The sequence below is a fragment of the Bacillus sp. AR8-1 genome (assembly GCF_008042345.1).
Lineage (GTDB): Bacteria > Bacillota > Bacilli > Bacillales > Bacillaceae_G > Bacillus_A > Bacillus_A cereus.
Genome location: NZ_QNUB01000041.1, coordinates 148515 through 205952 on the forward strand (window position 1 = coordinate 148515; position 57438 = coordinate 205952).

The window sequence follows — 57438 nt, forward strand, 5'->3', positions numbered from 1 at the left end:
CAACCATATCAACAAAATCCATATGCAGAGCCACAAAACCAAGAACAACCATATCAACAAAATCCATATGCAGCACCACAAAACCAAGAACAACCATATCAACAAAATCCATATGCAGCACCACAAAACCCATACACAACTCAACCACAACAACCGCAATACCAACAACAAATGTATCAACCAAACTACGACGCACGTGTCTCACCACCTAAACCACCAACAATAGATCCAACGCAGCCACAAATTTTACCGCCAGGACCAACATTAGACATTACACAACCACAAATCTTACCACCTGGACCAATTACTGAACCAACACAACAACAAATTCAACAAGTTGTCGGTACACAGTTTTTACCTTTCAAGAAACCCGTACTAGATTTCGTAAAACCATGGGTAGATTACGGTTTAAATGAAGCAAAACATACATCACACGAACACGCATTAACAGAAGTTGCTGCGATTATGTTTTTAGTTGGTAAAGGCTTCAATCCGACGATTGCTCATTATATCGTAGAATCTTGGGAGAAGAATGAACAGTTTTAGGGTTGTTTATTTTATGTTCAGAAAAACTATAAAAGCGTCGCAAATGCCTGTTATACAAGCATTTGCGACGCTTTTTATTTGTTATATTATATTCTACTTCAAAAGGGTATTTCATATTTTTTCACATGTTTTTATATTATTTGTGAGCAAAATGTGAGCAAATAATAACCTTTTAATTAAACTGTATTAGATCCCCTTGATAAATAAACATTCCCCTTCCATTTGTTGAACTTGTGTTCTAAATATATCCTCTTAATTCATCAAGTTTTAAAGTGCGCTAAAAACGTTGATTTATCAAACTTTTATAAAAATGATATTTCATAGTGATTCATCACTTTTTTTATTTTGTGGGTAAATTGCGGGTGGGGTTGTGGGTGCCCCCACAAAATATAAAACTAAATGAATTAGGCCTGTTTTATTTTTCCATCTGTTCTTTCCTATATCAAAGGCATTAGGTGACTGGGAAACTTGGAAAGGTATGGGCTACACTGTTACCCATTTAGATAAAGCTTTACCTGCTATGTGGGATGCGTTATCAGATTCTTTTAAGAAAGATGTGATAAATGGAGATGCAGAAATCCGCGCAAGGTGCTAAATTCTCTCAAGGTATCTCAAAAGCTGGACAAATATTGAGCAAAGGCGATAATTTGGCTTTCTCAGGTGGTAATGAAATAATTGGTAGAGGAATTCAAAGAGGTTCTACGACAATTGAGGAAATGACCAATGCTAAAATTATTTTAAAGAAAGATGCAAATGGAAAATTTATTTTAACTGGCTATCCAAATTAATAAATAGGAGGATAAATATGTTATTAAAACACAATCCAGAAGATGAAATTTATCAATTCCTAGCAGGAAACTTTCATCAAGATTCTTTCTATGAAGAGGTAATTCAAGAACTAATAGAAGAGGAATACAAAGAATATATACAAGATGCTATTATTTTCTTAACTAAATTTATTCAAAGTGATTACAGTAAGGAAGAAAAAAATAGATATATAAAAGAAGCTGCAGATGGAATATATTTTGAGGGATTAAAAGTAACACCTTTAGAATGGTTAGAACACACCGTTGATTTATTAAAAAAAGGATAAAAAATACAATGTATGAAAAATGTTAACAAATCAGAATATGAAATGTCTGTAAACTTAAAAAATGTTAAGTTAATTGAAGAGAAAAAAACTATATAGGGATTTACACTAGATAGCGATTATTAATTACAACAAATAAAAGCAGAACCTGATGAGAGTTCTGCTTTTATAATTTTCATTTTGCATACACATAAGCAGGATTAGCAGTTACATAGTATGCTTTGCTTTTACTGTTGTGAACTTTGTATTGATACGAACCATTCACAATTACTTTTAAGACCTTTTCTTTCTAGGGCCTACAATTAATTTAATCGCTGTTCTTTCTTCATTATTGATAGAAATCTCTTGAAACGCTGGAACAAAAGCTAAGTCAATACCACTTGGAGCGACGAACCCTCTTGCAATCGCAATTGCTTTAATCGCTTGATTTATAGCTCCAGCCCCAATCGCTTGAATTTCCACATTACCACTTGTTCTTAGTACACCCGCTATTGCACCCGCGACTGAATTTGGGCTTGATTTTGAAGATACCTTTAATATATTTTCCATGTAAGTTGCTCCTTCTATTATTTAATCTCTCTTTCGTTACAATTTTAAATATTTTAGCGTATCTTTAATTACTATTCACACCAAAAACAAACGATGCTTCATATGTACATTTATTCTATATTTTCTGACTTCTTCCTGCCCAGCTACACAAATAAATAAAAAAATAAACTAAATAATCTAATATACATACGATTAAATATCATAACTTCACCAAACGATAACATCCAAACAGCAAAAGATAATATTGCTGTTTGTCAGACGAAATTAATATAGTAAAGTGAAACTTTACTCAGTGGGGGTTTTGTTCATCCCCCAACTAACTTCTTTGCTTTCACTGAATTTTGAGATGGGGGTCTTACTGCCCGGAAAATAGCGGGATAAACGTTTCCTCGTTACTTTAATCCATTTAGAAATCCCATTCATTTTTCTATCAAATTATGAACCTTATCATCTTCAAAAAGTGTTACAGGTAATACCCCAATACTATATTTCATCATTTGAGCACTTTCTATTCTAAATCTATCTCCTTTTATAGTACAAGCATACACGCCAATTGTGATTCATTTTCATAAACTATTATGTGTTTTACATTTATTAAGAATAGGAGGTAATATATTGGGTTCATACTATCATTCTTCAAACTCGTATAAAAAATGCTCATGTAAATCTTCTTCCAGTTCAAATAAAAAATGTTCATGTGACCATTCAAATAAACGAAGCTGTCCTGCATACGGAACTTTTTGGCAAACTGAATTTATAACTGTTCCTTTTGGAAACCCTTTTCCATTTAATCACGTTGGACCTTTAGCTGGAGGCGTTTCCTTACTAAACCCTACTACTATACAATTTAGACAAGCTGGTGATTATAGAGTTTCGTTCATTTCCAGTATTAATACTACTTTAAATCCTGTATTTCCACATATCCCAGTCATAACTATATTTTTAAATAACAATCCACTTGCTAATAGTCAAGGTGACTTCGCTATTCAAATGAATACTTCATCAAATAACGAATGTCTTCAACTCGTTGGCGAAACGATTGTTACAGTGCCAGCTAATTCAACTCTTCAACTTAGAAATAATAGTGGCTTTAATCGTCAAAGTATTGTAACTTGTGACAATGGTATAAATTCAGTTGAATTAACAGTTACAAAACTAAGTTAATATTATTTCTTCACATTCAGATGCTATTTCAGCATCTTTTTTTATTGAATAACAGTTTTCTTCGACTTTTATTATCTCTCATCACGCAAAAAAGTGCAGAATTCTTTCTAACACAAGATTTCTGCACTTTTATATTATGCTTATTTATTCTTCCTTATTTCTCTACATAAACCGACTTAACAATCGTACGATTATATGGTTTTCCTTCTTTATTCATCCCTTTTATATCCATCGTAACGTTATATACTCCCGGTTGTTTTATATCTTTCAAAGCACCTGTAAATGTATTCGTATTAACATTTTGTAATTCATTAAATTCAGAGACTAACTTACCTTCTTTATTAACGACTCTTACTGTTATGGAAAGATCCCCTTTCATTTCAGGTGCCACTGGTGATTTTTTCAGTTTATACTCAGGTTTATTTACTTTAACCTTTGTAGGCATTTGAAGAACAAATGGCGCGTCATTCTTGTAATCGCTTACAACTAAATATGCATCTTTCGACTGCTTCGCCATCATTTTGATTTTCCATTCGCCTACTTCCAATTTATCAAACTTGAATGTTCTAATTGTCGCCCCATTAAAGAAAGATTCGCCTTCACCAGTAGTTATAGCGCTATCTTTGTTTGCATAGATTTTTCCTTTTGGAGATACCATTTGTACTTCTACATCAGAAGAAGCAGTTAGTACAGAAACTATTCCTTCAGCCTTTTTATCAACAGAAATACTTTGCTCTATCCACTGATTTTGTGGTAATTCGCCTCCTAAAATATTTTGATTTGAAGTTGTATTTAATTGTTCTAGATTTTCATTTGAACTAGTGCTGGATGCTACTAAAGCTGGTAACCCCACATTTGTCGTACGTAAATATGGTTCAATTCGTGCAAAAACAGCTGATCCTTTTCTTATATTGTCATGATCAAATCTTGAATCTGTAAATAAATGTGTACCGTACGATAGCTTCGCACTCCATTCATTTACTAGTCCATCATTTGAACCGTACGACGATAAATATAACCCGCCCATAGATAATGCAGAAAATGTTGGCCCCCAGCTAGTCCCAGTAGCCGTATAGTAACGGTTTAATTTAGCTGCTGGGTTGTTATCTATTGTTGAACGAAACTTTGCCATTTCACCTATTTGTAACGAATACGTACCATCATCTTTTTGACCTAATATAGAAGCAAGCCACCCTGCCCACCAACTATATGATAAATCTGCTAAATTTGAGCCGTGATGCGGTGTAGCAAGTGTAATAACATTTCCAACAAATCGATTCGCACCATATTCAACTAATGCGGCTTGTGTATCAATACCACCTTTACTATGCGCTACAATATTAACTTTTTTACCGAAATGATTATATATTTCTTCAAGTTTTTGTGCTAACAATTTTCCGTTATCCCACTGACTAGCCGAACCTTTCCCAGCAGCATCATACAATTGTATAAACACTGTTTGATAGCCTGCTTTTAAAGCATAATCATACATATCATTTATATCATGATATACTGTCTTTCCATACCAACTATCAGCATTACCATTTCTTCCTTGTACAAAGAGAATTGGCGGTTTATTCTCATCATAATTAGCAGGTTTTTGGCCTAAAAACCATTCTCCAGGTGTGAATACTTCTGTATCAGGAAACCCCTTTCCAAGCTCTTTTACAACTTCTGCCTGTACATTTGTGCTAATCGTTGGAGCCATGATAAAAAATACAATTAGTAAGACCACAAATCTTCTCATCAGTCGCATATTACTCCCCCTATTTTTTTGAAAGAAGGTGTTCTTTATAATATTTTATATTTTCCCTTCCTTAATAATAGCTAATCTTTTATTTTAAAAAGATGTTAGCCCTATTTTTAGAAGGTTACTAGTTGTATACCCTCTTCCTTAACTCTCGTTATTCTCTTTGTTTCTACCTCTTCCTTTTGATAGAATACGACAAAAAAATTTCTCAATAATTGTTAACTTCGCTACACCCAGATATTTTTTTAATCATTATTGTTTATATAAAGCATACAAATCTTGAAAAAATTTTAGTAAAAAAACATTTTATTACTAGTTAGTTATTTAAAAATATAATAAAGATATGTACTTTCTTTTCATTAAATACAAACTAATCTTAAAGGAGCTTATATTATAAGACTTTCCTACGATTAAAATTTAAACTGAAATTTCCGAATAGATAGTTATATTTCCAGAAACATATATTATGATAATTTTCGTGCACTTGAATTAACTTTTTAGAAGTACTAACCTATCGGTGAGCAGAAGAAAATTCTGTAAAAAGAAAGGAGAATACTTTATGATGACCAAATTACAAAAGGAGTTTTTTAAACGCTTAAAAATTCCTGCAAAAGAAATAACATTTGATGATTTAGATGAAATTCTCTTAAAAATGGGAATGATTCTCCCCTATGAAAATCTTGATATTATGGCTGGTACTATTAAAAATATCTCAAAAGATAACTTAATAGAAAAGTTACTTATTCAAAAACGAGGTGGACTTTGTTATGAATTAAACTCCTTATTGTATTATTTCTTAATTGATTGTGGGTTTCAAGTATACAAAGTAGCTGGTACTGTTTATGACCTGTACGATAATAAATGGAAACCCGATGATGGTCATGTCATTATCATATTAATTCATGAGGATAAAGATTATGTTGTGGATGCAGGTTTTGCATCTCATCTCCCTTTACATCCAGTACCTTTTAACGGAGAAGTCATATCCTCTCAAACAGGAGAATATCGAATTCGTAAGCGAAATACTCGAAAAGGTACGCATATTTTAGAAATGAGAAAAGGAGCTAACGGAGAATCTACAAGTTTCTTACAATCTGAGCCTTCAACTGAATGGAAAATAGGCTATGCTTTCACTGTAGATCCAATAGATGAGAAAAAAGTGAATAACATTCAAAAAGTGATTGTAGAGCATAAAGAATCTCCTTTTAATAAAGGGGCTATCACTTGTAAATTAACTACTTATGGTCACATATCATTAACAAATAAAAATTATACAGAAACCTTTAAAGGCACTAAAAATAAACGACCAATAGAATCTAAAGATTATGCTCGCATTCTTCGTGAATCTTTTGGAATAACGCAAGAGAAATATGTAGGAAAAACACTAGAAAGAGGTTAGTTGACTACAAGTATTTCATAATAAAGCAGATTCTATATTTAGAATCTGCTTTATTTTATATTTTGTTATAAATTAATTTAATTTTGTTGTTACCCTTTAATTTTCAATTATATATTCATCATCATATTTATCGTATTGTAACCCTTTCCCTATCTTTGATTCTGTAACTTGATCTCTTAAAAACGGTGCAGCATCCATTTTGCTAGTTGCAATTTCAATTCCATATTTTTTCGTTAAATGAGCTAACTCTATTAAAAACCACTCTCTTCGCAATGTAACTGGAATATCCAATGTTTTTCTTTTCATATATAATAGCACCTCTTTTATTTTCATAGCTTAAAAATATCACTGGATGTACTTATTAAAACTACCTTTCACCGCTAACATCCAATGAAACATTATAGTATATGCATGTCCATTTCAAACGTGCTATCACAAATATGACATTTAAGTTTACATAATTATATTATGTAATAGTAGAAAAGGAAGGCATGTCCCTTCCCCTTCTACTATAGAGATTTAAATTAAGAACATCTTGGTACACCTAAAGCTAAAAATAAACCTGCTACTCCCGCAGTAATCGGTACTTTTAACGTAATAACATCGTCTACCTTCGTTACTAAAAAGTAAGCATTACCTTCTTGTAATATACAAGTTACCAACAATTGAAATTCCATTCAAATCTCCTCCTTTCAATCGATATACTATAATTTATGAAATATCTTTCAAAAAGTAATAGGAAATATATCTATTTTTCCCTATATATAAAATAATCGTTTATAAGTCTAGTAAAAATATTAATTTTCTAAATTTATATAAAACGTGTAATATCCAATAAGTTCCTATATAATCAATAAGAAAAATCTTACAAATGCAGGTATGAAAATGGCGATTTTGAGTAATATTGGTGCAGCTTTATTTTCTATTGCTTTTATTCTTTTAATCTTATGTATCATTTCATTCTTTAAGAAAAATGGAAAAGCAAAACAATATGGACGTCCTACCGTTATTCTTTTTATGATTTCTATTATATTAATAACGACCGGTACAACAAAATCGGAACACCTCGTCGTCGAGTTTTTTTCCACTTTAAGTTTCATTCTATTTATATTCTTCCTTGTTATAGCAATCTTATCTGTAATTAAGAAAACAGGTGTAGCGAAAAAACAATTTATTATTACAGCCTTATTATTTGTCATTTTTGTTGCGCTATCAGGTATTTCAGCTCCTTCTTCTGAAAAAACGACAGCAACTAGTACAAAAGTGGCATCTAACAATGAAGAACAAAAAGATAGTGAACAGAAAAAAGAGCTAGAAAAGAAAGAGGCGGACGAAAAAACTCAAAAGCAAGAAGATGAGAAGCGTCAAGCCGAGGAACAAGCTCGTAAGCAAGAAGATGAAAAACGTCAGGCTGAGGAACAAGCTCGTAAACAACAAGAAGAACAAAAACGTCTAGCTGATGAACAGGCTCGTAAGCAACAAGAAGAACAAAAACGACAAGCCGAGGAACAAGCTCGTAAACAACAAGAAGAACAAAAACGTCAGGCTGACGAACAGGCTCGTAAACAACAAGAAGAGCAAAAAGCACAGCAAACTCAAACACAACCCGCTTCAGGAAATACTAGTAGTGCATACTACAAAAATTGTGCTGCAGTTAGAGCAGCTGGGAAAGCCCCTTTACATAAAGGGCAACCAGGTTATAGCTCTCATCTTGATCGTGATGGCGATGGAATTGCATGTGAAAAATAGCAATAAAAAATATTACCACTTATTACTTTCCCCCTTATTTTAATAACATTCTTCTTATTATTCTCAAAAACGACACAGAATAAGTGATTTCAATCACTACATAGATGTTAATTTATCGCTATTCTTAATTTAGTTATTACATTCAAACTTTATGGAGGCGTTCATATGAAACATGCATTTACTGAAACTTCTATTGTCGGTGAGATCGTTACACAATTCCCGAAAGCTAGTGATCTTTTTAAATCATATAGAATAGACTTTTGTTGTGGTGGCAATAAACCACTTATTGATGCAATTCATGAAAGAAATTTATCAGCAACAGAAGTACTTACAGAATTAAATACACTTTATAATAATACGAAACGATTAAATGAATCTGAAATTGATTGGAAAAATGCTTCTTATCGTGAATTGATTGATTATGTTATAAATAAGCATCATCGCTATTTAAATGAAGAATTACCACAGTTAAGTCCGTATGTGACGAAAGTATTACGCGTCCACGGAGCAAGTCAGCCTCACTTAGCTCAAATTCATAAGCTATTTCACGAATTAAAGATGGAATTAGAACAACATTTAATTAAAGAAGAAACAGAAGATTTTCCATTAATTTTAGAATTTGAACAAAATCCAATTGAAGAAAACTATGTGAATTTACGTAAAGTAGTAGATAAGTTGGAAAATGAACATAACCACGCAGGCAACATTATTAAAGAGCTTCGTAAAGTTACAAATGACTTTACTCCTCCAGAAGGAGCTTGCGGCACTTATCGACTTGTTTACCAACGCCTTGAAGCACTAGAGTCTGATTTATTTGAGCATATTCATTTAGAAAATAACATTTTATTTCCACGTGCAATTACGAGAGTATAAATCAAGTGCAGGACATGAGTATACATACTTATGTCCTGTTTTTTCATTTGGTAAAGAATATACACATCCCTCTCGAATAAATCCGAATTTTAACAATTTGTGAATCATTATAAAAATGTGATAAATATCACATCTCCCCTTTTTTGGATTTTCTATAATAGAAATATAATCCTTTGTTCAACATTTCACAGAAAAAGGGGAAACGAAAATGAAAAAACGTTTAGTTATGATCGGAAATGGTATGGCTGGAATACGCTGTATGGAAGAAATATTAAAACATAATAGTGATTCATATGAGATTACTATTTTGGGAGATGAACCGCATCCAAACTACAATCGCATTATGCTCTCTCACGTTTTACAAGGCAAAACAAATATGCAAGATATCATTATGAATGAATACAGTTGGTATGAAGAAAACGAAATAACTTTATATACAAACGAAAGAGTTCAAATTATTAACCGAGAAGCAAAAATCATTATCACAGAAAAAAATCGTACTCTTACATATGACAAACTCATTATCGCAACAGGTTCTAGTGCTTTTATTTTACCTGTTGAAGGTTCTACTCTTCCTGGTGTAACAGGATTTCGAACAATTGAAGATACACAATTTATGATAGACACCGCTAAAGAAAAGAAAAAGGCCGTTGTTATTGGTGGTGGGTTACTTGGTTTAGAAGCCGCAAGAGGTCTTATTGACTTAGGGATGGACGTACATGTTGTTCATTTAATGCCAAACTTAATGGAGCAGCAACTAGATACGAAAGCAGCTTCTCTATTACGCGAAGATTTGGAAGCGCAAGGCATGAAATTTCTAATGGAAAAGAAAACTGCAAAAATTCTTGGTACAGACCATGTTGAGGGCATTCAATTTGAAGATGGTGAAGTTGTAGATTGTGATTTAGTCGTAATGGCTGTCGGAATACGCCCAAATACGCAAATAGCAAAAGATGCTGGTTTAATTGTAAATCGCGGTATTGTAGTCAATGACTATATGCTAACAAATGATGAGTCCATTTATGCAGTTGGAGAATGTGCAGAGCATGACGGTATCGCATATGGACTTGTTGCTCCTCTTTATGAACAAGGTGCGATATTAGCAAAACATATAACAAATTTACAAACTGATGGATATTCGGGCAGTATTGTCGGTACGCAATTAAAAGTTGCAGGTTGTGATTTATTCTCTGCTGGTCAAATTTATGAAGATGCTCAAACGAAAGCAATATCAATCTTTGATGAATGTAAACGTTCCTATAAAAAAGTATTAATTCGTGACAATAAAGTCATCGGTATCGTTTTATATGGTGACACAGCTGACGGAACACGCCTCTTTAGCATGTTAAAGAAAGAAGAAGATATACAAGAATATACAGCCGCTTCTCTTCTTCACAAAGCTGGTGAAGAAAGTGAACTTAACGTTGCTACTATGAGTGCTGATGACACGATTTGCGGATGTAATGGTGTTACGAAAGGTACAATCGTTCACGCCATTTTAGAACAAGAGTTAACGACTTTTGAAGAAGTTAAAGGCTGTACGAAAGCCGCAGGGTCTTGTGGTAAATGTCGTCCGCTTGTGGAACAAGTTTTATCTCATACACTTGGAGATGCTTTTGATGCCTCAGCGCAATCTGCCGGTATGTGTGGATGTACACCTTTATCCCGTGATGAAGTCGTAGCGGCCATTCACGAGAAAGGCTTAAAATCTCCAAAAGAAGTACGAAATGTTCTTGGTTTTGCACATGAAGACGGCTGTTCGAAATGCCGCCCTGCTTTAAACTACTATTTACGTATGGCGATTCCAGAAGAATATGAAGATGATAAATCGTCCCGTTTCGTTAATGAAAGAATGAATGGTAACATCCAGCACGATGGTACATTCTCTGTTATTCCACGTATGTACGGAGGCGTTACAACAGCAGACGATTTAATGAAAATTGCTGAAGTTGCGAAGAAGTATGATGTTCCACTTGTGAAAATTACCGGTGCAAGCCGAATTGGCTTATACGGTGTCAAGAAACAAGATTTACCTAACGTATGGGCTGACTTAAATATGACTTCTGGATATGCGTATTCAAAATCTCTGCGTAATGTAAAATCATGTGTTGGCTCTCGTTTTTGCCGTTTCGGTACGAAAGATTCATTAGGACTTGGTATGTTGCTTGAACAATCATTAGAAATGGTAGATACACCTCATAAAATGAAAATGGGTGTAACTGGTTGTCCGCGTAACTGTGCGGAAGTACTGACGAAAGATTTTGGCGTTGTTTGTGTCGAAAATGGATATCAACTTTATATTGGCGGAAATGGTGGTACAGAAGTACGTGAAGCTGATTTTGTAATGATTGTCCCTACTGAAGATGATGTCCTTCGCATCGCTACAGCTTACATGCAATATTATCGTGAAACTGGTATTTACGGAGAGCGTACTGCCTACTGGACAGAACGTTTAGGCTTCGATCACATAAAAGAAATACTGCAAGATGCAAATATGGTTACTACGTTAAATGAACGTTTCCAAAAAGCTCGTGGCACATATAAAGAAGCATGGGGACAAGCACTAGAAACGAAATCATTAAAAGCGATGTATGAAGTAGAAACTGTGAAATAAGGAGCTGTGACCTATATGATACAAACGAAAGAAAAAATAAAAGTTATGCGTGCAGAAGACCTTCCTATTCAAATCGGTAAAGAGGTGCAAATGAAAGGTATGTCTTTCGCCCTATTCCGCCTTTCAAATGGCGATATTCGAGCTGTAGAAAATCGTTGTCCTCATAAAAACGGGCCATTAGCGGAAGGTATTGTATCTGGAGAATTCGTCTTTTGTCCACTACATGATTGGAAAATTTCACTACTAACAGGTGAAGTTCAAAAACCTGATGACGGTTGTATTCAAACGTATGAAGTAGAAGTTATTGACGGAGATATTTATATATACATGTAATTTACAAAAGGAAGCCTCCCCTGGCTTCCTTTTAAATAAAAATAGACGAGGTGCGAATATGAACGGATATGTATATTTAGTTGGTGCAGGACCAGGTGATGAAGGGCTTATTACAAAAAAAGCGATAGAGTGCTTAAATCGTGCAGATATCGTCTTATATGACCGCTTATTAAACCCTTCCTTTCTTAATTATACAAAAGAAACATGTGAACTTATTTATTGCGGAAAAATGCCAAAGAATCATACTATGCGTCAAGAAATGATTAACTCACACCTCCTTCAATTTGCGAAAGAAGGAAAAATCGTAGTCCGCTTAAAAGGCGGAGATCCATCTATTTTTGGCCGTGTTGGTGAAGAAGCAGAAACTTTAGCATCAGCAAATATTCCATATGAAATTGTACCAGGTATTACATCTAGCATCGCCGCTAGTATCTATGCAGGTATTCCCCTCACCCACCGTGACTACAGTAATAGTGTCACTTTATTAACCGGACATGCAAAAGGTCCTTTAAGCGATCATGGAAAATATAATTCATCTTACAATAGCGACACGATTGCCTACTACATGGGTATAAAAAACTTACCTACAATTTGTGAAAACTTACTACAAGCAGGAAAAAAAGAAGATACGCCAGTAGCAGTCATTGAATGGGGTACAACTGGTAAACAGCGCGTTGTCACAGGGACACTGTCTACCATTGTTTCTATTGTCAAAAACGAAAATATTTCTAATCCTTCTATGACAATTGTTGGTGATGTCGTTTCCTTACGTAATCAAATCTCTTGGAAAGAACGCAAGCCATTGCACAGCAAGAAAGTTTTATTTGCATCTGCAACAAATAAAAAAAGCGCAATAAAGCAAATGTTACAAGAGTCCGGTGCAGAAATATATCAAATTCCAACTTTCAAAAAGAAAGAATACACATTAACCTCTGAACAAATCAATAAGATTTTTAACGTTGATCGTCTTGTATTTTGTTCCGCTGACAGTGTAGACATCTTAATGCAATCATGCAGTAAATATCATAAAGATATTCGTTCCTTACAGGCAGAACTTCAGTATATGAACCTTTCTATTCAAGAAAAGCTCATGCAATATGGATTGTTCAGTAAACCTGCGCAATTTTCTTCGAATTCAACGATTTATTTAGGACGAAACATTAACCGAATTGCTGTTATTCAAGAAAAAATTGGTGCTGGTTCCTATATGATGACTCATGAGTACACAATTGATCATCGCTTCGATGAAATTCATTCACGTATTCTTTCTGAATTCTCATGGGATAGCATTGTATTTGAAGGTCGTGCTTCTATTGATACGTTTCTAGCAGAAATAAAACGCCTTGGCTTTATCAATATTCTTACTCTCCCATTCTCGTATACCGACGTTCCAACTTTACACTATGCAAATAAAGTTGGGTTTCATAACGTAGATCATCAATTACAAGAAACTCTTATGAAGAAAGACATGGTGAGACAATGAAAGGAATTGTATATGTTGGACATGGGAGCCGGCTACAAGAAGGTAATGAACAATTCATTCAATTTATTCAATCTGTTATGAAAGAGCGAAACGAAAGAATTCAAAAAATAGCTTTTCTAGAACTAACGACACCTACTATTTCGGATGCAGTTACAGAAACGATAATAGAGGGAGTAACTGAAATAATGATTGTACCTGTTTTATTATTTGCAGCAGCTCACTATAAACGTGATATTCCTTTTGAAATAGAGCAACTACAAAAGAAATATCCACAAATAACATTTTCAGTTGTACCTCCTTTTAGTACACATCCACATATGGTGGAACTTGTAGTGAAAAGAATACGTGAAGCTATGTCAATGCAAAATAGTAGTATTTTACTCGTAGGACGAGGCAGTAGTGATCCACAACCGATACATGAATTACAACAAATCAGAGCAGCTGTCGAACGAAAACTTGGTATGCCAGTATCCTGTTCCTTTTTAACGAAAGGAACTCCCTCTTTTGCTGCTGAGCTCAAGGCTATAACATCGACTGCGTCCCATGTATATGTCATGCCGTACCTTCTCTTTACCGGATTATTACTTCAAAAAATTAAATTGCATACAAAAAAATATGATCACGTTACGACTTGTAACTGTCTTCAGTTTGATACATACATGAAGTTAACATTATTAGAACGAATGGAGGAATGCATATATGTATAACATGTACCCTCTTATGTTTAATCTACAAAATAAAGTGGTCGTTATCATTGGTGGAGGTAAAATTGCATATCGAAAAGCGTCTGGATTAAAAAATACAGGTGCTTTCGTCACTGTTGTCAGCCCAGAAATTTGCGAGGAAATGAAGGAACTTTCTTATATTACTTGGAAGCAAAAAACTTTTAGTAATGATGATATTAAAGATGCTCATCTTATTTATGCAGCTACAAATCAACATGCTGTAAATATGATGGTCAAACAGGCCGCTCATGATTTCCAGTGGGTTAACGTTGTAAGTGGTAGTACAGCATCATCTTTTCACACACCTGGTGTCATTCGAAATGATGAATATGTTGTCACTATTTCAACTTCCGGTAAGGACCCATCGTTTACGAAGCGCATGAAGCAAGAATTAACATCTATACTTCCTAAACTTATAAAAAAACTTTCTCATACTCGCAAATTGTAATCTATCACTCAGCTAAAATAGTAATTAACTTTGAACAAACGTTTTTAGAGGCGTTTGTTCTTTTTGCTTTAGTTTCGTTTTTTAGGCTCAGACAAGCAATTGGACAAGAATCTGTGAAGAAAAATAACGACAACAATTACGGACATAAAAAACAGTTGCTTGAGAGCAACTGCTTCAATACAGGTTTTATATTGGATATTCATTCAACCAAATTAGCGCTTGTTCATAATCATCAAAAAATCTCACAGATTCTTTCGTATTAGATTGTTGTAAATAATCCATTATCTCCCCCTCTTCAAGGAGAAATGCAATTGCCTTACTGTGATTCAAAATGGTTTCATTGAAAAACTTCTCTTTCCATACTTTTTGAACAGAAAAATGATTTGGCGTGTATCCTTTTCTATCCACCAACAATTTGTATTTCCGCCCTTCGGAAATGAATTGCTGACAAACCTGCTCGAAACCATTAAACCATTCATACACATCATCTGTTTTTATATTACCAACTAGATGGGTAACAATTATATCTCCTGAAACTGTTGTGCTGATATTCTGTTTACTCAACTTGGAATCATCCCCCTTATTTACAATAATACGGAAAAACTACATGGAATCAATAAAGATAAAATTCTTACTTGACGCTCCCCCATCACTATCAACCTAAGCTCATGTAACGTCAATTATAAGCAAGATTATGTCTTTTTTCGCAAATCTATATGTAGATGCTTTAAAGATTTACATACGAAATAACCCCTAATGAGTTTCCTTTTTTTGAATTAAGCCACTTGATTATCAGACATAGTACAATTGTAAACGACACTCAATATATTTAAGACTGTTTTCTTCTCATATCGATGGGATTTCCGTCCATCATTTACCGCCTCAAATCTATTCGTTTTTGCACGTACATTCAAAACAAAATATATGACAAATAAATAACGACAGTTACTGTAATAATGCTGAAAAGTGTTGAAAATAAAACGATTTGTGCATGTAATTCAGGTTCTATTTGATACTCCATAGCAATGGTTGATGTATTTCTTGAAGTAGGAAAAGAACTTGCAATAAATAATGATTGTGCAACAATACCATCCATGTTTAGTAGATATATCATAGCAAGTGCTAATAATGGTCCCATCAGTAACCTTCCAATTAAAGCCCATGTTATGACTCGATGGAAAAAATTAAGCTTAATGTTGGATAATTGTGCCCCTAGCAATATGAGTGCTATTGCAACAAAACCATTCGCAAGCTGATTAAGAGGAATAAAGATAGAATTAGGTATTTGAATTGTAAAAGATTGAAAGAAAACCCCTAATACGAGTGCATGAAATACAGGCAGTCTTAGAAATGATTGAATAATACCTCCGATTGTTTTTGTTGCTGATAGTAAGTTATATATCCCATATGAATAAGTTAAAAGATTCTGGAAAATAACAATAAAAATTTGAATGGAAACCCCCACTGGATTGTGACTGAAAATCAATTGACTTACTGGTAACCCATAATTACCGGAATTCATTAACGAAATGCTATTTTTTAGAGCTGCACTTTCTCCTTTTTCTAACTTTAATATTTTTGAAATGAAATGACTTACTATGATCAGACTCAGACTATAAAGCATTAAATAGTATATTATCTGGAGCAACAAACCTGTTTCTATACGAATATCATATATATTCACAAATACAGCCGCTGGCATCAAGCAATAAGTAATAAGTGTAGATAGCTGCTTTAAGTTAAATTGAAACTTTCTTTGTAAGATTGCACCAATTAGCATCAATATTAATATTGGTAATATCACGTCTAATATAATAAAAACAAACATGTAAAACCTCATTCCAAATATATTATAGTTGGATTAAACTCTTTACTAAATATGGACCACATTTAATTCATCGGAAAACACCCTCAGTTCTTAATAATCAGAAAACTGAAATCAATAATATGAAAATGCTCATCAAAAATTCTTATTTCATTTCCCTCCCCTCTCTTTTCTTTAACATATCAAATATAACTCATAAAGAAAATTATGGATTGTTTATACAAATTCATAATTTTATCTTATCAACCTAAACGGTATTTTTTATTTTAAGTATTCTTTTTCACAATATCCATTAGCCTTACCAAAAAATCTGGCCCTAGAAAAATCTGATACTGCAGTTACTATGCGAAGAATACTTACATCAATTCCATACTTGTCGCTTAAAACACCTAACATACCTGATACTTGTTTATCTTGAGTGGACTTATATTTTTTTCATCTAAACATCCCGATTCAATTAAATATTTGCATTCTAAAAATGAGTTCGATCTTTAGAATAGATTTAAGATTTCCTTCACTAATCTACCCTTTAATTGAATAACTTTTGACTTCTATATTTTAAAATAAAATTCCATAAACCTTCTGTTTTTCATTTTAAAAACACATTCTTTTAGAAAACGAGCGTTTGTTGAGATAGCAATAAAAACATGTTGAAGCCTATTACAAAAAGAACCATCCCAAAATACTTTGGGACAGTTCTTTTTCCTTATTAATGATTCTTTAACATCACTAACAATTTCTCTTGGCTATACATCCATACTGTAATGATTAAACAAGCAAGTGCGACTTCTGATAACGCCATAAATCCAATTGCATAATGACCTGTTAATTGGAATAGTAACGTTAAAATTAGCGGTGGGAAGAATCCTCCTAGTCCACCTAAAGCTGATACGAGACCATTTACAATACCAGCTTGTTCTGAGAAATACATTGGAACGAGTTTAAAGATTGTACCATTACCTATACCTGCACAAAATGCGACTAGTAGGCAACCAAATGTATACACGTTCATGCTAGGCATAAATGATAAAATAATACCTGAAAGTGTTAAACCGATAAATACAAAGATTAATATTTTAAATGGATTAAACTTATCACCGAGCCAACCACCAATTGGGCGCATAATTGTTGCGAGTACGATGAATCCAGCTGTCCGCATACCTGCATCTACTTTCTCTAATCCGAAGTGAGATACTAAAAAGTTTGGTAAGTATACGGTAAATGCGACAAATGATCCGAATGTTAAAAAGTAAAAGATACATAAAAACCAAAGTTTTTCATTTTTATATACACCTTTTATTTGTTCCATTAATGGTGTATTCACCTTTTTCTCTTTACGATCGCCTAATAAAAAATTCATAAGTGCAAATGCTGCAAGTAAAACCAAATAACATTGTACTGTCGCTCTCCAGCCGACTGAAGTTGCGATAACAGGCGCTAAAAATGAAGTAATGGCTGTTCCGGCATTACCTACACCGTAAATACCATTTACAAAACCGTGACTCTCTTTCGGAAAGTATTTTGGTAAAGAAGTTACCCCTACAGAGAATACAGCACCACCGATTCCGACAAATAATCCACCAATAATTAAATCCATCATAGAATTGGCAACACTAATATAAAAGACAGGAAATAATAATAAAATAAAACTAATAAAGAATAATTTTCTTGCTCCGAAACGATTTGTCCAATAACCAATTGGAATGCGAAGAACAGAACCTAAAATAACAGGTACTGCTGTTACTATAGAAATTTGTCCCGCAGTTAATGGGATATCCACTTTAATATAGGGCATTAATGATGATAAAATAACCCACACCATAAAACCGATAATTAGATTAGAAGTTTGTAAACTTAATTGAAAATTAGGACTTTTCATCCTGTTCCCTCCTATGTATACGTAGTTATATTCATTCCCTCCAGCCTAATCACGTTCTTACATGATTAGGCTGAAAAGAATCAACCACCACTTACTGGCGGAATCATTGCTACGATATCGCCAGTTTGAATGATGTCATCCTCATTTGCGTATTCTTCATTTATCGCGACCATAATCTCGTTTAAAATTTCTACATTATATTCCTTAATCAGAACTTCCTTCAGCTTCGCAACTGTAATATTTTCACAATCTATGTGTAATGCTGGCTTACTTACTTCTTCTTGTAAATGTGCAAATAATAGTACTTCAATCATATACTCATCCCCTTTCCAGGCTCACCATTTGCATATGTTACCTTCTCTAACTGATCACCTATCCATGACTCACCATCTTCCCAAAACTCTTTCTTCCAAATTGGAACAATTTGTTTAATACGCTCCATAATATATTCGTTTGCCTCATATGCAGCTTTCCGGTGTGGTGTAGAAACAGCGACAACAACAGCAAGATCAGAAATTTGTAATGTACCAATACGATGTGTAATAGCGACATATGTCCCCGGCCACTTCTCTCCTACTTCAGTGCCAATTCTCTCAAGTTGTTTCTCCACCATTGTCTTATAAGCTACATACTCTAAACAAAGTGTACGTCGACCTTTCGTAAATTCTCTAACAGTACCAATAAAAGTAGTAACCGCACCACACTCACGACGAATTACTTTGTTTGTAACTTCTTCAATTGAAATAGGTGTATCAATTACTTCATAATACGTATGTGTCATCTTGCACCTCTGATCCTTATATAAGTTAGCAATCTCTTTTTCTATTACTTGTATGATCGAAGCGGCTCTTCCCACGGCCACTCACTTCCGACGTTCGATTCTAATAACAGTACCGAAACGGTTATTCCTGTTTCAAATCCTCTTGTTCCTCCCGGCAGAACGATAAATGCATTCGCTTCTGCAATTGAAAAAATTACGCTAGATTTATCTAAACCGACTGGTGTAACTTGCAATTGCCCATCTACAAATTCTACTCTCCCTCTTACAAAACGAGTAAACGGATTTGCTTTCGAAATGTCTTTCTGTAAAATTGCCTCTGCACGATATATGTGCGAATCTTTCCTATGCAAGTATGTTCCAATGACAGGTCGAACATACAATTCACATCCGACATAACAAGCAGAAGGATTACCAGATAGACCAAATAATAGTTTTCCCTCTAACTCAGCTACAGTTGTCACACTTCCTGGTCGCATCGCTATTTTGTTAAAAAGTACATTAGCTTGTAATCTCTCATAAATAGCCGGTAAATAATCATAGTCTCCTACTGAAACGCCACCAGTTGTAATTAATATATCAACTTCTTTTATCGCTTTTTTTACAGTGTTATAACACGTCTCAAAATTGTCAGCGAATTGCCCATAATACTGTACAATTCCACCTGCTCGTTCAATTTGAGCAGCTACCATATAAGAGTTACTATTTCGAATCTTCCCTGGCTTTAATTGTTCATGTACTTCGAGCAGTTCACTTCCTGTCGTTACAATTCCAATGACTGGCTGTTTTACAACATATACCGTACTATAACCAAACGTAGCAAGAAGTACTGCAACTCCAGGATTAATAACAGTCCCTTTTTTCACCAGAATGCTATTTTGTTTTACATCTTCTCCTTTAAAAGAAATGTTATCCCCAGCAACAAAGGAGCGTTTCAATTTCATATAAGTCTTTTCGTTTTCTTCAAATCCTTCCGTTAGCTCTAACATAACTACTGCATTACACCCCGCAGGAATTGCCGCACCTGTCATAATACGGACAGCTTGAAATGCTTTCACATCTTCTGTAAAAACAAAACCTGCTCCAATTTCACCAATCACTTCAAACAGAATGGGATTACTGCTACTTGCTTCTTTTGTATCTTCTGCTCGAATCGCAAATCCGTCGTATGGAGAACGATTGAAATGCGGGACATCATGATCTGCAATAACATCTTCTCCAAGTGTTCTACCGTAGCTTTCTATAAGAGAAACCTTTTCTATTTCACCTTGGTAAGCATATTCCATTACACGTGCAACTGCTTCTGCCACTGGAATTGGTATACGTTTTTCTAACATTCTTTTTCACCTCGTTTTAATAAGGGGCAACTCTCTTTCTGTTCATCCTATATATTTTGCGTATAATCGTTTTGCTATTTTCACATCATTTGTTCCATGAATAAATGCCCTACCGTCTGTAAATAAAACGAAACGATATTCATCAATTAGAAATGATAGTAAGTAAGGCGTTTTTTGGACAAGTACACTTTTTTGTAATCGTTTTTGAACTTCCTCTAAATGAAGAATACGTTTTATCCCTGAACGGATTTGAACCGTATTCCGTCCGCATAGCACTTCCATTTTCATCTGTGCTTCAAATGTTAAACTTGGGTACGTGCGTGTATTTCCACAAGATGGACATGTATTTTTCTTCTGTCTATTTACTTTTAATGAGAGATATTGATTGTTCCAAATATCAAATGATAACATTGTTCCTCTTAGCGCCTCGAAATCATCCACCAATATTTTCATCGCCTCTGTTACTTGATGAGTAACGACCATTTGTACAGCTGGTTGAATGATTCCTGCTGTATCGCATGTTGCACCGCCCATAGGATGATCCATTAAGCAGCGAAAACATGGTGTTTTCCCTGGAAGAATTGTATACGTTACACCGTAACTTCCAATACATCCACCGTATATCCAAGGTATATTTTCTTTTTGTGAAATGTCATTTATAAGTAGGCGCGTATCAAAATTGTCAGTCGCATCTAATATGAGATCCACTTCTTTTGTTAACTCTTTTATTTCTTGCAGTGTGACATCCGATACAACTGATACAATTTCCACTTCAGAATTAATCTTTCTTAAATGCTCTGCCGCTGCAATTGCTTTCGGTTTGCACTGCTGTGCATCTTCTTCTGTATATAACTGTTGCCGTTGTAAATTACTCCATTCGACGTAGTCACGGTCAGCAATTGTCAATTTCCCAATTCCCATTCTAACAAGAGCTTCTGCATTTGCAGCTCCTAGTGCACCCGCACCGATTAGGAGCACATGCTTTTCTCTTATTTTTCTTTGTCCCATTTCACCAATTCTAGAAAACAATACTTGTCTTGCATAACGCTCTTGCATAAGAACTCCGCCTTTCACTATCCACCAATGTAAGACATTTCAACTTTTGGACGTTTACTTGTACTTTCAACTGTTCTTTCATCTGAATATCGATCTGTTCTATATCGCCATGTATGTTGTAAAATTTTTAATAATGAGGCGTCAGAAATATTTTCTCGAAGAAGCTTTCGCAAATCCGTTCCTTTTGTTCCAAATAAACATGTAAAAAACTTACCGTCTGCCGAAATACGGGCTCTCGTACAAGAAGAACAAAATGACTCAGAAACAGAAGTAATAAATCCAACTTCTGCATCGCTCCCTACATATCGATACATTTTCGCAACCTCTCCAAAGTAACGAGGTTTAACAGGATCAATCGGATATACACGATTAATCTTCTCTATTAATTGTTCCTTCGTAATAACTTGTTCAAAGTTCCAGCCGTTTGTACTGCCCACATCCATAAACTCTATAAAACGGAGCTGAATTTCTTGTTCTTTAAAGTAACGAGCCATATGAAGAATTTGACTATCATTCATTCCTTTTTTTACGACCATATTTACCTTTACTTCTAACCCTGCGTTCTTCGCTTCTTCAATTCCTTTTAATACAGGTTTTGTGCTTACATTTCGTCCATTAATTTTTTTGAAGACATAATCCTCTATCGCATCTAAACTAATATTTACACGTTTTAATCCCGCTTCTTTTAACGCCTTTGCTTGTTTTGCTAAATGAATACCGTTTGTTGTGAGTCCAATATCTTTTAAGCCTTCTAGCTTTGCAAGTCTTGCAATTAACGTCGGTAAGTCTTTACGCAATAAAGGTTCACCGCCAGTAAGCCTAATTTTATTGACTCCCATACTTATAAATAATTTCGCTAATCTTTCTATTTCATCGAACGTTAATAAAAGCTCTTCCTTTAAAAAAGTGTAATCAGGTCCGAACACTTCAGCAGGCATACAGTATGTACACCTAAAATTACAACGATCAATAACTGAAATACGTAAATCTTGAAGTGGCCGTTCTAAAGAATCTTTCATGTTCTCGTGCATCTATATCCCTTCTTTTCTGCTGCAATCCTTAGTAAGCTTTCAATTTTTTTATTTGCCTTCATTATAAAAAAGAAGCTACATATTCAATGTGACTTTTCTCACATTACTTTCCCCATTCAAAAATTCTTCACAAATCCGTTCGAATTTTGTTCACATCTTTAATCTCATCCGCTTTGTCTATTGAATTTTTCAAACTAAAAACTGAAGATTTCTTCCCCTTACGGTCATTGAAATTTCAATTTATTTTTAAAATAGCTCTTGCATTTTCATCATACTTACACTCAAAATAGGAAATGTATTGCTTATAAGAAGAAAGGTGATCACTGTGGCAAACAGTATGACATTATCTCAAGATTTAAAAGAATTACTTGCATCTGTTGAATATAAAATGCAAATTAAAAAAGGTAGTTTTATTTTTCAAGAGGGTATGGAGGCAACAGAGCTCTATATCATCCACTCAGGAAAAGTACAAATTAGTAAATTAAGTGCTGACGGGCAAGAATTAACACTCCGTATTTGTTCGGCATACGACATTATTGGAGAATTAACATTATTCACGGACAATGCGAAGTATTTATTAAATTCAAAATGCCTTGAAGATGTTGAAGTAGGAGTTATAAAGCGTGAAACCTTAGAAAAAGCATTACTCCAAAAACCCGCACTTGTATTTGAATTTATGAAATGGATTAGTGAACATTTAAGAAGAATGCAAACGAAGTTTCGAGATTTAGTATTACACGGCAAAAAAGGTGCCCTGTATTCTACTCTTATACGAATGACAAATAGTTACGGTGTATTAAAAGAAAATGGGATTCTCATCGATTTACCATTAACGAATCAAGAACTTGCTAATTTCTGTGCAACTTCACGTGAAAGTGTAAATCGAATGTTAAATGAATTAAAAAAGCAAGGTACAATTTCGATTCATAAAGGAAAGATTACAATCCACGATTTACAATTTTTAAAATGTGAAATTGCTTGTGAAGATTGCTCTGCTTCTGTTTGTAGCATTGATTAGCATCTTATTTAGATGCTAATCTTTTTTCAATTTAAACTACTTATTAACGATTATTTCCTATGTAAACAAAAACGAGGCCTGCCATATGAGACCTCGTTTCGTTTTAGCTGCTAACTCCTATCCGTTTACAGCAGTATTATTTTTTCAACTCATTAGGAATACGTCTTCTGTAAATTACATAACTACGGCTTACATATTTAATTGGGGCACTAAATACATGTACTAGTCTTGTAAATGGCCACACTGCGAATAAACCCATCCCTGCAAGAATATGAATTTTAAACCATACTGGTACTTCCGTCATATATTCAACTTTCGGTTGGAAAATAAAGAGACTTCGGAACCAAGGGCCAATTGTTGTACGATAATCAAATCCTTTTGAATCGATATTTAAAAATGTTGAAGAAAGTCCTGCTAACATTACGATAAGTAATAAAATAAGCGCAATATAATCTCCCTTTGTGCTCGTTGCAATGATACGTTTTACAGTTACGCGGCGGTACGTTAATATAATTAAACCGATGATAGAAGCAACACCTGCCGGAAGCCCGAAACTAATTGCCATTATGTGATACGTATGCTCAGAAATACCTATCGAACGGTATACAGCTTCTGGAATTAATATCCCCATAACATGACCGCCAATTACGAACATAATCCCAAAGTGGAATAATAGACTTCCGATTCGGAGCATTTTCTTTTCTAATAGTTCACTAGATTTTGATGTCCATCCAAATTGATCATAGTTGTATCTAAAAATATGTCCACCGATAAAGATTGTAAAAATGATATAGGGAAACAATACCCATAGAAATTGATTCATCATTTTAACAACTCTCCTTTCTAATTTGTCTGTACATCCCATGCTTCGATAGCGAGTAGCACAGCCGCAAGAATTGGTTCATACATACTACCTGCTTCTTTTAACTGAACGTGTAATGCTTGTATATTCTCCTTGTATTTATTCATAATTGGTTCACTGTCTTGCTCATTTGCATTTGCAAAAAACTCAAGAAAAAGTGGTAAATAATCAGGTAGTTCTTTATCCGTTACTTCAAAACCAGATTTTTTATAATGCTGCTTTAACTCTAATAATTCAATACCTCTTTCTCTTTGTTCACCAGTGTTCATATAAGTAAGATACATATTTGTTTTCTTACCAAAATCGAATGTATATACGTAACTATCAATGAGTTGATCATTCGTTTTATCTAGCGCTTGCTTTATAAAGGCTGTAAGTGATGCTTTAACTTCTTCCTTTTCTATCGTTTCAATCTCTTCTTGCAATTCAGTTACAGCTTCTCTCCACCCTAGTTCAGGATAGGAGAGAAGAAAAGAAGAACAAGAAAAAGCAGTTTGTAAACTTTGTTTCATCATTTTCTGCCCCCTTTATTTAAGAAATTGTCATACAAGAGCCTGGACCACCTGCGAATGCTAAACCACAGCTTCCTTGTTCGCTATATAAATCTGCCACTTGTTCACGGTGAGTGCCCGGAATGACGAAGCGATCTTTATATTTCGCAATAGCAAGAAGACGATACATATCTTCTACATCCTGTTTCGTTAAACCAAGTTCTTTTAATACAGCTTCATTTGGCTCTTTATTAATTTGCAGCGCTCTCATATGCGTTCGCATAACAGCCATTTTCTTCAATGTAAGACGAATGTGTGATTCATCTCCTGCAGTGAGTAAATTCGCTAAATATTGAATTGGAATACGCATATTATCGATAGCAGGGAAAATCTCTTCTGCTTGCCAGTTACTGCCTTTCCCTTCCACCATATTCATAATTGGGCTAAGCGGCGGAATATACCAAACCATCGGCATTGTACGGTACTCTGGATGAAGAGGCAGAGCAATTTTCCAATCGATAATCATTTTATAGATTGGTGACTCTTGTGCTGCTTTAATCCATTCTTCAGGAATGCCTTGTTTTTTCGCTTCAGCTGCTACTTCTGGATCATTTGGATCTAGGAAAACAGTAAGCTGAGATTCATATAAATCTTTTTCGTCTTCAACAGAAGCTGCTTCTTTTACTTTGTCAGCGTCATATAGCATTACCCCAATATACCTGATACGTCCCACACATGTTTCTGAACAAATTGTTGGCATACCAGCCTCAATACGCGGGAAACACATTGTACATTTTTCAGCTTTATTCGTTTGCCAGTTAAAATACACTTTTTTATATGGACAAGATGATACGCAGAACCTCCAAGCACGACATGCATTTTGATCTACAAGAACAATGCCGTCTTCTTCACGTTTATACATCGCACCAGATGGACAAGATGATACGCAAGACGGATTCATACAATGTTCACATATGCGTGGTAAATACATCATAAAGACGTTTTCAAAATCTGTTTTAATTTCTTCTTCCATTTTCTTTACGTTCGGATCTTGTAATCCTGTTATATGTCCACCAGCTAAATCATCTTCCCAGTTCGGACCCCATTCAATTTTGTCGATAAATTCGCCTGTAATTGCTGATTTTGGACGAGCAACTGGTTGATGCTTACGCTGCGGGCTATTTGTTAATGTTTCATAATCATAATTCCAAGGTTCAAAGTAATCATCAATTGTTGGTTGATCTGGATTGTGGAAAATGTTCATAAGACGTTTCATTTTCGAACCAGATTTCAGCTGAATTTCACCATTTTTCAATTCCCAGCCGCCTTTATATTTCTCCTGATCTTCCCATTGTTTCGGATAACCAATTCCAGGCTTCGTTTCTACGTTATTGAAGTACATATATTCCGCACCTGGACGATTTGTCCAGGTGTTTTTGCACGTTACGCTACAAGTATGACAGCCGATGCATTTATCTAGGTTCATTACCATTCCGACTTGCGCTTTAATCTTCAAGCCAATCTACCTCCTTCAGTTTACGGATTACAACATTTAAATCACGCTGGTTCCCAGTCGGACCATAATAGTTAAATCCATAGCTTAATTGGCCATATCCACCAATCATATGTGTTGGTTTAACATGGATACGGGTTGGACTATTATGCGTTCCCCCACGGGTGCTTGTTAATTTCGTACCAGGCACGTTAATGTGGCGATCTTGCGCATGGTGCATAAATGCCATTCCCCTCGGTATACGGTGCGTTACAACAGCACGCGCTACGACAACACCGTTACGGTTAAAGCACTCGATCCAATCATTATCAGCAACGCCAGCTTCTGCAGCGTCCTCTTTATTCATCCAAACAGTTGGACCACCTCTAAACAGCGTTAACATCGGTAATGAATCGAAATACATACTATGAATCGACCACTTATTATGCGGTGTTAAATAGTTTAGTGTAATCTCTTTCCCTTCTACTTCAGGGCGTGACTTACGGAACGGTTTATGTTGCAGAATTGGTTTAAATGTTGCCATCGTTTCACCAAATTCTTTCATCATGTCATGGTCTAAGTAGAAAGATTGTCGACCAGTTATCGTTCTCCAAGGAATAAGACGTTCCACATTTGTTGTAAACGGTGAGTAACGTCGTCCACCTTTTTCTGAACCTGTAAAGGCCGGAGAAGTAATTACTGTTTTCGGTTGTGCTGTAATTTGTTCGAATGTAAAGCATTCTTCTTCACGTTCTTCTGCTAAATCACGTAATTTTAGATCTGTTTGTTTTTCAAGTGCTTCCCATGCTTTTACTGCCATATGACCGTTTGTTGTAGAAGAAAGCGTTAATACCGCTTCAGCAGCATTGATTGCTTCTTTTATGTCTGGGCAACCTTTCGCAATAGTATCCGTTCGAACAACTCCTAATTTGCTCTTTAATTGCTCATACTCTTTTTCTGCTGACCAAGAGATCCCTTTCGTACCAATCGGTTGTTTTCCGGCATTTGGTCCAAGTGCTGTCATTTTGTCATAAATCGTTTTATAATCCCTTTCAACAACATGAATTTGTGGCATCGTTTTACCCGGGATTGGTTCACATTCACCTTTACTCCAATCTTTAATCTTGCCAAGTGGTTGCGCTAATTCTTGCGGTGTATCATGAAGAAGTGGTGTTGCAACAACTTCTTTCATTGGTTCAAGATCTATTTTCTTCGCTAAATCTGACACAGCTTTAGAAAGTGAAGTGAAAATATCCCAGTCAGAGCGTGCTTCCCACGGTGAACCGATTGCTGGATTAAATGGATGCACAAATGGATGCATATCTGTACTACTTAAATCATGTTTTTCGTACCAAGTTGAAGCAGGTAAGACGATATCAGAATACAGCGCTGTTCCAGCCATACGGAAATCTAAATTAATGAGTAAATCAAGCTTCCCTTCTGGTGCTTCTTCATGCCACTTAATTTCTTCTGGTCGTAATGAATCACTATCGTCATTCATTAATCCGTTTGTTGTACCTAATAAATGTTTTAAGAAATATTCATGCCCTTTACCAGAACTTGAAATTAAATTCGCACGCCAAACGAATAAGTTGCGCGGGAAGTTGTTTTTATTATCAGGATCTTCAATCGCAAATTTCAGTTCTTTTTCTTTTAATTTTTGTGCAACATATTTTCCGATTTCTTCTTGCGTTGTTGCACCAGCAGCAACAGCTTCTTTATATAATTCAATTCCATTTTTCTCGAATGTTGGATAAGAAGGTAACCAGCCGAGTCGTGCTGCTAATACATTGTAATCACCGTGATGTTGATAACGTGAGTTACCTTCAATTGGTGATGCTAAATGTCCAACAGGTGTATCTTCATAGCGCCATTGATCTGTTACGAAATAGAAGAAAGACGTACCATTTTGTAATTTTGGTGGCCCTTGCCAATCTTTTGCCATCGCGATTGTTTGCCATCCTTCTGCAGGTCGTAACTTTTCTTGACCAACATAATGCGCCCATCCCCCGCCGTTTACTCCTTGTGCCCCAACTAGAAGAACAAGATTTAAAACTGCGCGATAAATCGTATCAGAATTAAACCAATGGTTAATACCAGCTCCAACAATAATCATCGAGCGACCATTTGTATCAGCGGCATTTTGTGCGAACTCACGAGCGATTTGAATAATTAGTTCTCGTTTCACTCCTGTCATTTTCTCTTGCCATGCAGGTGTAAACGGTACATCATCATTGAAGTCTTTCGGCTCTTGTCCGCCAAACCCTCGGTTCACCCCGTAATTTGCTAACGTTAAGTCGTATACAGTTGTAACGAACACTTCGCCTTCTTCTGTCATAACCTTTTTCACTGGAATTGTACGTTCTAATACTTTGTTTCCATCATCAGAGAAGTACGGAATTTGTACCGTTCCAATCGTTTCTTCCATTCCAAGTAAAGAAAGACGTGGATCAATCTTTTCACCTGTTTCTTCATCTTCTAAACGCAAGTTCCATTTCTTTTCGTTATCCCAACGTGAGCCCATTGTGCCTTGAGGTGTTGCAAAATCATTCGTGTTCTCGTTCCAAAGAACAGGTTTCCATTCTCCTAACTTCGTTTCGCGTCCAATATCAGCAGCGTTTAAGAAACGATCAGCAACGAATTGATCTCCTTTTTGTTTCAATGTGACAAAGAAAGGAAAATCAGTATATTGCTTCGCATACTTTGTGAAATATTCCACTTGATTATCTACGTAAAATTCTTGTAAGATCACATGCCCCATTGCCATCGCAAGTGCACCATCTGTACCTTGTTTCACACTAATCCAATCATCCGCAAACTTTGTAGATTCAGCGAAGTCAGGACTGACAGAAACGACTTTCGTTCCTTTATATCGAACCTCTGCTAAAAAGTGAGCATCTGGTGTTCTCGTCATCGGTACATTTGAACCCCATGTCATAATGTAACCAGAGTTATACCAGTCACTACTTTCTGGTACATCTGTTTGATCGCCCCAAATTTGCGGAGAAGCTGGTGGTAAATCTGCGTACCAATCATAGAAACTAAGCATCGGCCCACCCATAAGTTGCATAAAACGACTACCAGCAGCATGACTTAACATCGACATAGCTGGAATTGGTGAAAAGCCAACATTTCGATCTGGCCCGTATTTAATTACTGTATAAAGTAGAGAAGCTGAAACGAGTTGTAATACTTCATCCCAATTCGCACGAATAAATCCACCTTTACCACGCGCCTGCTTATACTTACGTGCTTTTTCAGGGTTTTCCACAATACTTTTCCAAGCATCTAGTGGTGACTCGTTATTTTGTAGTTCATCTTGCCACATACTCCAAAGAACACCACGTACATACGGATATTTCACACGAAGTGGACTATAAATGTACCAAGAAAAACTTGCTCCACGTGGGCATCCTCGCGGTTCAAAATCTGGCATATCAGGACCTGTCGTTGGATAGTTAAGCTCCTGCCCTTCCCACGTCACAATTCCATCTTTCACATATATATTCCAGCTACATGAACCAGTACAGTTCACGCCGTGTGTAGAACGAATTACTTTATCATGCTGCCAACGCTTTCTGTACACATTTTCCCATTCGCGATCTTCATATGTTTCTTGTGTATGATTATCGTTATAACGATCTATTGGTGAAAAATATTTTAAACGTCTCATTAGTGCTGAAGTTTTTTTCTTCATACTGTTCACTCCTTTAATACGTCTCTCTTACATACCCTTACTATAAGAGAGGTTGTAAAATACAGATGTGACATTTCGCACAGTTCAAGAGATTGTCAAAAATTCAGTAGAAAATAAGTTTGTGAGAAAATCTTGTGTTCCGTTGTGAAGATTATGGTTAATCTTAATTATTAGGAGAATGGTATTTTGAGGTATCGACTATTTTGCAAAAGAAAAAGAGTTTTGATATTATTTCAAAACTGCCATAAGGAAAAGAGTATAAATTGTATGTAAAAAATTTTTTCCCAATGTTATTATTTTATATCGAGTCTGATTTTACATAAAACTACAAATCATTATTTACTGTATTGCCCTTAGTTACGGAAACAATTATACTAGATGTAATCGAAATAAATAATCTGAATATTCTCAGAATTTAAGGTAAAAGTTTTACTATCTACAAATAGAATTAGAAATATGTCCACTAAATAGATTAGAAAACGATAATAACATTAGGAGGATTATGATGCCCCAGCTTGATTCATTACATCCCACTGTAGAAAAAATAATCAATAATATTGAAAAAATAATGGTCGGAAAACGAAAAGAAACGATCTTAGCTTTGACAGCTCTCTTAGCTGACGGTCATGTGCTATTAGAAGATGTTCCTGGTGTCGGGAAAACAATGCTAGTACGTGCTCTTTCTAAATCCATTGATGCTGATTATAAGCGAATTCAATTTACACCTGATTTATTGCCGTCAGATGTAACAGGAGTTTCTATTTATAATCCGAAAGAGCTCCAATTTGAGTTCAAGCCTGGACCAATTATGGGGAATTTTGTACTTGCTGATGAAATTAATCGTACATCTCCAAAGACACAATCTGCTTTACTTGAATGTATGGAAGAAGGCAATATTACAATCGATGGCATTACAAGGCCTTTACCAAAGCCGTTCTTTGTCATGGCTACACAAAATCCGGTCGAATATGAAGGAACATATTCTCTACCAGAAGCTCAGCTCGATCGTTTCTTATTGAAACTAAAAATGGGATATCCTACACCAGAAGAAGAATTTGAAATTTTAAACCGGATGGAAAAAACAAATCCACTCTCTCAATTACAGACCATTACTACAATAGAAGAATTAATTTATTTACAACAAAGCGTACGGGTAGTAAGTATGGACAAAGCAATTAAGCATTACATTGTAAAACTTGTTAATCAGACTCGTACGTACAGTTCTATACAGCTAGGTGCAAGTCCACGTGGCTCAATTGCTTTAATGAAAGCTTCACAAGCTTATGCATTTATCCATGGCAGAAATTATGTTATTCCAGACGATGTTAAATTTTTAGCTCCTTACGTTTTAGCACATAGACTCATTTTAAAAATGGAAGCAAAATTTGAAGGAATAACTGGAGAACAAGTTATCGCAAAAATCGTTGCACGAACTACCGTGCCTACTCAAAGGACGATGAACCCTTGATGAAACGAATGCTGCGAGCGCTATATCACGTTATGAAGTTATTGCTACTCCCTTTATGTCTAGTCTTAACATTTGTGTACGCTATGCTTCAAGGAGGGTTTGTCAGTTGGTTTTTGTTTTACAGCATAATTCCCATTGCTCTTTATTCGCTACTACTCTCCTTCTACGCTTTACGGGACGCTGAAGTAAAACGAATAACAAACCAAAATGGATATGTAGTAGGAGAACAATTTGTAAGCACGATTACAATAAAAAGAAAATTTCCTTTTCCCTTACTTTATTTAGTTATAGAAGATGAACTGCCACCACAATTTATAAGTTGTAAACAAACAAAGATGAATAAGGTAGTACTCTTCCCAGGATTGAAACGAAATATTTCGTTTCAATATGTTATTGACACAATCCCTAGAGGCGAGCACACTTTTTCAAGCGTTCGTGTCAAAACTGGCGATTTATTCGGCATGATAGAGAAAGAAGTAACTTTTTCAGTTCCAGATACATTTTTAGTCTATCCCCAGTATGTAGATATAGCATATCGACAATTGGAAAATCATTTCGAACAAGGAGCGCTTTCAGCAAATATAAATTCAGCAAAAGACTCTACAATCTCTGTCGGTGTCAGAGACTATAAACCTGGTGATCGCTTTTCATGGATTGATTGGAAAGCAACTGCACGAACAAACAATATTATGACAAAAGAGTTTGAACAACAGCGCAGCCATAATGTCATGATATTCATAGACAGAACCGAGTCTCCTCTATTCGAATCAGTCGTCACATTTACTGCCTCTATCGTAAGGGCTGTCTTGAAACAAAATTCACCAGCATCATTCGTGTCTATCGGAAAAGAACAAACTATTTTCCCTTTAGACAATGGAGATACGCAGTTACAACAAATCCTTTGTCATTTAGCAAAAGTGCAAGCAGACAGTGTATTCCCGCTCTCCCAGAGTGTAGACATGGAACTAAGAAAAATTTATGAGCCCGTCACGGTTATACTCGTGACAAGTAATCTTTCTCCCGATATTCAAAAGGCGGCTGATTGTGCCGCTATAAGAAATAGAAAATGTATGATTTTTGTCGTGAAAGAAAAAGCGAATCAACTTTCACACCGAGAACTCAGTATACTAGAAACTCTAAAAAAACGACAAATATTTGTAAACATGGTTTATGAAAACCGGTATACAAACGTGTTTTTTGAGGTGAGCAAATGATAACATTACAAGCAAAATACAAGTGGGATACGAACAGATTCTTCATGCATGCATGTGTATTTCTTCTTTTACTAGAATGGCTAAGACCTCTTATAGGTATTACAAATGTAGGTAGATTAGATATTTTCGTAACATTTATAGGAATTTGCTTCGCTCTCTCTTTTTTTCAAACGAGGTGGCAGATTCCAATAAAAATTGTCACAGTCTTATTTATCATTCATTCCCTATATTATAAAAATGCTTTTATAAATCCATCTTGGCTAACAGCATTCTTTTCTGATATGTTTCGAAATTCCTCCCTGTTTTTCCAAGGGAATTTACTAGATATTTCTCCAGTTTTTCCGACGGTTTTATTTTTTCTCTCATTTTGGTTTTTGAGTTCTTTTACTTCATTTTGGATTATTCATAAAAAACGTGGGTTTCTATTTCTTGTATTGACTATTATTTATATCGCAACTTTTCATAACTTACATTTATACAATGCAAACTACGCTATTATTCGTACTGTTGTCATCGGCTTTTTTATACTTAGTCTTCTTCAAGTAGAACGAATAAAAGAACGTGAACACTTACAAAATTATGCTAGGGAAATCTCAAAATTACTTAGACCACTTACAATATTTATTGTATTATTAGCAACCATCGCATACTTTGCTCCAAAATTTGGCCCTCAATGGCCAAACCCAATGGATTTTTTAAAATTCAACACATATGAAGCAAGTAAAGAAAAAAAAGTTTCTACAATTGGGTATGGTTTAGATGACTCACGATTAGGTGGTCCTTTTAAGGCGGATCCTACAATTGTTTTCACAGCACGAACGCAAAACAAACAATATTGGAGAGTCGAAACGAAAGATTTTTATACCGGAAAAGGCTGGGAGGTTTCTGAAAATCCGAAAAAGGTTTCTTTTAAAAATAAAAACGACGTCGTAAGCTGGTACGAACAAAATACAAAAACGGAAACTACTGAGGCAACAATTACCATGCAAAAAAGTTACCCTCACCTTACCTATCCAGCAGGATTAGTATCAGTTGAGGCTTCTTCTGATGTATCATACAGTGTTGACCCGTTTTCAGAAAAAATTTATACAATGAATGGAGACTCTTCTACTACTTTACATTCGTATAAAGTAACATATGAGATCCCTGAGTTTTCCATAAAAAACTTGAAAGCTGTAAAAACAAATGAAGGTCAGGAAACAAATCCTTATTTTATGACAAAGTACACACAACTTCCCGAGTCATTACCACAGCGCGTAAAAGACTTGGCTATCAATCTTACAAATGATAAAGACAACCGATATGATAAAGTATTAGCTATTGAAAATTACTTCACAGACCACTCTTTTACATACGAATCAACGAATGTCTCATTCCCTGCCAAAAGCCAAGATTATGTAGATCAATTCCTTTTCGATACAAAAAGCGGCTACTGTAATAATTTTTCGACGTCTATGATTGTACTACTTCGTTCTGCCGGGATTCCAGCTCGCTGGGTGAAAGGCTATACAGAAGGAACTCTTGACAATACACTTGCCTCTGCAGAAGGTGAGGATGTTTATACAATCACGAACGATAACGCACACTCTTGGGTCGAAGTATATTTCCCAGAATACGGATGGATTCCATTCGAACCGACAAAAGGATTTACTAATCCCTATAATTTTATAAATAATACGCCTGCTCCTATTTCACAAAATAGCGAAGCAAATAATTCTAATAACGAGCAAATACAACAACGAAATAATGAAGCAAAACTTAAAAGTTTAATTGAAAATACAGAAGAAGCTTCTACTAAAAAGGTCACAAATTCTAAAACTAGTTTTTCTTTGTGGTACGTATTCCTCTCTACGATACTAATTAGTATTATAGGATACATTCTCTTCACCACTAGAATGAAATGGATGACATTTCTTATTATTCATTTCTATAAATACCGAAAAGATGATGCTGTTTATCAAAAAGCTTACGGTGCACTTTTAAAACAATTTGCGAGAATTGGCATACCACGGGGTGAAAGTCAAACATTCCGAGAATACGCTCTCCATATCGATACACTTTACAACTCGGCCGATATGCAACAACTTACTGCCAGTTATGAGAACGCTATGTATCAACAGGGGCAGGCTACGGTAGAATGGAAGAAATCCGTACACTTATGGGAAGTGCTTATGAAAAAAGCAGCTTCTCTACCTAAATCAGATGGCTTTGATACAGTTATTTAATCTTGAAAATTTGAGTTTAAAGAAAACGTCTCAAAGAACTACATTGTTCTTTGAGACGTTTTTTAATAAAGTGAAACTCCTACTTATTCCCCAAGCACCTTCTCAATCTCAACCTCTAAATCTACCGGCTTCGTCTGCGGAGCAAAACGCCCTACTACTTTCCCGTCTTTTCCGATTAAAAACTTCGTAAAATTCCATTTCACTGCTTTCATACCAAGTAAACCTGGTGCTTGTTCTGTCATGTATGTATATAGAGGGTGAGCCTTATCACCTTTCACATCAACCTTTGCAAACATCGGGAAGTTTACACCGTAGTTTAATTCACAAAAACTAGTAATGTCCGCTTCTGTACCTGGTTCTTGTCCCCCGAATTGGTTACAAGGAAATCCGAGTATTTCGAGTCCTTGGTCTTTATATTTATCATATACCTCTTGTAATCCTTTATATTGTGGTGTGAAACCACATTTGCTAGCTACATTGACAATAAGAAGTGCTTTTCCTTCGTAATCTTTTAACGATTTTTCTTCACCTGTAATTGTTTTAGCTGAAAAATCATAAACTGTCATTGTCTTTGCCCCTCTCTTCACTATCATTCTATGTTTATACTATACTACATTCGTGAATATACAGCTCTTATTACGTACTTATAAGTTGTAATGATAGCGCTTTATTTCCGTTCGAAAATTCGACACAAACTACTAGACTTTTATGATGGAAAGTTTTACAATTGAAATGTGAACAAAATGTGACAGTTTATATTCCATTATAAAAGAAAAGGATGGTGTTCATTATGAAAACTGCACAACATGAAACGATTTCAAATCGCGAGTTTTATTTCGTACTATATATGATGTTATTGTATGTTACTGGCTGGGTAATCGATGTAAATGGTTTATTCTTAAGCTCCTACTTTAATTTAGCAGGAGAGATTATGCTTCCATTAGCAGGCGGGATTGTTGGACTGTTCATTATGTCTATTAATAAACAACAAACGAAATAATAATATTACAAAAAGGCAGAAGACGAGCTTCGTTTTCTGCCTTTTTTCTATTTTAGCGTATAATAAAAACATGCAGTATATAAGGAGTGGTAACTATGAAAAAAGTAGAGCAATTATCTTCTCACCTATATCTTATTGATGATTTCGATTTACAGCATAATGAACGAACAGGTACGTACGTTTTATTAGGTGACGATATTACTTTAATTGAAACTTGTGCAGCCCCTTCTCTTCCGTATATTTTAGACGGCTTACAACAATTACATATTGATTTAAACGATGTTAAAAACATTATCGTTACACATGTGCATTTAGATCACGCTGGCGCAGCTGGTTTAATGATGGAAAAGTGCCCAAATGCTACGTTATATGTGCATTCTCGTGGTGCTCGTCATATGATTGATCCAACAAAACTTATTTTAGGTGCAAAAGCTGTCTACAAAGAAGATTTCGATAAACTCTTTGATCCAATTCTTCCAATTGAAGAAGAACGTGTTCATATTGTACAACATGGTGATACGTTAAAAATTGCAAAAGACCGCACCCTTACATTTTATGATACACCAGGACATGCGAAGCACCATATTAGCATTCACGATTCATTAACAAACGGGATTTTTACTGGCGATACAATTGGAATTTATTATAGAGAACTCGCAGACGTTGATGTAGAGTTATATCTACCATCAACGTCCCCTTCACAATTCCAACCAGATGCGATGATTACTTCTAAAAATCACATTCAAAGTATGAATGTAGATACTATTTATTTCGGTCATTACGGTGCATCCTCTCATGTTACAGAAGTATATAATCAACTGGAATATTGGCTACCTATTTTCGTTCATACTGGTAAGGAAGTCTTTGAAAAGTATAATGATTTCGATGAAGCAACTAAAGCTTTACAAACTTTGTTAATGGATAAAATCTCTTCTCATCTTACAAAGTTAAACGTTCCATCAGATCATTCCGTTTATAATATTTTACATCTAGATATAGAAATTAGCGCAATGGGCATTATTGATTATTTCACGAAGCAAGAAAAAGCAAACTCCACTATTAACTAACAGTAAAAGAAGAGATATACAACAGTAGTTATTGTATATCTCTTCTTTTTTCGAATATATTTTGAGTAAAGGATGGTGGAATATAATGCAAAAAGTGATGCTATACCTCTGCTTCACATTATTTATCGTCTTATTATTATTTGTAGGAGTAAAAATTCAATTTTATTTAGATACAGATGCACAAGTGAACTTTAACGTTTATCCAAGATTATTCTACTTTACACTCTTCCCTCTTATAGTTGGCATTTTATTACGATTCCTTCAATCTATTAATCGCGAAACGAGTAAACAAAACTGGAGCTTTCAACCGGATAAATTTATTGCTATTACAGTGCCTACACTATTTATTTCCTTTTCCCCAGCACTACTCTTTTCACCACTTGCCGAATACCTACCTTATTTAGTTAATATTATTCTAATAAATACAACTTTTGTTACGATTATTAGTTTAATAGCTGGTTATTCCCTTTTAGATTGTTTTATACAAAAGGACAATGCAACGATGAAAAAATATAATTGAATGCTCTATTTTCTTTTAATAAAGAAAGCTCAAAACTAAAGCTTTGAGCTTTTTTACTTATCTCACCTTTTCATCTACATACTCCATAAACTGCTCCGCTTTAATAAATCTTTCTTTGTACGCCTCAGGTACTTCTTCTATTTTTATTGCACCAGTTGATTTTGTCTTCACTCGTACTATTTCATGTGTCATTAAAGCTTCCATATAGCGATGATCAAACTCTTCTTGCGTTAATACTTCTTTACTAGATTTATGGCCATTTAATTTATCAAAATACGGATGAAGCTCCATTACTACCTTTTTCAATTCCTCTTTTTTAGCTGGTGATAATTGATCATAATCTATATTACCGTTCGAATCCCCGTACGCAAGCTTTGCATTAGTTAATTTTTTCAGTTCTTTTGTAAACTCTTCATATTCCTTCGAACTCATTTCATCTTTCGCTTCTGATAATTTTGCATTAAAACGCATATACGTCTCTAATGTCATCGCTCCGGCGTGTTTTTTTAAATTCTCAAAAGATCCGTATATACCATCCGCCATAATAGATTGATATGCAAAACCGGTCGTAGGGATTAAAAATGCTGCTGCAAGCACTCCGGCGATAAAACGTTTCTTCACCTTACTTCCCCCGCGATTCATTTTGATTTGAACAATTACTTTTTCTTTTAACTCCGGCGGGGCAACAATCCCCTTCGCTTCTTCTCGTATAGATTCTCTAACTCTACAATCTAAACTCATTTCACATTCCCTACCTCTCCTAAAAGGATTTCTTCTACTTGCTCTTTTTGACGTAGTTTCTTTAATGCCGCATGAATTCTAGACTTCACTGTACCAATTGGAATATGTAATATTTGTGCTACTTCTTCTTGTGAATATTCGTATAAGTATCTTAAGATAATAACTTGTTTCAATTTATACGGTAATTTATGAATGAGTTTGATTAGTTTTTGGTTTGATATTTTACTTACAACATCGTTAGAAAAATCAATTTGCACTGGCTTTCTTTGCTCTTCTGCTTTTTTCATAATTCGTAGTCGCATCCACCTCTTTCTTCTATAAGAATGAATTTGTTTAATCGCAAGCCCAATTAGCCAAGGGCGAAATGGCTTCTCGCTATCATATTTACGAAGCGATTCATATAGCTGTATGTATACTTCTTGAACGACATCATCTACATCCGTTTTATCTTCAATTAAAAAATGTGCTGTTTTATATACTTCTTGAATCGTTACATCATACAATTCGCTATACGCTTCTTTATTTCCTGATAAAGTTAATCGAATTAAATGTGCGTAATCTATTTCAGCCTTCATATTCCAGCCCTCCTTTGCCTTACACTATATATTGACAAGTAATTCATATTTCGTTCGATTTTTCCGAAAAAATTTTTTATATAAATTAATATTATGATCTGATGAGTTCATAAGCTTCACTTATAACCACGCATAACTATTATATAATTTTCCAATTTCTGATAAAGATTTAAAATGATTTATATAGTCAAATTTAGGAGGATATATGATGAAAGCTATCGTTGTAACGTCGTTCGGTGGTCCTGAAGTGATGAAATATACAGATTTGGATATACCGGCTATTTCAGAAGATCAAGTTTTAATTCGCGTTGTTGCTACTAGTGTAAATTTCGCTGATATTAAATCACGTTATGGCAAAAAAGGAAATAAAGCACTACCTTTTATTCCAGGAATAGATGCAACTGGTATTGTAGAACGCGTCGGTTCTCATGTGAAAAATATTCAACCTGGACAGCGTGTCATTGCTTTTCCTCAAAATGGATCTTACGCAGAGTACGTTGTTTCAAATGAAAATCTCACTTTCGTTTTACCCCATGAAGTCGACTTTCAAACTGCAGCTGCTTGTCCGATCGTATCTTTCACAAGCTATAATTTACTCGTGAATGTTGCAAGGCTTCAACAAAATGAATCCGTGCTGATTCATGCAGCTGCTGGCGGAATTGGTACTACCGCGATTCAACTTGCAAAACGATTAGGGGCTGGAACAGTTATCGGTACTGTCGGAAGTGAAACGAAAAAAGAAATCGCTTTAGATGCTGGAGCTGATTATGTTATTTGTCATCAAGATGAAGATTTTGTAGAGAAAGTCAATGAGCTGACAAACGGAGAAGGAGTGAATATAATTTTGGACTCTATTTCTGGAACTGTCTCTGAAAGAAGTTTAAACTGCCTAGCTTATTACGGTCGCCTCGTTCATTTCGGTAATGCAAGCGGTAAAATTGGCAATTTCAAAACGAAAGATTTACACGCAAGTTGCCGCTCTATACTAGGCTTTAGCTTTGGCACTACACGGAAAAAACGTCCTGAACTACTCCAAGAAACGGCAAATGAAGTTTTCCGTTATTTGCGTGACGGAAGTTTGCAAATGAAAGCTACAAAATCTTTTCCCCTTCAAGATGCAGGGAAAGCACATGAATGGGTCGAAAGTAGAAAAAGTACAGGGAAAGTAATACTAACTGTTCAGTCTTCTTCCTGAAATGAATACTTGAAACAGAGGTGGCATTCATGGGATCACGAATTATGCATGTTATTATCGCTAACGGTATTGCTGAGAAACTATCTATTCAAGATAAAACTTCTTTCTTACTTGGAGCTGTAGCCCCTGATGCTGTTCATTCAAAAAAAGAAAAAGGAACCTCACATTTTTATGCTGGTACAACGAAGAACTATACGAGAAGAATAGATTATGATTCATTTTTTCATAAATACGAAGCACATATAGATTCCCCCTTTATTTTAGGCTATTACACCCACCTCATTGCCGATGATAATTGGCTAAGTGGCTTTTTTCTACCATGGCTAAAAAATAGAATAGAAAATGACGAAACTATCGCACCCCTGTACTATAACGATTTTAAATTGTTAAATGCAAAGTTGCTTCATCATTACGATAAAGAACAACAGCTCTTCTCTCTTCTCAATCAAGAGGCTCACATTGTGGATATTGAAGAGGTTTCTAAAGAAAACGTTTTAGCTTTTCGAAAGTATCTTTTTGAAGATATGTTGTATCCCGAGCAACATTTGCATGAAGACTTACAGGTGTTTACGTTTAATCAAATTGTCGGTTACATTGAAACCGCTATTGAAAAAGGTGCATTTTTTATTAAACAACTCTCTCATGAAAAATCCACTTCAAAGATTTAATCCCCCTCAATATATTTGAGGGGGATTTTCACATAGCAATATTATTATTGATTCTTCTCCATAACCGCAAAATAATTCCCTTCACTATCAGCAAAGTTAAACACTTTACCAGAAGGCATAGTTACCATTTCTCCAACAGTAACATTTTTATTTTTTAAACCTGCATATAATTGATCCAGATTTTCTGAGAAGAACATTAAGGACGGTGTACCAAGATTTAATTCTGGGCTCATTTTCGAAATAACTTCTTTATTATGTAATATAATGCTCGTTTCAGCACCATTAGTTGGAGCAATTTCAATCCATCTCATTCCTTGCTTGTTATCTTCCTCCGCAACTACATGAAACCCTACCTTTTCCGTCCAAAAATTTACTGCCTCATCTTGATTATTTACATATAACATAATTTGTCCTACTTTATGAATCATTTGTATTCCTCCTATTGTTTTTTTACATTCTATGTAGCTTTCTACAGCTGGTATCGTTATTCCTTTTGAGTTGGTATGTACTTCTTTGCAAAATTTATCGACTGACTCATCCCATCCAGTTCGTCAAAATAATTGTTTCTTTCAATCATGTTATATCCGTCGAATCCAATTTCATCTAATACTTTGAAGAATATATCGAAATCCACTTCACCATTTCCTACCCCTACTTCTATATACTTACTTGAACTATTACTTTTCACTTCTTTACAATCTTTAATATGAGTTTGTACTATATAATCTTTTAATAGTAATAAACCTTCTAACGGATTTTCATTTACATCACTTATTAAATTTGCTGGGTCAAAGTTAACAGCTAGTCCTTTCGAGTTTGCATTTTCTAAAAATCGTTTTAATACTATTGCTTTTTCAGATCCTGTCTCAATAGCAAAGACTCCCCCAAATTTGAATGCTAATTCCCCTATCTCATAACAAACCCGCACCATTTTATCATAGCTCTCACTTTTTTCATCATCTGGAACTTTCCCAATATGAGCTGTTATTATCTTTGCTCCCAGCTCCAAACCTCTGTCAGTAATATATTTAATCTGATTTATTGCACTGTCAGCTTCTGTTCCTGTAATTCCATTTTCTCCAAAACTAATTGCTAATGATGGAATCTTTATCCCATTAAAAGATAAGCTTTTCTTTAAAGCAGTCCATTCTACCACTGGAATATTAGCTAAGTTGAAGTTTTTATTCATAGCATATAATTGAGTATATTCTAAATCCCATTCCCTTGCTTTTTGTATTCCTTCGTTTACTTCAATATGTTTCGTATTCAAAAACATTCCTAATTTCCTATCCATATATGTACCTTCTTTTTATTATTTCGCATCAGTTTAATATTCGACTTTTTTATATTACTTCCTTGTACAAACTAAATGAGAAATGATTCACCCTTATCGATATTTCTTATAAGATAGATACATTTAAATTCCCTTTGTTATTCAATTACAAACAAAAAGACGTAACTATAAATAGTTACGCCTTCCCCATTATTTATCTAGGCTTTTTCTTCCCAGTAAATGCTGGTTTCTTTTTCTTAGGTGCTGGTGGCTTCGATTCTACAAATGTTCCTTTGAACATTTCTTGCTTCGTAAATACGATGCCTAGTTTTTTCGCAAATTGTAGTAATTTGCGCTCTTCTTGTGGAGTTACAAGAGATACGACAGTTCCTTCTTTACCCATACGTCCTGTACGTCCTGAGCGGTGAATATATTGGTCTACTGTGTCCGGTAATTCTAAGTGAATTACATGTGTTAAATCATCAATATCAATACCGCGTGCTGCAATATCAGTAGCAAGTAGAATTTCTAATTTTCCGCCGCGGAATGCACGCATCGTTGCTTCACGCTCTTGCTTACCTGCTTCTGCATGAAGAGCTGCTGCTTTCATTTTACGGAACTGCAATTTCTGAGTAATTTCATCTAAACGGAATGGGTCGTTTAAGAAAGCAACTGCTTTTACATCGCCCATATGCATAATTCTTCTTACATAATCATTTTTTTCGCGTCGCTCACAAATGATGTACGTATGCTCAACTAAGCTTTTTGACTCTGCACGTGTTACACGTACCACTTGTGGTTCAACTGCCAAATCACGTGCCGCGTCTTCTGCCGCTTTGGTAATTGTCGCTGAGAAGAATACTAATTGACGGTCGCGCATCGTTGATTTAATTACATCTTGTACTGCGCCCATCATCTTTTGTTTTACAATTTGATCAAACTCATCAAATACAATTGTTTTCACTTCATGCATTTTTAGCTTTTTCATACGAATTAATTCTAAAATACGTCCTGGTGAACCGACAATTACTCTCGGATGTTTCTTTAATTTTTCAACTTGGCGCTTAATATCTGCGCCACCAATTAAAGATGCACCTGAAATTTCAGTTCCTGCTGTAAACTTTTGAACCTCTTCATGAATTTGCATTACAAGTTCACGTGTTGGCGCTAAAACAACAACTTGTGGCTGTTTTACTTCAGGATTAATTTTATGTAAAAGGGGTAATAAGTACGCTAACGTTTTTCCTGTTCCAGTTGGAGATTCAGCTATAACGTCTTGTCCTTCTAAAATAGTTGGAATCGCTTGTTTTTGAATTTCAGTTAATTCTTTAAAACCAGCCTTCTCCCAAGCTTGTTGTAAAAATGGTTGCATATCTTTTATCATTTGTTTTTCTCCTTTATCTCTATTTTTGAAGAAAATGCTGTATTGTTCGCACCGTTTCTATCATGTGTGAAATAACAGCTATTAAATCATCAACATGGTCTTCTGTAATCGCTTTTTGAAATAGAACCTCTACCTTATTATGATATGAAATCGCTTGCTTATTATATTCGTATGAAACTTTCTGCATAATCATTCTTTCTTTTCCCCATATAGAACGCATTAAAGTTTCAATTTCTTCGCATCCTACTTCTGGTTGTTCTAACGGGAATGAAAATGCTAGCTTCATTTCACAACCTGGTGTAAACTGAGGCACTTCTAGTATTTCACCAGACAAGTTCTTTGCATCCACAGATAATGAAAATGTTGCTTCTACTAATGGTTCGAACGGTTCTGTTAATTGAAATGAGATATGATATATACGACTTAATGAGGCAAGGTCCATCATATCTTTTCGATCTGTTACAAGAATATCTCCATGTAGATCAAAATCATACACAGCACCTTCTACGATTACTTTTAAATTGTCAAAAGCAGTTGGATCAAACATAATTTCCTCCAAAAAACAGGCGCCTTTCGATGGAAAGGCGCCACTTGATGTATATATAGTTTACAGATAAACGAGATGAATTACAACCTTTTAGAATAAACCTACTGCTTTTCCATCTTCATTTACATCCATTTGAAGTGCTGCTGGTTGTTTTGGAAGACCTGGCATTGTTAACATTGTACCTGTTAACGCAACGATAAAACCTGCACCGATAGATGGTTTTAGCTCACGAATTGTAACGATAAAGTCGGATGGACGACCTAATTTCGTTGCATCGTCAGAAAGAGAGTATTGTGTTTTCGCCATACAAACTGGTAGGTTACTCCAACCTTCTCCTTCATATTGAGCTAATTGCTTACGTGCTTTCGGGGCAAATTCAATATCTTTTGCGCCATATACTTTTTGAGCAATTGTACGAATTTTTTCTTCTAATGGTAATTCTAATTCATAAAGTGGTGCGTAGTTGTTCTCACCTTTTTCGATTTCTTTTAGTACTTTTTCAGCAAGGTCAACTCCGCCTTGGCCACCCTTCTCCCAAACTTCTGTTAAGGATACTGCATAGCCACGCTCATTACACCACTCTTGTAAGTATGTAACTTCTGCATCTGTATCTGTAATGAATTTATTAATTGCAATTACGAAAGGCACACCGAAGCTTTGAATTGTTTCAACATGCTTCTGTAAGTTTTCCATACCTTTTGCTAATGCATCTACATTTTCTTCTTTTAATTGATCTTTTGCTACGCCGCCATGCATTTTAAGTGCACGAATAGTCGCAACAATAACAACTGCTTCTGGTTTGATACCAGCTGCACGAGCTTTAATATCTAAAAACTTCTCAGCGCCTAAATCAGCACCGAATCCAGCTTCTGTAATAACATAATCACCTAATTTTGCTGCCATTGTTGTAGCGATAACACTGTTACAACCGTGAGCGATATTCGCAAATGGTCCGCCATGAATGATAGCTGGTGTATTTTCTAATGTTTGTACTAAGTTTGGTTTTAATGCGTCTTTTAATAATAGCGTTAACGCACCTTCTACACCTAAATCTTTAACCGTTACAGGTTGATTTGCAAAGTTATAAGCAACTACGATGCGAGATAGACGCGCTTTTAAGTCTTGAATATCTGTTGCAAGGCAGAATACAGCCATAATTTCAGATGCGACTGTAATGTCAAAACCGTCTTCACGTGGTACACCTTGTACAGGTCCACCAAGACCAATTACTACGTTACGAAGGGCACGATCATTTAAGTCAACACAGCGTTTCCAAACAATTTTACGCGTATCAATTCCAAGTGTGTTTCCTTGTTGGATATGATTATCAATAAACGCTGCTAATGCGTTATTAGCAGTTGTGATCGCATGGATATCTCCAGTAAAGTGAAGGTTAATGTCTTCCATTGGTACGACTTGTGAAAAACCGCCACCTGCTGCTCCACCTTTTAATCCCATCGTCGGTCCAAGAGATGGTTCACGAAGTGCAATTACTGTTTTCTTACCAATTTTGTTAAAAGCTTGACCTAAACCAACTGTTACTGTTGATTTACCTTCTCCAGCTGGAGTTGGGTTAATTGCTGTTACTAAAACAACTTTACCGTCTTTCTCATCTTGTAAGCGCTTAAAAATATCAAGAGATAACTTACCTTTATAATGCCCGTATGGCTCTAATTCATCTTCTAAAATATTTAAATCAGCTGCAATTTCTTGAATCTTCTTCATACTCGCTTCTTGTGCGATTTCAATATCGGATTTCACTGTTGTAGTAGTTGTCATATACCCTAGTCCCCCTTTAATTGGTTCTGATGATATTGTATCAGTTTTTTGTATTTTCTGCACTTATTTACCTCCTAAAAATTCTTTCATTTCTTTATACGTTTTTTAACATAAATACCCATAAGAATGTTAACGATTGTTGTAACTCTGTAGGTAGTTGACCTAACATCTTCTCATTTACTCCGCGCTTATATACGCCGATGCCATCTATAACTTTAAAACCTTGTTCTTTCGCTAACTGTTCAAATTCCCAAGGCATCATCGTATTACAAACAACGTCTTTTCCATACAAGCGAGGATAACTGTTCTCTCGTGGCTTTGCTGTCGGTCCTAAAATTGCAATACATGCATATCCATCTTTCTTTAACACACGCTTTATTTCATTTAACGCTCGTAATGGCTCTTCCGTCCACTCTAAAGAATTAATTGCCATAATTGATTCAAATTGCTCATTTTCAAATGGTAATGCAGAAAGATCTCCTTTTATAAAAGATAAATTTGGTCCTTCTCCGCGCTCCTTACCTTTTTGAATCATCACTTCCGATAAATCTACTCCCACTGCTTTATAGCCTGCGCTACTTAATTTATATGTACCGTACCCATCACCACAACCAACATCGAGCACTTGTGCTTCTTTCTTTACGTATTGTTCAAAAAACGGAATAATTGTGCTCCTACTCCCGCTATCCCACATTTCCTGACTATTTTTATTCCAAAACTCCGCACTACTATCCCATTTCTTCTCTGCTGATTCATGCCAATTAAATGTTGTCATACATTCCCCTACCTTCACGTATTATCATTCATTTCATTCTACATCATTTTCCAAAATTCCTGTTTTATCCCGCTTGCAGTAAGACACCTACCTCAAAATTCAATGGATGAGGACCAGTTAATGGGAGAGAACTGCTCATAAAAATCCAATTGTTGCTGGCTGATAATCAGTCGTGATGGAAAAAATCCCGCACTTTATCTTCAATAGGAAATGGATATGTTAACGATGGAATACGTATTCTCCATTTTTTGCTTTACTTGGGTTTAACTCATACTCATGTTCTTACCTTTATGTAAGATACTATAGGTACACCCAATTGAAAGAGAGGGATGTACATGCGAAGAAAGAGAAATCATCATTTTAAAAGTGGTGAAAAAAACGAAGAGTATGCTGCTGAAATATCACCAGCTGGCATACCAATTAGACATAAGCGTAAAGAAATTGCAAATGAAATAGAAGGTACAAATACCGGCGCAATGGTAGGCTATGTCGCTTTATTTCTTTCGTTATTCTCCATTGCTTTTTATCCAGTTACGCTCGGCTCCCTAGCAATTTTAGTTGGCCTATTAGCTGTCAATTTCGGAGCAAGAACACTTGGATATACAGCAATTGGTTTTGGTAGTTTTTCTGTTTTATTTACTTTACTTTATCCGCTTGCTTTGTCAGCGTTTTAAAAAAACACACCAAGTTATACTTGGTGTGTTCATTCATGATACAACATAATATGACCGCATCCACAACAATGTTTCGCTGTAATTTCTTGAAACACTGGATAATTTTCTTCATCCCTATGCTCAATAAATACTTTTTCAAACCGATACATGTTTGGTGCATATGCCCAATCTTGTTTCGTACGTGCATATAATGTTGAGGAAAAAAACTCCTCACCACCGCAAACGATACATGTGTTCTTCATCGCTATCCCTCCTATGCTTGTCTTACTTCATCTATATGAACATAAGCATAAAAAAAAGACCTTCTATTACTAGAAAGTCTTCTCTGAAACAAAAAGAAATGTACCAAACATTCCTACTCCGCTATATTCTTTTGAAACACCAGCTTCTGTTTTAAATGTTTGCTTTACAGTCATAAAGAATACACCATTTCGTGCATCTGTACTTTCAAATTGTAGTTTTTCTTTTTTACCATCTACATTTTGCGTGCATTCAAAACTACTCTCATTACAATTCAACGCATACTTATCCTCTAAATACAAATTAAAATCAGATTCTTTCGGACAAGTAATAAGTAGTATCGCCACGAGAATAATACTTACAATACCCACAATTGTATAATATTTCTTCATTTTTTCTCCTTTCAAATGACAAGAAAACTTGACTTCATGCGCCAAGTTTTCTTAGTCAACAACCCATTGCCACTCTTGTTCTTTCTTATCAAAAATGAGCCAACCTGTTTCTGTTGCTTGTTCTTTCAATTCATCAATGTTATCTAGTACCTCATCCGTACTTTCATACGAACCAACTACATATACCGGAATTTCAAGACCTCTTCTTGACTCAATTTTTCCTGCTAGATCAATGTAAAGACCATCTTCCATTAGTGGAATAAGTCCCATAATCAATTCTTTTGAAATCGCTGGGAAAATTTTTGATTTTTGAAAGAAAGAAAAACGTTTCTTACCGAAAGCACCGAGTTTATACGGAATGACTTTACTTAACATTCCTACAAAATCGGCAATTCTACGATAATACACTTTGTTGTACCATCCGTCATCATGTGAAAAATAAACAAATCTATTTTTCAGTAACGGAAAGAATGTTCTTGCAAGTGGTTCTTTTTTGTGAGCCAAATATAATAATTCTGCAATTTCTTTCGGCTCTAATTCATCTAAATCGCTTGCATCATCAAAATCTACCCAACAAAATTCATCAAATTCATCAATCTCTGCTTGAATTAACTTATGTATATTTTCTTCCTCAACATATTCAAATAAAGTATGATAATGAAAATCCGTCCATTCAAAGTTGTGCTTCAAAAGCAACACTTGATGAAGCGGTGAAGGGATGTTACTCGCAAACTCTTTAAACGTAATTCCTGATGTAATAAAACAATGACCTCGACGATTACCATTAATATATATCATATTCTTTACTTGGTCAGATCCTCCAGACAAAGCACCTAGCCACCTTCGTTTTATATGTTTCAATTCTATAGCATATTTTAACATGAAAAATTTTAGAAACATAGAAAAAACTTCAAAAACTATTTACAATTTCATGTGTTTTATTACATAGTGATTACAAGAAAAAACGCCTGCTCATAAGCAGGCGTTTTTAAAGGATTTCATCAGGGTTTTGAGGATGATGATTTCCCTCTTTCTTTTCTTCTTTTTGGAACATCGATTGAATTTTATCAATTGTTTGTGGAGCTAATTCAATCATTTTTTCTGCTAAATGTGTCGCATTTTGTAAATGAAGAATATTTACTCCATCTTTATTCACCACAAGAAATGCTACTGGTGTAATAGAAACACCACCCGCGCTACCGCCACCAAATGCAGGGTTACCGTTCGCTCTTTGTCCATCATTCGTTTGGAAATCAGAACCTCCTGCTCCAAAACCGAACGCTACTTTAGAAACCGTTAACACCACACCACCGTCAGCCGTTTGAACAGGCTCTCCAACAATCGTATTTACATCAACCATTTCTTTTAAATTTTCCATTGCTGCTTTCATTAACCCTTGAATTGGATGATCCACCGTTCATAACCTCCTTTGTCATATCTTTCCTAGTTTTTCCGAAAGTTTGTGAACTAAACATAAAATTTTATATTGATTTCAAAAAACTTAAGTTGTAATATTTAGAAAAAATAAAAAAGAGGTCGATTCGTTATGATGCGAAAATTAACAAAGAAAGATCATGAACAAGTATTCGCTTACCTAAAAGAAGAAGCAGCCATTAACTTGTTTATTATTGGAGATATTGAAGCTTTCGGTTATGACACAGATTTTCAAGAATTATGGGGAGTATTTAAAGAGAATGGGGCATTAAAATCAATTCTACTCCGATTCCACGATTCATTTATACCATATAGTAAAGAAGACTTTGTTACCATTGATTATGAGGCACTTCTTTCCGCATATAAACCGCTTAAACTCTCTGGCAAGTCAACTATTGTAGAAAGGTTTGAAACTTCTCCAAGTCTACAATTAGGCGCCAAAAATGAAATGTATTTTTGCGAATGTCTAAATGACAACAACTTACCTAGCACGCCTATCCAAGAAACAATTAAACTTGCCACACTAGATGATGTAGAGCGAATTATGCAATTAAGAAGTGACATCGCTGAATTTCCGACTACTAATGAATCAGAGAAAATATTAAGGCAGGCTATCGAAACAAATACAGGACGTACATATTATATTGAAAAAGACGGTGCAATCATCGCATCCGCCTCTACTTCCGCTGAAAATTCATTATCTGCTATGGTAGTTGGTGTATGTACACACCCGAATTATCGCGGAAATGGCTACGCTTCACTCATATTACAAAAAATGATTCAAGACTTTACGAAAGAAGGCCGAACACTTTGTTTATTTTATAACAATCCAGCTGCTGGACGAATTTATAAACGACTAGGGTTTAAAGACATTGGGATGTGGACGATGTATCGATAATAATGCATAATACACGCAGGAGAGGCTGCCTATTATAAGTAGCCTCTTCTTAACTAATATCTATTCACATGTACTCCGCTTGCCGTTACTATATGATATACTACGCATTTACTTGTTAACGCTTGTTAATTTTTATAACATAAAAAAACAATTTAAATCTTTTATCTTTTCAACTGAACCAATTAGGAACGCTTTATCGTTATTCTCTTTTCTTATTTAGATATATTTTTCGACTTGCTACTGAAATTTTCTAATAAATAGGAAATTCCAATACCTACTCCACCAATAATTAGAGCAACAATAGCTGTTAAAACCTTTTTTCCCATTGGCTATAGAAAGAAGAAGGAAGAAAAAATAGCACTGCGGTAAAAGTACACATTAAAATACGCCCTTGTTTAAACATGCTTGATTGCTCCTTTTTTCTTTTTCAGATAAAACTATAAGCATAACGTTAAAAGAGGCAACCAGTAGGTCACCTCCCAAGTAAAACGATTAATAATACACGTTACATATTTTCAGCTGTTATTCCATACAATCTATCTCTATTTTGCCCTCTTCTTTTTTCGATTTTTAAATATAATCTCTAACGCTACTACTGTGGTGAATCCTACAGTTAGTTGTAAACCTGTAAACAGCAGTTTATCATTTAAAGGAATACCAGGTGCACTCCACAGCAGCACTGGAGGAACAAGTATGCCAATGATTACTATAGTTCTCATTATCTTTCCCATTTTGTTTCCCCTATCGTATTTTTAAAATCAATATGTATTTTTCAATATTTTTACAATTCTACTAATCTCTCACGTAAAATTAATTCACTCTCATTCAAATACCCTCTATGTATTTCCTCTACAATCTTATCATGATTAAAGCATAACACTTTTTCATCGCCTAAATAACCAACCGGATAAAAAACCCCTACGTAATCAAAATCAAGTTTATCTGCTGAAATGACCATTCTTCCAATAATCATAACAGGTTGGTTTAGATCTTTTAGCTTCACAACTGAACCAATCGGGAAAAGCTCCATCGTCATTCTCCGTTCTTTTTAGATATATTCGACTTGTTACTCAAAATTTCTAATAGATAGGAAATTCCAATACCTATTCCACCAATAATCAATGCTGCAATAGCTGTTAAAAACCTTTTTTCCATTGGCTGCGGAAAAAAGAATGAAGAAAAAAATAAAACCGCGGTAAAAATATACATCAAAATACGTCCTTGTTTAAACATGTGTGATTACTCCTTTTTTTCAGGTTTCAAGAAAAAACCTCCTCCAAAACCTTCGTATGATGCATAAAAACCTTTCTCTTGACCCATGTGAAGCTTATACCCATAAGTCCCTACTCCCAATTCTAAGCGGATTGTTATATCGTGATCACTGAAATACGGAAGAATATCCGGAACATCAATTTTCTCTAAAAGCAATTCATACTTGCGCGAACTATATTCCGCACCTACCTTGGCTGTATACTCATCATAACCTACAATACTACTAAAATCGTGCATTTTTTGAGTTACAGTTATATCTTCCATATAAGGAATATCCGTTCGTAAAGTTTATTAGTACCAAGTGCACATACCCCTAAAATAAGAACACCTATAATAAAACCAATCTTTTTAGGTAATTCATAAGGAGACATAATAGCGACTACAAGTAATATAGCAATTGCAACATATGTAATATATTTTCCGGCCTTAAATGATTGCATATTAATATGCCCCTCTCTTAATCCTTCAATTTATTAGTATCACCTATCCTATAACCATCTCTAACGTATAATCCCGTTTCTTTTCCTAATTAATAGTGGATTATCCCTATCCTTTTTCAAACTTTATTATTGTTTAAATTTGTTATGTATTCGTCCTACCACTTTATTCGCCCCTAAGGAAATAGCTCCTAAAATTAAAACAAAAATAATAAGAGCCATCTTTTTAAGTAGGCTATATGGCAATAACATAGCAAATATAAGAAGTATCGCAACTGCAACATATGTAATATATTTTCTCACTTTGATTGGATCCATTTCAACTTTCCTCCCTATCTTACTACTCATTATCCGTCCTCTCAAATTTTACAAATCTACACCTTTGGGCTTTACTACTGTTCCCACTTATAAAAGCTTCATTGTCATTCCCTTTTACCTTTTTCATTCCAATAAATCCCATTGTATATATAAATCCAATTGCTAATCCGCCAAAAACAAGTACAAAAAGAAATTAAGTATACGAGCTTCTAATGACTGTGGAAAAAATAATGAGAGTAATGCAATTATAGGTACTGTTATTAAATATATAGTTCTCATTCGCTTGAAAGGTCGCATTTAGTTACTCCTTTTTCTATTGAATTTCTCCATAAGATTTATAACAAATGTGTTCCATACTAGAGAAAATCCAGTAAATATAAGAACAGCTAGTGAAATAACAATTTTACCTTTCCACATTTATCCATTTATCATAACTAGTGTGATTAATAGTGCTGCAGCCGCACATATTACTATTTGTGTAACTTTGCGCATAGTAATCCTCCCCTTACACATCTTTATCATCAAATTTTTCTCACTTCTTTCATTAAAACTCCTTTCTCAAGTTCCTCCGACTCAATCAAAATTGCCATCAACCCCTTTTCCGTACTTATCTCATGAAATTCGCCCCTCTCCCAAAATACAGCTTTTCCCGCTTCCACCTTTGCTTTTTCTTTATCCGTTCCGCATACATACCCTTCTCCATTAACAATAAGAAGCAGTTGAGATACAACTGCTTCATGACATCCGATTATTCCATTGGCTTGTAAATGCATAGCACCGATATGTACATTTCCTTGATGGTTTACTATTTTCGACATTATGAAATTAGATTGAAATACTGATATGTGCTTTCCTACTTTTTCACTACAATCAAAAATTTTCATTGCTAGTCCTCCTTATACGTATAAAACCATCCTTACTGTCTGCATCATATGTCCTTCAAAGTCTTCTTCAAATTGCTCTAATTCAGCAAAACCTTTCGCTTCATAAAAGCGTTTTCCTTTTTCATTTGCTGCTTCTACATGTATGTACAATTTACGTATCCCATTTAATTCCTTAATCCCTCTTTGTAATAAAGCACTTCCGATCCCTTTTCCTTGCTGATCTGGTAACAAATAAATCGCACCTAATTCCGCTTCATTTTGTAGTCTAACAGGTGAAAAGTTAGCAAATCCTATTACTTCTCCCTCTTCTTCCGCAACGAATAAATGTGTATTTTTAAGACGATATTTCATTTTTTCATCAGAATATGCCTCGTCTAAAAAACTGTCTTGAATTTCTCTTGGAATAATGCCTTCATATGTATCATGCCAAGCTATTTTTGCTACTGATTGTACAGCGTGAATGTCTTCTTGCTTCATTTCTCTAATTATATATGTCATCTCGATGTCTCCATTCTCTTTAAATTACATTCTGCTAATATACTAGAAGAAACGGCAGAACCATTTTCATAATTCACCTTAATTAATTTTAACTTTTCAATCGAGGCTGTTGTAACATCAAAATTCTCATATATATACTCCATCGCACTTAAAAACTGAGTTGAATTCAAATGATTCGCAATCGTACAATGCGGAACCCATTTTCCCGGTACGTAATATGAATTTGGATTGTCATGAAAATTTTTAAAATAATCATGATAAGAATGATGAAGTTTTAACAATTCATCGGTAACAGTCGGAGCTAGAAAAATCGTACCGTTAGTAGGAAAAGTTCCAACAGAAGGAAAAGTGACTGCAGACATACTTTCTTGAATAGCTACAAATTCCTTTAATTTTTCAATAAACAAATTAACATCTAACTCATTATAATCCGCAATCGTAATATGAGGTTCTACTCCAGCTAATTGATTTGTTCCCATTATATTCGTTAATTCATTTTGCAGTTCTGTAATTTTATTAGTAAATACACGATCAAATGTAGCAATAATAGCGTACAATCTTTCTCACCCCTTCGTTACACATAGTGCTTCCCATTCTTCACGAATCATTCCCATTCGAATAGAATCATAGTATGTTCCGTTATAATAACGACACTTTCGCATTCTACCTTCTAAGCTCATTCCTATTTTCTCCGCTACTTTCATCATTCGTTCATTGCCAGACCAAGTCGTGATTCCTACTCTACCAATCTCCATTTTTTCAAATAGCAAATCTCTATATAATGTCAATGTTTCTGTACCGTATCCACCATTCCAGTATGTTGGGTCATAAATCACAAGCCCCATCTCTAACCAACGCGTCGGTTTATATTCCCAATAAAACCCGACTGTCCCAATGATTTGACCGTTATTTTCTATAATTAAATTTGACAGTGGTTCTTCTTTCAAACGAGTTTGCATCTTCTCTTTATAGGAGGAGTATTCTTGCATTGAGAACGGGAAATATGGCGCATCCCATTTCTTCCATTCTGGGCTTTCTTCTTTAAATATGATATTCCATAATGTTTCTATATCCGATTCTTCTATTGTACGAATTGTAACTTTCTTCCCCTTTAATACAACGTTTTGCATAATTCCCTCCTGCATTCACCTTTATTTCATATATAATTATAATGTTTTTTCAGAAAAATCAAAACTAATATCGTATATTATATTGTATAATTTTGTTATAAGATACCAATTATTGATTTAGAAAGCTGGTGATTCAATGAATAATCAATTTAGTATTGCTTTATTTCTCACTATTATTACGACAAATATTATTCTATATTTCTTCTTACCATCAAATATTGTTACAAAATGGGACTTCAATGGAACGCCTACATCAACAATGGATAAAAGCACTTTTGTAATCGTAAATATAATTATATGTTTCTTCTTATTCTTTGTATTTTTAGCTTTATCTAAAGCAGTGAGTAACCAGAAATTTCTCCATTGGATCGGCAACACAATGTTATTATTCTTATTTTTTGTCGATATTGTCATTGCCCTCATCGCTCTTGGCTTTTCACTTCCTCTTGATCATTTCATATTTTTAGCATTAGGGCTTTTATTTATATTAATAGGTTATTTCAGTTCCAAAATTGATACGACTAAATCAACCGTTTCATTAGAATGGAATGATAAGCACCTCGAAAAAAGAGCTTCAAATATTAGTAGTATTTCAATGATGATAGCAGGGATTTTTTTAGCGATACTTCCTTTTAGCGTTTCTGCTCCCTATAGAGGTTATGGCATACTAGCAATTCTTTTAGGAATGACGCTTATCATTCTACCGAGTACGATTTATTTACTTATTAAAGACAGCAGGCAGTCCACTAATTTAAAAGGTTAATTGAAGTACGAAGGCGCAAAATAGGCAATAAAAAATAGGAGGTTACATCCCTCCTATTTCAGCTCAAGCAAAATGCCTTTCTCTATCCACCCCTCTACACCATCTTTTTTAATTAAATCATATCCTGAACAACTACCATCAATGAGAGAAACGATATCTCCTTTTCTAACGCTTATTTGCGCACAAGAAATATCAGTTTTCACTGTATATTCACCTGACTCAAGTTGTTTCATGTATTCATTTTTTACAGTGAGTAATTTATTTGTTTCCTTTTGCTTACATATTGTGTAATCTTGCATCTTCTCGATAGGCTCTATGTAATAATACGGATATGTCACTCCGCCCTGCATTTCTGAATTCGCATTAAAATCCGCTATTACTTCATACTCTGGAAAATAGTCTACATATGTATAAGAAAACGTATCGCCCGTTTGTTTCCTCTGAATGATAAATGCATTTAATTGTCCTGCTTCTTTAATTGCATTTCCTCCATCAATTGCAATAATTTTTTTCTCCTTATCAATAACTGGATTGTTAGATGGTGCTTCTTCAGAATAGTTCACGACAGGCCAATGACCAACTATTACATACTTATTTGCTTTATGTGATTTATTAAAAAACTCTGGCATTGCTATCGCATTTTTGCGCTCTGTTTCTTTCCAATCTACTCTATCTTCTAGCCCGGCATGCACAAAAATATAATCTTCTGTTTCAATCGCTGTTGGCAACTCCGTTAGCCAATATAGTTCTTGTGAAAATTCACTTAGCAATGCTTCTCTCACTTCACGAATTGAAGTGCCTTCATGAACTGAAAAATCCAATTGCTCTAGCCATTCATTAAAAATCGAATGCTTTCTCGTACATAAATAATTAATAAGACGAGGATTTTCATTTAGAAGAGCATCAACTAAAACTTCACAATTTCCTTCAACAACGTGAACATTTGAATTGTTCTTTACAAGATTCATAACGTAGTTTACTACACCTACGCTATCTCGTCCTTTCTCGCAAAGATCTCCATTAATAATTAAATAATCTTCATCTTTAAAGTTAACTTTATATAGTGCTTCTTTTAAAAGATTTAATTCTCCATGAATATCAGATATGACGATAACTCTAGCATCATTAGGGATTGATAGTTTCTTTATTTTCTTCAAGTATAAGCGCTCCAATCATTCTCTTTATTAAATTAAAACAATTCGACAAAATACACTATATAACCTTTTCAAATACATATACCATAACTTACAACCTATTTACCGTTCAATAATAACTTAATAAATAAGAAGAGGCTGTTCCCAACTTTTGCGGGACAGCTTCTTCTTATTATTTATAATTCTTTATGAAAAGAATAACTCACCTTATCATACCCTTCTCTTTCATAAAAACGATGCGCATCAATTCTTGCAAATGCTGATGTGAGGACGATAGATTCACATCCGTTTTCCTTTCCCCAGTTCTCTATATACGAAAGGAATACATTTCCATGTCCTTTTGAACGATGTGTGTCTGCTGTTACAAGGTCATATACGAAAACGTGCTTCTTATTATAAAAATTCGTACAAATCGCTACACCTGCAAGGCTAACAACTTCATCCTCCTCATTACGCAGCGAAAATAATTTATAATTTTCTTCTTTCATATTTCGAAATAAAGAGCTTGTTTCCTCTTTTGAAAGTTTCGTTCTTAATTGCTGTAAAACAGGTAATACTTCATGTAATTGATCTTCCGTTACTACTTCTTTAACATTCATTTTTAACTCTCCCTAACTATTTATTTAATTTTCTAAATGTTATATCATTATTATAGAAAGTAACTGCCCTTTACTTAAGTGACAGTTTAAGTATTTTTTATAAGGCCAGTTTTAAAGGAGCGTTT

At 34.9% G+C, this 57438-nt stretch carries 64 protein-coding genes and 6 pseudogenes; 25 read left to right on the forward strand and 45 right to left on the reverse strand.

Annotated features, from left to right (window positions below; all coding sequences use genetic code 11):
• The 4 genes and pseudogenes from DN400_RS30015 to DN400_RS23830 all read left to right on the forward strand — a co-directional run.
• A pseudogene (locus DN400_RS30015) lies at nucleotides 1–546 on the forward strand (hypothetical protein); the annotation flags it as partial.
• Nucleotides 547–991: 445 nt separating this feature from the next.
• Nucleotides 992–1214 (forward strand): annotated as a pseudogene (locus DN400_RS30175) (WXG100 family type VII secretion target); the annotation flags it as partial.
• Entirely contained in the window at nucleotides 1194–1334 is a 141-nt protein-coding gene (locus DN400_RS30180) for an RNase A-like domain-containing protein (protein ID WP_234410008.1), read from the forward strand. The pseudogene DN400_RS30175 and the gene DN400_RS30180, both read left to right, overlap by 21 nt.
• Nucleotides 1335–1351: 17 nt before the next feature.
• Nucleotides 1352–1639 (forward strand): contact-dependent growth inhibition system immunity protein, encoded by a 288-nt coding sequence (locus tag DN400_RS23830; protein ID WP_071730058.1) that lies wholly within the window; start codon nucleotides 1352–1354, stop codon nucleotides 1637–1639.
• A gap of 172 nt (nucleotides 1640–1811) precedes the next feature.
• On the opposite strand, the pseudogene DN400_RS30030 reads toward DN400_RS23830, so the two are convergent.
• A pseudogene (locus DN400_RS30030) lies at nucleotides 1812–1913 on the reverse strand (N-acetylmuramoyl-L-alanine amidase); the annotation flags it as partial.
• The gene (locus tag DN400_RS23840; RefSeq protein ID WP_000427801.1) at nucleotides 1910–2185 is read right to left on the reverse strand and encodes a stage V sporulation protein S; all 276 of its coding nucleotides are present in this window, start codon (nucleotides 2183–2185) and stop codon (nucleotides 1910–1912) included. The pseudogene DN400_RS30030 and the gene DN400_RS23840, both read right to left, overlap by 4 nt.
• 615 nt (nucleotides 2186–2800) lie before the next feature.
• Here DN400_RS23840 and DN400_RS23845 point away from each other — a divergent pair.
• A complete protein-coding gene (locus DN400_RS23845; RefSeq protein WP_000536160.1) occupies nucleotides 2801–3349 on the forward strand; it encodes a hypothetical protein in 549 nt (182 codons plus the stop codon).
• Nucleotides 3350–3503: 154 nt separating this feature from the next.
• Here the strand turns inward: DN400_RS23845 and DN400_RS23850 are convergent, their stop codons facing one another.
• Nucleotides 3504–5105 carry an esterase/lipase family protein gene (locus DN400_RS23850; RefSeq protein WP_001238730.1) on the reverse strand — a complete coding sequence of 534 codons (1602 nt, stop codon included), beginning with the start codon at nucleotides 5103–5105 and terminating at the stop codon, nucleotides 3504–3506.
• Nucleotides 5106–5658: 553 nt separating this feature from the next.
• Here DN400_RS23850 and DN400_RS23855 point away from each other — a divergent pair.
• Nucleotides 5659–6498, forward strand: coding sequence for an arylamine N-acetyltransferase family protein (locus tag DN400_RS23855; protein ID WP_016512942.1), 840 nt, complete (start codon nucleotides 5659–5661; stop codon nucleotides 6496–6498).
• Nucleotides 6499–6594: 96 nt separating this feature from the next.
• Here DN400_RS23855 and DN400_RS23860 read toward each other — a convergent pair whose 3' ends face one another.
• Nucleotides 6595–6804, reverse strand: a complete 210-nt coding sequence (locus tag DN400_RS23860) for a hypothetical protein (RefSeq protein WP_000824207.1) — start codon at nucleotides 6802–6804, stop codon at nucleotides 6595–6597.
• Nucleotides 6805–7022: 218 nt separating this feature from the next.
• On the reverse strand, nucleotides 7023–7175 hold the full coding sequence (exsG, locus tag DN400_RS23865) for an exosporium protein ExsG (RefSeq protein WP_000395679.1): 153 nt from the start codon (nucleotides 7173–7175) through the stop codon (nucleotides 7023–7025).
• Between the two features lie 208 nt (nucleotides 7176–7383).
• On the opposite strand from exsG, the gene DN400_RS23870 reads away from it, so the two are divergent.
• The 7 genes from DN400_RS23870 (at nucleotide 7384) to DN400_RS23900 (ending at nucleotide 14723) form a co-directional block, all read left to right on the forward strand.
• The gene (locus DN400_RS23870) at nucleotides 7384–8247 is read left to right on the forward strand and encodes an excalibur calcium-binding domain-containing protein (RefSeq protein ID WP_147801967.1); all 864 of its coding nucleotides are present in this window, start codon (nucleotides 7384–7386) and stop codon (nucleotides 8245–8247) included.
• Nucleotides 8248–8412: 165 nt separating this feature from the next.
• Complete coding sequence (gene ric, locus DN400_RS23875; RefSeq protein WP_000679631.1) at nucleotides 8413–9120, forward strand: iron-sulfur cluster repair di-iron protein; 708 nt, start codon at nucleotides 8413–8415, stop codon at nucleotides 9118–9120.
• A gap of 208 nt (nucleotides 9121–9328) precedes the next feature.
• The gene (gene nirB, locus DN400_RS23880; RefSeq protein WP_147801968.1) at nucleotides 9329–11734 is read left to right on the forward strand and encodes an NADPH-nitrite reductase large subunit; all 2406 of its coding nucleotides are present in this window, start codon (nucleotides 9329–9331) and stop codon (nucleotides 11732–11734) included.
• 15 nt (nucleotides 11735–11749) lie between these two features.
• Nucleotides 11750–12067 (forward strand): nitrite reductase small subunit NirD, encoded by a 318-nt coding sequence (nirD, locus tag DN400_RS23885; protein WP_000616683.1) that lies wholly within the window; start codon nucleotides 11750–11752, stop codon nucleotides 12065–12067.
• A gap of 58 nt (nucleotides 12068–12125) precedes the next feature.
• Nucleotides 12126–13550: a uroporphyrin-III C-methyltransferase gene (locus DN400_RS23890; protein ID WP_001014975.1), complete on the forward strand. Its 1425-nt coding sequence runs from the start codon at nucleotides 12126–12128 to the stop codon at nucleotides 13548–13550.
• Complete coding sequence (locus DN400_RS23895) at nucleotides 13547–14257, forward strand: sirohydrochlorin chelatase (RefSeq protein ID WP_000676477.1); 711 nt, start codon at nucleotides 13547–13549, stop codon at nucleotides 14255–14257. The genes DN400_RS23890 and DN400_RS23895 overlap by 4 nt, the downstream gene beginning before the upstream one ends.
• Complete coding sequence (locus DN400_RS23900; protein ID WP_000282601.1) at nucleotides 14250–14723, forward strand: precorrin-2 dehydrogenase; 474 nt, start codon at nucleotides 14250–14252, stop codon at nucleotides 14721–14723. The genes DN400_RS23895 and DN400_RS23900 overlap by 8 nt, the downstream gene beginning before the upstream one ends.
• 186 nt (nucleotides 14724–14909) lie before the next feature.
• Here the strand turns inward: DN400_RS23900 and DN400_RS23905 are convergent, their stop codons facing one another.
• The 8 genes from DN400_RS23905 to moaA form a co-directional block, all read right to left on the reverse strand.
• Entirely contained in the window at nucleotides 14910–15317 is a 408-nt protein-coding gene (locus tag DN400_RS23905; RefSeq protein ID WP_232292659.1) for an STAS/SEC14 domain-containing protein, read from the reverse strand.
• 316 nt (nucleotides 15318–15633) lie between these two features.
• Entirely contained in the window at nucleotides 15634–16551 is a 918-nt protein-coding gene (locus tag DN400_RS23910) for an AEC family transporter (protein WP_000497496.1), read from the reverse strand.
• Between the two features lie 706 nt (nucleotides 16552–17257).
• Nucleotides 17258–18427, reverse strand: a complete 1170-nt coding sequence (narK, locus tag DN400_RS23915) for a nitrate transporter NarK (protein WP_063547131.1) — start codon at nucleotides 18425–18427, stop codon at nucleotides 17258–17260.
• 80 nt (nucleotides 18428–18507) lie between these two features.
• Nucleotides 18508–18741 carry a molybdopterin converting factor subunit 1 gene (gene moaD / locus DN400_RS23920; RefSeq protein WP_063547130.1) on the reverse strand — a complete coding sequence of 78 codons (234 nt, stop codon included), beginning with the start codon at nucleotides 18739–18741 and terminating at the stop codon, nucleotides 18508–18510.
• The gene (locus DN400_RS23925) at nucleotides 18738–19208 is read right to left on the reverse strand and encodes a molybdenum cofactor biosynthesis protein MoaE (protein ID WP_147801969.1); all 471 of its coding nucleotides are present in this window, start codon (nucleotides 19206–19208) and stop codon (nucleotides 18738–18740) included. Before DN400_RS23925 ends, moaD begins: the two co-directional genes overlap by 4 nt.
• Before the next feature lie 44 nt (nucleotides 19209–19252).
• Nucleotides 19253–20542, reverse strand: a complete 1290-nt coding sequence (locus DN400_RS23930; protein ID WP_147801970.1) for a molybdopterin molybdotransferase MoeA — start codon at nucleotides 20540–20542, stop codon at nucleotides 19253–19255.
• A 42-nt stretch (nucleotides 20543–20584) separates the two neighbouring features.
• A complete protein-coding gene (locus DN400_RS23935; RefSeq protein ID WP_147801971.1) occupies nucleotides 20585–21598 on the reverse strand; it encodes a molybdopterin-synthase adenylyltransferase MoeB in 1014 nt (337 codons plus the stop codon).
• A 17-nt stretch (nucleotides 21599–21615) separates the two neighbouring features.
• Nucleotides 21616–22629 carry a GTP 3',8-cyclase MoaA gene (gene moaA / locus DN400_RS23940; RefSeq protein WP_147801972.1) on the reverse strand — a complete coding sequence of 338 codons (1014 nt, stop codon included), beginning with the start codon at nucleotides 22627–22629 and terminating at the stop codon, nucleotides 21616–21618.
• A 325-nt stretch (nucleotides 22630–22954) separates the two neighbouring features.
• Here moaA and DN400_RS23945 point away from each other — a divergent pair, with 325 nt between their 5' ends.
• A complete protein-coding gene (locus DN400_RS23945; RefSeq protein WP_000013863.1) occupies nucleotides 22955–23647 on the forward strand; it encodes a Crp/Fnr family transcriptional regulator in 693 nt (230 codons plus the stop codon).
• Between the two features lie 136 nt (nucleotides 23648–23783).
• Here DN400_RS23945 and narI read toward each other — a convergent pair whose 3' ends face one another.
• The 4 genes from narI to DN400_RS23965 are packed head-to-tail and all read right to left on the reverse strand — an operon-like array spanning nucleotide 23784 to nucleotide 30189.
• Nucleotides 23784–24473 carry a respiratory nitrate reductase subunit gamma gene (gene narI, locus DN400_RS23950; RefSeq protein WP_147801973.1) on the reverse strand — a complete coding sequence of 230 codons (690 nt, stop codon included), beginning with the start codon at nucleotides 24471–24473 and terminating at the stop codon, nucleotides 23784–23786.
• 17 nt (nucleotides 24474–24490) lie between these two features.
• Nucleotides 24491–25021, reverse strand: coding sequence for a nitrate reductase molybdenum cofactor assembly chaperone (narJ, locus tag DN400_RS23955; RefSeq protein ID WP_016512951.1), 531 nt, complete (start codon nucleotides 25019–25021; stop codon nucleotides 24491–24493).
• 19 nt (nucleotides 25022–25040) lie between these two features.
• Nucleotides 25041–26516: a nitrate reductase subunit beta gene (gene narH / locus DN400_RS23960; protein ID WP_016512952.1), complete on the reverse strand. Its 1476-nt coding sequence runs from the start codon at nucleotides 26514–26516 to the stop codon at nucleotides 25041–25043.
• Complete coding sequence (locus tag DN400_RS23965) at nucleotides 26506–30189, reverse strand: nitrate reductase subunit alpha (protein ID WP_000730786.1); 3684 nt, start codon at nucleotides 30187–30189, stop codon at nucleotides 26506–26508. Before DN400_RS23965 ends, narH begins: the two co-directional genes overlap by 11 nt.
• 505 nt (nucleotides 30190–30694) lie before the next feature.
• Between DN400_RS23965 and DN400_RS23970 the strand changes: the two genes are divergently transcribed.
• The 3 genes from DN400_RS23970 to DN400_RS23980 are packed head-to-tail and all read left to right on the forward strand — an operon-like array spanning nucleotide 30695 to nucleotide 35096.
• Nucleotides 30695–31657, forward strand: coding sequence for an AAA family ATPase (locus DN400_RS23970; protein WP_001135799.1), 963 nt, complete (start codon nucleotides 30695–30697; stop codon nucleotides 31655–31657).
• A complete protein-coding gene (locus DN400_RS23975; protein WP_147801974.1) occupies nucleotides 31657–32871 on the forward strand; it encodes a DUF58 domain-containing protein in 1215 nt (404 codons plus the stop codon). Before DN400_RS23970 ends, DN400_RS23975 begins: the two co-directional genes overlap by 1 nt.
• Nucleotides 32868–35096 (forward strand): transglutaminase TgpA family protein, encoded by a 2229-nt coding sequence (locus DN400_RS23980; protein WP_147801975.1) that lies wholly within the window; start codon nucleotides 32868–32870, stop codon nucleotides 35094–35096. Before DN400_RS23975 ends, DN400_RS23980 begins: the two co-directional genes overlap by 4 nt.
• Nucleotides 35097–35179: 83 nt before the next feature.
• Here the strand turns inward: DN400_RS23980 and bsaA are convergent, their stop codons facing one another.
• A complete protein-coding gene (gene bsaA / locus DN400_RS23985; RefSeq protein ID WP_000219434.1) occupies nucleotides 35180–35662 on the reverse strand; it encodes a glutathione peroxidase in 483 nt (160 codons plus the stop codon).
• A 224-nt stretch (nucleotides 35663–35886) separates the two neighbouring features.
• Here bsaA and DN400_RS23990 point away from each other — a divergent pair, with 224 nt between their 5' ends.
• From DN400_RS23990 to DN400_RS24000, 3 genes are all read left to right on the forward strand, one after another.
• Nucleotides 35887–36096, forward strand: a complete 210-nt coding sequence (locus tag DN400_RS23990; RefSeq protein WP_000844983.1) for a DUF3925 domain-containing protein — start codon at nucleotides 35887–35889, stop codon at nucleotides 36094–36096.
• A 95-nt stretch (nucleotides 36097–36191) separates the two neighbouring features.
• The gene (locus tag DN400_RS23995) at nucleotides 36192–37163 is read left to right on the forward strand and encodes an MBL fold metallo-hydrolase (protein ID WP_000754965.1); all 972 of its coding nucleotides are present in this window, start codon (nucleotides 36192–36194) and stop codon (nucleotides 37161–37163) included.
• A gap of 85 nt (nucleotides 37164–37248) precedes the next feature.
• Nucleotides 37249–37683: a hypothetical protein gene (locus DN400_RS24000; RefSeq protein ID WP_001174535.1), complete on the forward strand. Its 435-nt coding sequence runs from the start codon at nucleotides 37249–37251 to the stop codon at nucleotides 37681–37683.
• Nucleotides 37684–37740: 57 nt separating this feature from the next.
• Here the strand turns inward: DN400_RS24000 and DN400_RS24005 are convergent, their stop codons facing one another.
• Both DN400_RS24005 and DN400_RS24010 read right to left on the reverse strand, forming a co-directional pair.
• Nucleotides 37741–38424 (reverse strand): DUF3600 domain-containing protein, encoded by a 684-nt coding sequence (locus DN400_RS24005; RefSeq protein ID WP_147801976.1) that lies wholly within the window; start codon nucleotides 38422–38424, stop codon nucleotides 37741–37743.
• Nucleotides 38421–38999 carry a sigma-70 family RNA polymerase sigma factor gene (locus DN400_RS24010; RefSeq protein WP_000642665.1) on the reverse strand — a complete coding sequence of 193 codons (579 nt, stop codon included), beginning with the start codon at nucleotides 38997–38999 and terminating at the stop codon, nucleotides 38421–38423. The genes DN400_RS24005 and DN400_RS24010 overlap by 4 nt, the downstream gene beginning before the upstream one ends.
• Nucleotides 39000–39207: 208 nt before the next feature.
• Here DN400_RS24010 and DN400_RS24015 point away from each other — a divergent pair, with 208 nt between their 5' ends.
• Nucleotides 39208–40194: a quinone oxidoreductase family protein gene (locus DN400_RS24015; RefSeq protein ID WP_000644636.1), complete on the forward strand. Its 987-nt coding sequence runs from the start codon at nucleotides 39208–39210 to the stop codon at nucleotides 40192–40194.
• 29 nt (nucleotides 40195–40223) lie between these two features.
• The gene (locus tag DN400_RS24020) at nucleotides 40224–40862 is read left to right on the forward strand and encodes a zinc dependent phospholipase C family protein (RefSeq protein ID WP_000535626.1); all 639 of its coding nucleotides are present in this window, start codon (nucleotides 40224–40226) and stop codon (nucleotides 40860–40862) included.
• A 44-nt stretch (nucleotides 40863–40906) separates the two neighbouring features.
• Here DN400_RS24020 and DN400_RS24025 read toward each other — a convergent pair whose 3' ends face one another.
• The 6 genes from DN400_RS24025 to DN400_RS24050 all read right to left on the reverse strand — a co-directional run bounded on the left by DN400_RS24025 (nucleotide 40907) and on the right by DN400_RS24050 (nucleotide 46620).
• Nucleotides 40907–41290: a VOC family protein gene (locus DN400_RS24025; protein WP_000581475.1), complete on the reverse strand. Its 384-nt coding sequence runs from the start codon at nucleotides 41288–41290 to the stop codon at nucleotides 40907–40909.
• A gap of 56 nt (nucleotides 41291–41346) precedes the next feature.
• Nucleotides 41347–42156 (reverse strand): sugar phosphate isomerase/epimerase family protein, encoded by an 810-nt coding sequence (locus DN400_RS24030; protein WP_000375208.1) that lies wholly within the window; start codon nucleotides 42154–42156, stop codon nucleotides 41347–41349.
• 193 nt (nucleotides 42157–42349) lie between these two features.
• Nucleotides 42350–43519 carry a DEAD/DEAH box helicase gene (locus DN400_RS24035; protein WP_000588611.1) on the reverse strand — a complete coding sequence of 390 codons (1170 nt, stop codon included), beginning with the start codon at nucleotides 43517–43519 and terminating at the stop codon, nucleotides 42350–42352.
• A gap of 19 nt (nucleotides 43520–43538) precedes the next feature.
• Nucleotides 43539–44066, reverse strand: a complete 528-nt coding sequence (locus tag DN400_RS24040) for a hypothetical protein (protein ID WP_000460216.1) — start codon at nucleotides 44064–44066, stop codon at nucleotides 43539–43541.
• A gap of 90 nt (nucleotides 44067–44156) precedes the next feature.
• Nucleotides 44157–45845: a formate--tetrahydrofolate ligase gene (locus DN400_RS24045; protein WP_014482011.1), complete on the reverse strand. Its 1689-nt coding sequence runs from the start codon at nucleotides 45843–45845 to the stop codon at nucleotides 44157–44159.
• A gap of 94 nt (nucleotides 45846–45939) precedes the next feature.
• Nucleotides 45940–46620, reverse strand: a complete 681-nt coding sequence (locus DN400_RS24050; RefSeq protein WP_000206577.1) for a class I SAM-dependent methyltransferase — start codon at nucleotides 46618–46620, stop codon at nucleotides 45940–45942.
• A 335-nt stretch (nucleotides 46621–46955) separates the two neighbouring features.
• On the opposite strand from DN400_RS24050, the gene DN400_RS24055 reads away from it, so the two are divergent.
• Nucleotides 46956–47294, forward strand: a complete 339-nt coding sequence (locus DN400_RS24055; protein ID WP_001253201.1) for a hypothetical protein — start codon at nucleotides 46956–46958, stop codon at nucleotides 47292–47294.
• Between the two features lie 29 nt (nucleotides 47295–47323).
• Here DN400_RS24055 and DN400_RS24060 read toward each other — a convergent pair whose 3' ends face one another.
• From DN400_RS24060 to ytfJ, 4 genes are all read right to left on the reverse strand, one after another.
• Nucleotides 47324–47536, reverse strand: a complete 213-nt coding sequence (locus tag DN400_RS24060; protein ID WP_000798747.1) for a hypothetical protein — start codon at nucleotides 47534–47536, stop codon at nucleotides 47324–47326.
• A gap of 69 nt (nucleotides 47537–47605) precedes the next feature.
• A complete protein-coding gene (locus DN400_RS24065; RefSeq protein ID WP_000761185.1) occupies nucleotides 47606–47926 on the reverse strand; it encodes a hypothetical protein in 321 nt (106 codons plus the stop codon).
• A 51-nt stretch (nucleotides 47927–47977) separates the two neighbouring features.
• Nucleotides 47978–48754, reverse strand: coding sequence for a hypothetical protein (locus DN400_RS24070; RefSeq protein ID WP_000014088.1), 777 nt, complete (start codon nucleotides 48752–48754; stop codon nucleotides 47978–47980).
• Between the two features lie 160 nt (nucleotides 48755–48914).
• Nucleotides 48915–49340 carry a GerW family sporulation protein gene (ytfJ, locus tag DN400_RS24075; protein WP_000349991.1) on the reverse strand — a complete coding sequence of 142 codons (426 nt, stop codon included), beginning with the start codon at nucleotides 49338–49340 and terminating at the stop codon, nucleotides 48915–48917.
• A gap of 132 nt (nucleotides 49341–49472) precedes the next feature.
• On the opposite strand from ytfJ, the gene DN400_RS24080 reads away from it, so the two are divergent.
• Nucleotides 49473–50258 carry a GNAT family N-acetyltransferase gene (locus DN400_RS24080; RefSeq protein WP_147801977.1) on the forward strand — a complete coding sequence of 262 codons (786 nt, stop codon included), beginning with the start codon at nucleotides 49473–49475 and terminating at the stop codon, nucleotides 50256–50258.
• A 212-nt stretch (nucleotides 50259–50470) separates the two neighbouring features.
• Here the strand turns inward: DN400_RS24080 and DN400_RS30185 are convergent.
• The 13 genes and pseudogenes from DN400_RS30185 to DN400_RS24130 form a co-directional block, all read right to left on the reverse strand.
• Nucleotides 50471–50661: pseudogene (locus DN400_RS30185) on the reverse strand (hypothetical protein).
• A 139-nt stretch (nucleotides 50662–50800) separates the two neighbouring features.
• Nucleotides 50801–50989 (reverse strand): hypothetical protein, encoded by a 189-nt coding sequence (locus DN400_RS24085; RefSeq protein WP_000516417.1) that lies wholly within the window; start codon nucleotides 50987–50989, stop codon nucleotides 50801–50803.
• A 50-nt stretch (nucleotides 50990–51039) separates the two neighbouring features.
• Nucleotides 51040–51288, reverse strand: a complete 249-nt coding sequence (locus tag DN400_RS24090; RefSeq protein ID WP_147801978.1) for a DUF4176 domain-containing protein — start codon at nucleotides 51286–51288, stop codon at nucleotides 51040–51042.
• Between the two features lie 2 nt (nucleotides 51289–51290).
• Complete coding sequence (locus DN400_RS24095) at nucleotides 51291–51491, reverse strand: hypothetical protein (protein ID WP_000476183.1); 201 nt, start codon at nucleotides 51489–51491, stop codon at nucleotides 51291–51293.
• 6 nt (nucleotides 51492–51497) lie between these two features.
• Nucleotides 51498–51794, reverse strand: a complete 297-nt coding sequence (locus DN400_RS24100) for a hypothetical protein (RefSeq protein ID WP_147801979.1) — start codon at nucleotides 51792–51794, stop codon at nucleotides 51498–51500.
• Complete coding sequence (locus DN400_RS24105) at nucleotides 51782–51970, reverse strand: hypothetical protein (protein WP_003270359.1); 189 nt, start codon at nucleotides 51968–51970, stop codon at nucleotides 51782–51784. The genes DN400_RS24100 and DN400_RS24105 overlap by 13 nt, the downstream gene beginning before the upstream one ends.
• A gap of 126 nt (nucleotides 51971–52096) precedes the next feature.
• A complete protein-coding gene (locus tag DN400_RS24110; RefSeq protein WP_095691570.1) occupies nucleotides 52097–52285 on the reverse strand; it encodes a hypothetical protein in 189 nt (62 codons plus the stop codon).
• A gap of 112 nt (nucleotides 52286–52397) precedes the next feature.
• A pseudogene (locus tag DN400_RS30345) lies at nucleotides 52398–52582 on the reverse strand (hypothetical protein); the annotation flags it as partial.
• Nucleotides 52583–52777, reverse strand: a pseudogene (locus DN400_RS30040) (hypothetical protein).
• A gap of 29 nt (nucleotides 52778–52806) precedes the next feature.
• Nucleotides 52807–53169 (reverse strand): cupin, encoded by a 363-nt coding sequence (locus tag DN400_RS24115; RefSeq protein ID WP_147801980.1) that lies wholly within the window; start codon nucleotides 53167–53169, stop codon nucleotides 52807–52809.
• Between the two features lie 12 nt (nucleotides 53170–53181).
• The gene (locus tag DN400_RS24120) at nucleotides 53182–53667 is read right to left on the reverse strand and encodes a GNAT family N-acetyltransferase (RefSeq protein ID WP_000221051.1); all 486 of its coding nucleotides are present in this window, start codon (nucleotides 53665–53667) and stop codon (nucleotides 53182–53184) included.
• Nucleotides 53664–54224: a 2'-5' RNA ligase family protein gene (locus tag DN400_RS24125; RefSeq protein WP_071714382.1), complete on the reverse strand. Its 561-nt coding sequence runs from the start codon at nucleotides 54222–54224 to the stop codon at nucleotides 53664–53666. Before DN400_RS24125 ends, DN400_RS24120 begins: the two co-directional genes overlap by 4 nt.
• Nucleotides 54225–54230: 6 nt before the next feature.
• A complete protein-coding gene (locus DN400_RS24130; protein WP_098355777.1) occupies nucleotides 54231–54797 on the reverse strand; it encodes a GNAT family N-acetyltransferase in 567 nt (188 codons plus the stop codon).
• A gap of 136 nt (nucleotides 54798–54933) precedes the next feature.
• On the opposite strand from DN400_RS24130, the gene DN400_RS24135 reads away from it, so the two are divergent.
• Nucleotides 54934–55560: a DUF1648 domain-containing protein gene (locus tag DN400_RS24135; RefSeq protein WP_001064609.1), complete on the forward strand. Its 627-nt coding sequence runs from the start codon at nucleotides 54934–54936 to the stop codon at nucleotides 55558–55560.
• A gap of 53 nt (nucleotides 55561–55613) precedes the next feature.
• Here the strand turns inward: DN400_RS24135 and DN400_RS24140 are convergent, their stop codons facing one another.
• Entirely contained in the window at nucleotides 55614–56717 is a 1104-nt protein-coding gene (locus DN400_RS24140) for a metallophosphoesterase (RefSeq protein ID WP_147801981.1), read from the reverse strand.
• Nucleotides 56718–56890: 173 nt separating this feature from the next.
• Nucleotides 56891–57313 carry a GNAT family N-acetyltransferase gene (locus DN400_RS24145; protein ID WP_147801982.1) on the reverse strand — a complete coding sequence of 141 codons (423 nt, stop codon included), beginning with the start codon at nucleotides 57311–57313 and terminating at the stop codon, nucleotides 56891–56893.
• Nucleotides 57314–57438 lie beyond the last annotated feature (125 nt).

Coding starts and splice junctions, on each gene's coding strand:
- DN400_RS23830 (WP_071730058.1), top strand. CDS start 1,352: ATGTTATTAAAACACAATCCAGAAGATGAAATTTATCAATTCCTAGCA.
- DN400_RS23840 (WP_000427801.1), bottom strand. CDS start 2,185: ATGGAAAATATATTAAAGGTATCTTCAAAATCAAGCCCAAATTCAGTC.
- DN400_RS23850 (WP_001238730.1), bottom strand. CDS start 5,105: ATGCGACTGATGAGAAGATTTGTGGTCTTACTAATTGTATTTTTTATC.
- DN400_RS23855 (WP_016512942.1), top strand. CDS start 5,659: ATGATGACCAAATTACAAAAGGAGTTTTTTAAACGCTTAAAAATTCCT.
- DN400_RS23860 (WP_000824207.1), bottom strand. CDS start 6,804: ATGAAAAGAAAAACATTGGATATTCCAGTTACATTGCGAAGAGAGTGG.
- exsG (WP_000395679.1), bottom strand. CDS start 7,175: ATGGAATTTCAATTGTTGGTAACTTGTATATTACAAGAAGGTAATGCT.
- DN400_RS23870 (WP_147801967.1), top strand. CDS start 7,384: ATGGCGATTTTGAGTAATATTGGTGCAGCTTTATTTTCTATTGCTTTT.
- ric (WP_000679631.1), top strand. CDS start 8,413: ATGAAACATGCATTTACTGAAACTTCTATTGTCGGTGAGATCGTTACA.
- nirB (WP_147801968.1), top strand. CDS start 9,329: ATGAAAAAACGTTTAGTTATGATCGGAAATGGTATGGCTGGAATACGC.
- nirD (WP_000616683.1), top strand. CDS start 11,750: ATGATACAAACGAAAGAAAAAATAAAAGTTATGCGTGCAGAAGACCTT.
- DN400_RS23890 (WP_001014975.1), top strand. CDS start 12,126: ATGAACGGATATGTATATTTAGTTGGTGCAGGACCAGGTGATGAAGGG.
- DN400_RS23895 (WP_000676477.1), top strand. CDS start 13,547: ATGAAAGGAATTGTATATGTTGGACATGGGAGCCGGCTACAAGAAGGT.
- DN400_RS23900 (WP_000282601.1), top strand. CDS start 14,250: ATGTATAACATGTACCCTCTTATGTTTAATCTACAAAATAAAGTGGTC.
- DN400_RS23910 (WP_000497496.1), bottom strand. CDS start 16,551: ATGTTTGTTTTTATTATATTAGACGTGATATTACCAATATTAATATTG.
- narK (WP_063547131.1), bottom strand. CDS start 18,427: ATGAAAAGTCCTAATTTTCAATTAAGTTTACAAACTTCTAATCTAATT.
- moaD (WP_063547130.1), bottom strand. CDS start 18,741: ATGATTGAAGTACTATTATTTGCACATTTACAAGAAGAAGTAAGTAAG.
- DN400_RS23925 (WP_147801969.1), bottom strand. CDS start 19,208: ATGACACATACGTATTATGAAGTAATTGATACACCTATTTCAATTGAA.
- DN400_RS23930 (WP_147801970.1), bottom strand. CDS start 20,542: ATGTTAGAAAAACGTATACCAATTCCAGTGGCAGAAGCAGTTGCACGT.
- DN400_RS23935 (WP_147801971.1), bottom strand. CDS start 21,598: ATGCAAGAGCGTTATGCAAGACAAGTATTGTTTTCTAGAATTGGTGAA.
- moaA (WP_147801972.1), bottom strand. CDS start 22,629: ATGCACGAGAACATGAAAGATTCTTTAGAACGGCCACTTCAAGATTTA.
- narI (WP_147801973.1), bottom strand. CDS start 24,473: ATGATGAATCAATTTCTATGGGTATTGTTTCCCTATATCATTTTTACA.
- narJ (WP_016512951.1), bottom strand. CDS start 25,021: ATGAAACAAAGTTTACAAACTGCTTTTTCTTGTTCTTCTTTTCTTCTC.
- DN400_RS23965 (WP_000730786.1), bottom strand. CDS start 30,189: ATGAAGAAAAAAACTTCAGCACTAATGAGACGTTTAAAATATTTTTCA.
- DN400_RS23970 (WP_001135799.1), top strand. CDS start 30,695: ATGCCCCAGCTTGATTCATTACATCCCACTGTAGAAAAAATAATCAAT.
- DN400_RS23975 (WP_147801974.1), top strand. CDS start 31,657: ATGAAACGAATGCTGCGAGCGCTATATCACGTTATGAAGTTATTGCTA.
- DN400_RS23980 (WP_147801975.1), top strand. CDS start 32,868: ATGATAACATTACAAGCAAAATACAAGTGGGATACGAACAGATTCTTC.
- bsaA (WP_000219434.1), bottom strand. CDS start 35,662: ATGACAGTTTATGATTTTTCAGCTAAAACAATTACAGGTGAAGAAAAA.
- DN400_RS23990 (WP_000844983.1), top strand. CDS start 35,887: ATGAAAACTGCACAACATGAAACGATTTCAAATCGCGAGTTTTATTTC.
- DN400_RS23995 (WP_000754965.1), top strand. CDS start 36,192: ATGAAAAAAGTAGAGCAATTATCTTCTCACCTATATCTTATTGATGAT.
- DN400_RS24000 (WP_001174535.1), top strand. CDS start 37,249: ATGCAAAAAGTGATGCTATACCTCTGCTTCACATTATTTATCGTCTTA.
- DN400_RS24005 (WP_147801976.1), bottom strand. CDS start 38,424: ATGAGTTTAGATTGTAGAGTTAGAGAATCTATACGAGAAGAAGCGAAG.
- DN400_RS24010 (WP_000642665.1), bottom strand. CDS start 38,999: ATGAAGGCTGAAATAGATTACGCACATTTAATTCGATTAACTTTATCA.
- DN400_RS24015 (WP_000644636.1), top strand. CDS start 39,208: ATGAAAGCTATCGTTGTAACGTCGTTCGGTGGTCCTGAAGTGATGAAA.
- DN400_RS24020 (WP_000535626.1), top strand. CDS start 40,224: ATGGGATCACGAATTATGCATGTTATTATCGCTAACGGTATTGCTGAG.
- DN400_RS24025 (WP_000581475.1), bottom strand. CDS start 41,290: ATGATTCATAAAGTAGGACAAATTATGTTATATGTAAATAATCAAGAT.
- DN400_RS24030 (WP_000375208.1), bottom strand. CDS start 42,156: ATGGATAGGAAATTAGGAATGTTTTTGAATACGAAACATATTGAAGTA.
- DN400_RS24035 (WP_000588611.1), bottom strand. CDS start 43,519: ATGATAAAAGATATGCAACCATTTTTACAACAAGCTTGGGAGAAGGCT.
- DN400_RS24040 (WP_000460216.1), bottom strand. CDS start 44,066: ATGTTTGATCCAACTGCTTTTGACAATTTAAAAGTAATCGTAGAAGGT.
- DN400_RS24045 (WP_014482011.1), bottom strand. CDS start 45,845: ATGACAACTACTACAACAGTGAAATCCGATATTGAAATCGCACAAGAA.
- DN400_RS24050 (WP_000206577.1), bottom strand. CDS start 46,620: ATGACAACATTTAATTGGCATGAATCAGCAGAGAAGAAATGGGATAGT.
- DN400_RS24055 (WP_001253201.1), top strand. CDS start 46,956: ATGCGAAGAAAGAGAAATCATCATTTTAAAAGTGGTGAAAAAAACGAA.
- DN400_RS24060 (WP_000798747.1), bottom strand. CDS start 47,536: ATGAAGAACACATGTATCGTTTGCGGTGGTGAGGAGTTTTTTTCCTCA.
- DN400_RS24065 (WP_000761185.1), bottom strand. CDS start 47,926: ATGAAGAAATATTATACAATTGTGGGTATTGTAAGTATTATTCTCGTG.
- DN400_RS24080 (WP_147801977.1), top strand. CDS start 49,473: ATGATGCGAAAATTAACAAAGAAAGATCATGAACAAGTATTCGCTTAC.
- DN400_RS24085 (WP_000516417.1), bottom strand. CDS start 50,989: ATGGGAAAGATAATGAGAACTATAGTAATCATTGGCATACTTGTTCCT.
- DN400_RS24090 (WP_147801978.1), bottom strand. CDS start 51,288: ATGGAGCTTTTCCCGATTGGTTCAGTTGTGAAGCTAAAAGATCTAAAC.
- DN400_RS24095 (WP_000476183.1), bottom strand. CDS start 51,491: ATGTTTAAACAAGGACGTATTTTGATGTATATTTTTACCGCGGTTTTA.
- DN400_RS24100 (WP_147801979.1), bottom strand. CDS start 51,794: ATGGAAGATATAACTGTAACTCAAAAAATGCACGATTTTAGTAGTATT.
- DN400_RS24105 (WP_003270359.1), bottom strand. CDS start 51,970: ATGCAATCATTTAAGGCCGGAAAATATATTACATATGTTGCAATTGCT.
- DN400_RS24110 (WP_095691570.1), bottom strand. CDS start 52,285: ATGGATCCAATCAAAGTGAGAAAATATATTACATATGTTGCAGTTGCG.
- DN400_RS24115 (WP_147801980.1), bottom strand. CDS start 53,169: ATGAAAATTTTTGATTGTAGTGAAAAAGTAGGAAAGCACATATCAGTA.
- DN400_RS24120 (WP_000221051.1), bottom strand. CDS start 53,667: ATGACATATATAATTAGAGAAATGAAGCAAGAAGACATTCACGCTGTA.
- DN400_RS24130 (WP_098355777.1), bottom strand. CDS start 54,797: ATGCAAAACGTTGTATTAAAGGGGAAGAAAGTTACAATTCGTACAATA.
- DN400_RS24135 (WP_001064609.1), top strand. CDS start 54,934: ATGAATAATCAATTTAGTATTGCTTTATTTCTCACTATTATTACGACA.
- DN400_RS24145 (WP_147801982.1), bottom strand. CDS start 57,313: ATGAATGTTAAAGAAGTAGTAACGGAAGATCAATTACATGAAGTATTA.